The organism is Candidatus Thiodictyon syntrophicum, assembly GCF_002813775.1.
Lineage (GTDB): Bacteria > Pseudomonadota > Gammaproteobacteria > Chromatiales > Chromatiaceae > Thiodictyon > Thiodictyon syntrophicum.
Window position 1 is genome coordinate 4,582,411 of the sequence record NZ_CP020370.1, and the last position, 57,671, is coordinate 4,640,081.

General features: G+C 66.7%; 41 protein-coding genes and 1 CRISPR repeat array (2 of these 42 only partly in view). Of the genes, 27 read left to right on the forward strand and 14 right to left on the reverse strand.

Going from position 1 to position 57,671, the window contains the following annotated elements; genetic code table 11:
* The 4 genes from THSYN_RS19275 to THSYN_RS19290 all read right to left on the reverse strand — a co-directional run.
* Positions 1-272, reverse strand: partial view of an ATP-binding protein gene (locus tag THSYN_RS19275; RefSeq protein WP_100920550.1) — the 5' end (the start) only. 607 nt of this gene lie to the left of the window's left edge; the window shows 272 of its 879 coding nt (coding positions 1-272); its start codon is at positions 270-272; its stop codon lies off the left edge, out of view.
* 5 nt (positions 273-277) lie between these two features.
* Positions 278-649 carry a NifB/NifX family molybdenum-iron cluster-binding protein gene (locus THSYN_RS19280; protein ID WP_100920551.1) on the reverse strand — a complete coding sequence of 124 codons (372 nt, stop codon included), beginning with the start codon at positions 647-649 and terminating at the stop codon, positions 278-280.
* A 71-nt stretch (positions 650-720) separates the two neighbouring features.
* On the reverse strand, positions 721-1,011 hold the full coding sequence (locus THSYN_RS19285; protein ID WP_100920552.1) for a DUF5320 family protein: 291 nt from the start codon (positions 1,009-1,011) through the stop codon (positions 721-723).
* Positions 1,012-1,035: 24 nt separating this feature from the next.
* Positions 1,036-1,413, reverse strand: a complete 378-nt coding sequence (locus THSYN_RS19290; RefSeq protein WP_100920553.1) for a PadR family transcriptional regulator — start codon at positions 1,411-1,413, stop codon at positions 1,036-1,038.
* Positions 1,414-1,875: 462 nt separating this feature from the next.
* Between THSYN_RS19290 and THSYN_RS19295 the strand changes: the two genes are divergently transcribed.
* Entirely contained in the window at positions 1,876-2,529 is a 654-nt protein-coding gene (locus THSYN_RS19295; RefSeq protein WP_100920554.1) for a peroxiredoxin, read from the forward strand.
* Between the two features lie 92 nt (positions 2,530-2,621).
* Here the strand turns inward: THSYN_RS19295 and THSYN_RS19300 are convergent, their stop codons facing one another.
* Positions 2,622-3,512 carry an alpha/beta hydrolase gene (locus THSYN_RS19300; RefSeq protein WP_100920555.1) on the reverse strand — a complete coding sequence of 297 codons (891 nt, stop codon included), beginning with the start codon at positions 3,510-3,512 and terminating at the stop codon, positions 2,622-2,624.
* Positions 3,513-3,597: 85 nt separating this feature from the next.
* On the opposite strand from THSYN_RS19300, the gene THSYN_RS19305 reads away from it, so the two are divergent.
* Entirely contained in the window at positions 3,598-4,065 is a 468-nt protein-coding gene (locus tag THSYN_RS19305; RefSeq protein ID WP_100920556.1) for a c-type cytochrome, read from the forward strand.
* Positions 4,066-4,149: 84 nt separating this feature from the next.
* Here the strand turns inward: THSYN_RS19305 and THSYN_RS19310 are convergent, their stop codons facing one another.
* Positions 4,150-4,836, reverse strand: a complete 687-nt coding sequence (locus THSYN_RS19310) for a cytochrome b/b6 domain-containing protein (RefSeq protein WP_100920557.1) — start codon at positions 4,834-4,836, stop codon at positions 4,150-4,152.
* Between the two features lie 1,149 nt (positions 4,837-5,985).
* On the opposite strand from THSYN_RS19310, the gene THSYN_RS19320 reads away from it, so the two are divergent.
* The 10 genes from THSYN_RS19320 (at position 5,986) to THSYN_RS19365 (ending at position 27,452) form a co-directional block, all read left to right on the forward strand.
* On the forward strand, positions 5,986-6,714 hold the full coding sequence (locus THSYN_RS19320) for a Crp/Fnr family transcriptional regulator (RefSeq protein WP_100920559.1): 729 nt from the start codon (positions 5,986-5,988) through the stop codon (positions 6,712-6,714).
* A gap of 330 nt (positions 6,715-7,044) precedes the next feature.
* Positions 7,045-7,755: a Crp/Fnr family transcriptional regulator gene (locus THSYN_RS19325; protein WP_236848617.1), complete on the forward strand. Its 711-nt coding sequence runs from the start codon at positions 7,045-7,047 to the stop codon at positions 7,753-7,755.
* 542 nt (positions 7,756-8,297) lie between these two features.
* Positions 8,298-9,371 (forward strand): DUF2333 family protein, encoded by a 1,074-nt coding sequence (locus THSYN_RS19330; protein ID WP_100920561.1) that lies wholly within the window; start codon positions 8,298-8,300, stop codon positions 9,369-9,371.
* 111 nt (positions 9,372-9,482) lie between these two features.
* Complete coding sequence (locus tag THSYN_RS19335; protein WP_216644583.1) at positions 9,483-18,059, forward strand: glycoside hydrolase family 94 protein; 8,577 nt, start codon at positions 9,483-9,485, stop codon at positions 18,057-18,059.
* A gap of 382 nt (positions 18,060-18,441) precedes the next feature.
* Positions 18,442-18,630 (forward strand): YgiT-type zinc finger protein, encoded by a 189-nt coding sequence (locus THSYN_RS37385; protein ID WP_216644584.1) that lies wholly within the window; start codon positions 18,442-18,444, stop codon positions 18,628-18,630.
* A gap of 106 nt (positions 18,631-18,736) precedes the next feature.
* The gene (locus tag THSYN_RS19345) at positions 18,737-19,177 is read left to right on the forward strand and encodes a phosphate-starvation-inducible protein PsiE (RefSeq protein WP_100920563.1); all 441 of its coding nucleotides are present in this window, start codon (positions 18,737-18,739) and stop codon (positions 19,175-19,177) included.
* 99 nt (positions 19,178-19,276) lie between these two features.
* On the forward strand, positions 19,277-24,685 hold the full coding sequence (locus tag THSYN_RS19350) for a PAS domain S-box protein (protein WP_100920564.1): 5,409 nt from the start codon (positions 19,277-19,279) through the stop codon (positions 24,683-24,685).
* A 66-nt stretch (positions 24,686-24,751) separates the two neighbouring features.
* Positions 24,752-25,738, forward strand: a complete 987-nt coding sequence (locus THSYN_RS19355; RefSeq protein ID WP_100920565.1) for an HD-GYP domain-containing protein — start codon at positions 24,752-24,754, stop codon at positions 25,736-25,738.
* Positions 25,739-25,761: 23 nt separating this feature from the next.
* Positions 25,762-26,661, forward strand: a complete 900-nt coding sequence (locus THSYN_RS19360) for a response regulator (protein ID WP_100920566.1) — start codon at positions 25,762-25,764, stop codon at positions 26,659-26,661.
* A 188-nt stretch (positions 26,662-26,849) separates the two neighbouring features.
* On the forward strand, positions 26,850-27,452 hold the full coding sequence (locus THSYN_RS19365) for a Uma2 family endonuclease (protein ID WP_100920567.1): 603 nt from the start codon (positions 26,850-26,852) through the stop codon (positions 27,450-27,452).
* Positions 27,453-27,733: 281 nt separating this feature from the next.
* Here THSYN_RS19365 and THSYN_RS19370 read toward each other — a convergent pair whose 3' ends face one another.
* Positions 27,734-28,804, reverse strand: coding sequence for a DUF2333 family protein (locus tag THSYN_RS19370; RefSeq protein ID WP_100920568.1), 1,071 nt, complete (start codon positions 28,802-28,804; stop codon positions 27,734-27,736).
* A 138-nt stretch (positions 28,805-28,942) separates the two neighbouring features.
* Positions 28,943-29,440: an O-acetyl-ADP-ribose deacetylase gene (locus tag THSYN_RS19375; RefSeq protein WP_418219944.1), complete on the reverse strand. Its 498-nt coding sequence runs from the start codon at positions 29,438-29,440 to the stop codon at positions 28,943-28,945.
* A 170-nt stretch (positions 29,441-29,610) separates the two neighbouring features.
* Between THSYN_RS19375 and lpdA the strand changes: the two genes are divergently transcribed.
* From lpdA to THSYN_RS19395, 4 genes are all read left to right on the forward strand, one after another.
* Positions 29,611-31,083 carry a dihydrolipoyl dehydrogenase gene (gene lpdA, locus THSYN_RS19380; RefSeq protein ID WP_100920570.1) on the forward strand — a complete coding sequence of 491 codons (1,473 nt, stop codon included), beginning with the start codon at positions 29,611-29,613 and terminating at the stop codon, positions 31,081-31,083.
* Between the two features lie 527 nt (positions 31,084-31,610).
* Positions 31,611-33,914 carry a CRISPR-associated endonuclease Cas3'' gene (locus THSYN_RS19385; protein ID WP_100920571.1) on the forward strand — a complete coding sequence of 768 codons (2,304 nt, stop codon included), beginning with the start codon at positions 31,611-31,613 and terminating at the stop codon, positions 33,912-33,914.
* 60 nt (positions 33,915-33,974) lie between these two features.
* Positions 33,975-34,760, forward strand: a complete 786-nt coding sequence (gene cas5c / locus THSYN_RS19390) for a type I-C CRISPR-associated protein Cas5c (protein ID WP_216644585.1) — start codon at positions 33,975-33,977, stop codon at positions 34,758-34,760.
* 2 nt (positions 34,761-34,762) lie between these two features.
* Positions 34,763-35,755, forward strand: a complete 993-nt coding sequence (locus THSYN_RS19395; RefSeq protein WP_100920573.1) for a type I-C CRISPR-associated protein Cas8c/Csd1 — start codon at positions 34,763-34,765, stop codon at positions 35,753-35,755.
* Here THSYN_RS19395 and THSYN_RS19400 read toward each other — a convergent pair.
* A complete protein-coding gene (locus THSYN_RS19400) occupies positions 35,644-37,320 on the reverse strand; it encodes a DUF6399 domain-containing protein (protein WP_100917541.1) in 1,677 nt (558 codons plus the stop codon). The two genes, THSYN_RS19395 and THSYN_RS19400, sit on opposite strands and share 112 nt — an antisense overlap.
* A 199-nt stretch (positions 37,321-37,519) precedes the next feature.
* Here THSYN_RS19400 and THSYN_RS19405 point away from each other — a divergent pair, with 199 nt between their 5' ends.
* Both THSYN_RS19405 and cas7c read left to right on the forward strand, forming a co-directional pair.
* Positions 37,520-38,479: a type I-C CRISPR-associated protein Cas8c/Csd1 gene (locus THSYN_RS19405; protein ID WP_100920574.1), complete on the forward strand. Its 960-nt coding sequence runs from the start codon at positions 37,520-37,522 to the stop codon at positions 38,477-38,479.
* Positions 38,479-39,312: a type I-C CRISPR-associated protein Cas7/Csd2 gene (cas7c, locus tag THSYN_RS19410; RefSeq protein WP_216644586.1), complete on the forward strand. Its 834-nt coding sequence runs from the start codon at positions 38,479-38,481 to the stop codon at positions 39,310-39,312. The genes THSYN_RS19405 and cas7c overlap by 1 nt, the downstream gene beginning before the upstream one ends.
* Here cas7c and THSYN_RS19415 read toward each other — a convergent pair.
* On the reverse strand, positions 39,292-41,007 hold the full coding sequence (locus THSYN_RS19415) for a hypothetical protein (RefSeq protein WP_100919993.1): 1,716 nt from the start codon (positions 41,005-41,007) through the stop codon (positions 39,292-39,294). The two genes, cas7c and THSYN_RS19415, sit on opposite strands and share 21 nt — an antisense overlap.
* Positions 41,008-41,098: 91 nt before the next feature.
* On the opposite strand from THSYN_RS19415, the gene THSYN_RS34140 reads away from it, so the two are divergent.
* From THSYN_RS34140 to cas2, 5 genes are all read left to right on the forward strand, one after another.
* Positions 41,099-41,434, forward strand: a complete 336-nt coding sequence (locus THSYN_RS34140) for a hypothetical protein (protein WP_157817791.1) — start codon at positions 41,099-41,101, stop codon at positions 41,432-41,434.
* 90 nt (positions 41,435-41,524) lie between these two features.
* Positions 41,525-42,184 carry a CRISPR-associated protein Cas4 gene (gene cas4, locus THSYN_RS19420; RefSeq protein ID WP_100920576.1) on the forward strand — a complete coding sequence of 220 codons (660 nt, stop codon included), beginning with the start codon at positions 41,525-41,527 and terminating at the stop codon, positions 42,182-42,184.
* Between the two features lie 111 nt (positions 42,185-42,295).
* Positions 42,296-42,589 (forward strand): DUF433 domain-containing protein, encoded by a 294-nt coding sequence (locus THSYN_RS19425; RefSeq protein WP_100920577.1) that lies wholly within the window; start codon positions 42,296-42,298, stop codon positions 42,587-42,589.
* Positions 42,589-43,623 carry a type I-C CRISPR-associated endonuclease Cas1c gene (cas1c, locus tag THSYN_RS19430; protein ID WP_100922500.1) on the forward strand — a complete coding sequence of 345 codons (1,035 nt, stop codon included), beginning with the start codon at positions 42,589-42,591 and terminating at the stop codon, positions 43,621-43,623. Before THSYN_RS19425 ends, cas1c begins: the two co-directional genes overlap by 1 nt.
* A gap of 16 nt (positions 43,624-43,639) precedes the next feature.
* On the forward strand, positions 43,640-43,930 hold the full coding sequence (gene cas2, locus THSYN_RS19435) for a CRISPR-associated endonuclease Cas2 (protein ID WP_100920578.1): 291 nt from the start codon (positions 43,640-43,642) through the stop codon (positions 43,928-43,930).
* A 181-nt stretch (positions 43,931-44,111) separates the two neighbouring features.
* Positions 44,112-46,839: a CRISPR direct-repeat array (repeat unit 37 nt; unit sequence GCATCGCCCGGCCAATTGGCCGGGCGCGGATTGAAAC).
* Positions 46,840-46,910: 71 nt separating this feature from the next.
* On the opposite strand, the gene THSYN_RS19440 is transcribed toward cas2, so the two are convergent.
* The 4 genes from THSYN_RS19440 to lptF all read right to left on the reverse strand — a co-directional run bounded on the left by THSYN_RS19440 (position 46,911) and on the right by lptF (position 53,726).
* Positions 46,911-50,096, reverse strand: a complete 3,186-nt coding sequence (locus THSYN_RS19440) for a mechanosensitive ion channel domain-containing protein (RefSeq protein ID WP_100920579.1) — start codon at positions 50,094-50,096, stop codon at positions 46,911-46,913.
* A complete protein-coding gene (locus THSYN_RS19445) occupies positions 50,093-50,953 on the reverse strand; it encodes a transporter substrate-binding domain-containing protein (RefSeq protein WP_157817792.1) in 861 nt (286 codons plus the stop codon). Before THSYN_RS19445 ends, THSYN_RS19440 begins: the two co-directional genes overlap by 4 nt.
* A 49-nt stretch (positions 50,954-51,002) precedes the next feature.
* On the reverse strand, positions 51,003-52,340 hold the full coding sequence (locus THSYN_RS19450) for an ABC transporter substrate-binding protein (protein ID WP_157817793.1): 1,338 nt from the start codon (positions 52,338-52,340) through the stop codon (positions 51,003-51,005).
* Positions 52,341-52,601: 261 nt separating this feature from the next.
* The gene (gene lptF, locus THSYN_RS19455; RefSeq protein ID WP_100920582.1) at positions 52,602-53,726 is read right to left on the reverse strand and encodes an LPS export ABC transporter permease LptF; all 1,125 of its coding nucleotides are present in this window, start codon (positions 53,724-53,726) and stop codon (positions 52,602-52,604) included.
* 600 nt (positions 53,727-54,326) lie between these two features.
* Here lptF and THSYN_RS34145 point away from each other — a divergent pair.
* From THSYN_RS34145 to THSYN_RS19470, 4 genes are all read left to right on the forward strand, one after another.
* Positions 54,327-54,590 (forward strand): hypothetical protein, encoded by a 264-nt coding sequence (locus THSYN_RS34145; protein ID WP_157817794.1) that lies wholly within the window; start codon positions 54,327-54,329, stop codon positions 54,588-54,590.
* Positions 54,580-55,818, forward strand: coding sequence for an AAA family ATPase (locus THSYN_RS19460; protein ID WP_157817795.1), 1,239 nt, complete (start codon positions 54,580-54,582; stop codon positions 55,816-55,818). Before THSYN_RS34145 ends, THSYN_RS19460 begins: the two co-directional genes overlap by 11 nt.
* Positions 55,818-56,630, forward strand: a complete 813-nt coding sequence (locus THSYN_RS19465; RefSeq protein WP_100920584.1) for a hypothetical protein — start codon at positions 55,818-55,820, stop codon at positions 56,628-56,630. The genes THSYN_RS19460 and THSYN_RS19465 overlap by 1 nt, the downstream gene beginning before the upstream one ends.
* Positions 56,631-57,263: 633 nt before the next feature.
* A protein-coding gene (locus tag THSYN_RS19470; protein ID WP_100920585.1) for a vWA domain-containing protein crosses the window boundary here: on the forward strand, positions 57,264-57,671 show its 5' portion. It continues 258 nt past the right edge of the window; only the first 408 of its 666 coding nucleotides appear in the window; the start codon lies at positions 57,264-57,266; its stop codon lies off the right edge, out of view.

The window sequence follows — 57,671 nt, forward strand, 5'->3', positions numbered from 1 at the left end:
GTCTTGCCGCCAACAACGGCGATGGCGTGGAATTGGCAGACCTCGGCGCAGGTGCCGCAATAGGTGCAGGTCTGGGCGTCCACTTGCGGCACCAGAATGCCGACCTCACGATGGCTGTCCAGGACCGGGTGCAGAAATAGGGCGGCGTTGGGTGCTTCCACATCGCAATCGCGAAAGCACACGGCGTCCTGCTCCGCGGCCACCAGCGCCAGGCTGGTGGCCACGGTGGTCTTGCCGGTGCCGCCCTTGCCGCTGGCGACGACGATACGCATTGGCACTAGCCCCCGTGATGACCGTTGTGGCTGGGGGCACCGGCCTGAGTCAGGCCGCCGGCCTGGAACAGGGCCAGGATGTCGGCGGCACTGCGGGCCTCATTGCCCGCCGCGAGCAACATCGCGATCCCGGCGGCGGACAGGGTGTCGAAGGCATTGGGTCCATAGGCCCCGCTGACGACCGACTGGGCGCCGAGCCTGGCGACGAGTTGCGCCGCCTGTACCCCGGCCCCGCCGGTCGCGGACAGGGCCGGGTTGGCATGGGCCGTCCAGGCGCCGGTGTCCGTATCGACCACGCAAAAGGCAGCGGCACGGCCGAAGCGGGCGTCGAAGGGTGAATCAAGGGTCGTACCGGAACAGGAAATGGCGAGCTTCATAATGGATGATGTCCGTAAGTGATGAATCGAGCTGCGCGGGGCGGTCCGGTCAGGACCGCCCCGCGGCGTCTCTACTCCTTGTGGAGTGCGTTGAAGCGTGCCGTCAGCCCCTGGATGGCCGCCTGCAGGCTGGTGATCTGGTCACCGATCCAGGACTGATTCTGGCCGGCGTCGGCGCCTGGGACCAGCCCCGGCGCACCGCCGCCCAGTCCGCGCCGACGACCGCCGAAGCCGCGACCGCCGGGGCGGCCGGCGCCGCCCTGCCCCGCGCAACGTCCGGCACCGCGTCCGGCACCGCGTCCGGAACCGCTTCCGGCATTTGTACCTTGTCCAGTGGGTCCGGTACCGTCTTTATATGGCATGATCTTTACCTCTCGGAGGTTGTATCAATCGCTGTGGGTGACGGTGTCATAAGCCGTCTCCAGCGTTTCGATTTGCCTGCGCCGCTGCCGCAATGATTGCATCCAGTCGGCCAGGTGGGCCTCGCCCAGCGCCGTAATGGTGTACACCCGCCGCTTGGGGCCAAGACTGTTCTCGTCCCAGGCGCTGCTCACCAATTGCGCCGCTTCCAGGTCACGCAGCACCCGATAGAGGATGCTGATGTCCATCTGCCCGGCCTCGAAGCCGAACTCCTGCAGGCCGCTCATCAAGCTGTAGCCGTACCCCGGCTCGCGGTGCAACAGCACCAACAGGCAGGATTGCAGGAAGAACATCTTGCGGTGTCCGCCGCCGCGGCCCTGCCGCAGTCCAGGTCCACCAGGCATGGCGTTTACTCGTGATCTTTAGCGTGTCTCTAGTATATGCATCTATAGACATAAAGTCAACAGCCTCCAGCGTCGCGGCTTTTTGTGCGGTTCCACCACAGCCGCTGGGGGGAGGAGTCCGTCGCGGAGGCGGGCACCCCCGCAAGGGCTCGCCAGGCGCGCGCCCTCCCGACGCGTCGAATCCTGAGCGGTAGTCTAGGTCGTGCGCTGGCGCCGAGTCGTTGCGAATTGCGGGTCGGTACCCAGGGATCGGGCGAATCTTTCTGCATTCGGTAGCAGGGATGCTTGGTTGGCTTCGCGCGCCGTGAGAGAGTCGAGCCGTGATGTTTGTCAATGCCCCTCACCCATCGATTTCATATCCTTCAGGCCGACCCATTCAAGGGCCACCACCTCCGTCGCAATGCACGAAATGGGCGGACGGACGGATCAAGGTAGCCCATGCCAGCACCAGGAGACCCGAAGATGACCACCGAGACCAACCTAGCCCCTGTGATGCCGCGCCTCAACGAACCTGCTCCGGCCTTTGACGCCCCCACGACCCATGGCCGCAAGACCCTGGAAGACTATCTGGGAAAGTGGTTGGTGCTGTTCTCCCATCCGGCGGATTTCACCCCAGTCTGCACTACAGAGTTCATGGGCTTTGCCCGTCGGCACGCCGACTTTCAGGCGATCAACTGCGACCTGCTGGGTTTGTCGATCGACAGTCACTACAGTCACATCGCCTGGGTGCGCAACATTAAAGAAAAGTTCGACGTGGAGATCGGCTTCCCGATCATCGCCGATCTCTCCATGCAGGTCGCCAAGTCCTACGGGATGATCCAGCCCGGCGCCAGCGATACCTCCGCGGTACGCGCGACCTTCGTGATCGACCCTAATGGGATCTTGCGGGCGATGCTCTATTATCCGATGAGCAACGGCCGGTCGATCGATGAAATCCTGCGTCTGGTCAGGGCCATGCAGACCTCGGATACCAACAAGGTGGCCACCCCGGAGAATTGGCAGCCGGGCGACAAGGTGATAGTCCCGCCGCCCGGCAGCGTCGCGGACGCCAATGCGCGGGTCGCCGCCGGCGACTACGAGTGCGTGGACTGGTATTTCTGCAAGAAGTCGCTCTAACCCCTTGATCTCTGGCCCGCTTGAAGCCCCGGCCCGTTTGGTCGGGGCTTGCCCGTTGAACGCTCGTCGGCGTCAGTGTCAGCCGGCGGTTCTCAGGAAAGACTGGTGGAGACGGCGAATGGACGCTCCCTGGCCGGGCAGTGTTCACCGAGGAACCCCAGCAGGTCACCCACATGTCGCTCGATCTGCTCTACCGAGTGATGCCCGGCGTCGGTGATTTCCAGCAGCCGGGCGTCGGGGGCACCACAATTGGCCAGGATCAGGTACGCATCCGCGACAGTCACCGTCTGGTCGGCCGTGCCATGCACCAGCAGCAGCGGGCAGGTGACTGAGCGTACCGTGTTCATCGGTGCAATCGCCGCGAAGCGGTATCCGATGATCCACTCGACATAGCGGCTGACCAGGCGGATGAACAGGCGCGGGACGTGCAGCGGGCGCAGATAGCCCGCGGTCACCCGGGCCGGGTCCGCGAACGCGGCGATACTGATGACCGCCGCAATATCCGCATTGCGTGAGGCCTCCAACAGGGCGGCACCCGCACCGACCGAATGCCCAAGGACCGCGACGCGAGCGGCCAGGTGCGGGTGCTGCTGTTTAAGCCACGCGATGGCCATACCGAGGTCCTCGGCGAAGCGGGGCAGCGATGAAAAGCTGTCCCCATCGCTGCGGCCATGACTGCGGGCATCACAGAGCAACAGGTTGAAGCCGGCGCGTCGCAGCGGGGCGGCGAGCGGCAGCATCATCTCGGCGTTGCTGCCCCAACCGTGCAACACCACAATCGTGCAGGTGGCCTGCGGTGCCGACAGCAGCCAGCCGAACAGGTGACGGCCGCGTACCGTCGGGATGCGCAGTTCCTCGAAGGCAAGGCCATAGTCCGCCGGTGATCCGGTTTCCCGGATGCGGGGCGCACGAAACCCAAAGTGTACGCCCGCTGGAATCGCGGCAACGATCATGACGATAAGAATACTGAAGATTGTTAGCATATATTAAAACGGCTAGCTATAGAAACCAGAATCGGCTATCCTGTCAAGCCGAATCGCCCCACTTCACTGAGTATGGAGATTGTGTATGAAATCCATTAACGCTCGTTGCGCCCTTGGAATCTTCGCCCTTGCCCTGTCCGGCGCGGCGGTCGCCGCTGAGATCAAACCCGCGGACCAGATCCAGATCCGTCAGGCCGGTTACAGCTTCATGAGCTGGAATATGGGCAAGATCAAGGCCAACCTGGACGGGACCTTCGATGCCAAACAGGTCACCGCGGCCGCCAACACGATTGCCGCCATTGCGAACTCCGGCATGGGCGCGCTCTTTGGTCCGGGGACTGACAAGGATATCGGCGACGTGCATACCAATGTCAAGCCTGAGTTTTTCCAGAACATGCCGGAGGTCGGCAAGCTGGCCGGCAACTTCGTCGCCGCGGCCGACAATCTCGCCAAGGTCGCTGCGACCGGCGACGCGGCCGCGGTAGGAACCGCCTTTGGTGATGTAGGTAAGAGTTGCAAGGCGTGCCACGATAAGTTCCGCGCCAAGAATTGACGTTAATCCTTAGAGTGGCCCGGCGCGCCGCCCATCCGGGCGGCGCTTCCATACGACAACGATCGCGTTTGACTCGTTACTGTATCACCAGGTGGGCACCGGCACTGGCACCGGGGACGGCAAGAGTCCACCACCGGCAATCCACATCGCCAGAAGCGCCGCCGCCAGCGCCGTGACCAGTGCCACCCACCCGCCCCCCGTGGCACCGCGCGCGCCCGGCGCAGTGACCTGCTTCATCCCGTTCAGCATGGGTGTGATCAGATCATCTTTGTGGACATACGTATGAAACAGCACTGCCGCGACATGCAGTGTGATCAGGGTCCCGATGAGCCAGATCGCCTGGCGGTGCAGGCCGGTCAACCAGTCGCTCGTGCGCCTGGTGACCAGGTCCTGAAGCGGACCGTTGAACGCGATATCATCGTTGGCAAACAGACCGCTCAAGGTCTGGAGCAACAAGACGCCGAGCAGCACCAGGACCGACAGTGCGCCGAGCGGATTGTGACCAAGCCCCTGCCAACCCCCGCGCAGATAGGTCAGCAGCGTCGTGGGGCCGGGCACGAACTGAATGAAGCGCGCATAGGTCGAGCCGACCACTCCCCAGACCAGCCGGAACGTCAGCAGGCCGAGGATCAGGAGCCCCAGGCGACCGTGCCAAACCATCGCGTTCCCGCCCGTCAGTCCAGTCAGAAAGGCGCCGCCGACCAGGACCGCCAGCAGCCAGTGAAACAGGCGGGTCGGCAAGTCCCACAACCGAATAGAGTGTTGCTGCATCGTGTTGTCCCGGAAAGAGCGCTCATCCACAGATGAACACAGATGGACACAGATTATTCATTGGCTTACGCTTGGTCGGGGGCTCACTTTGCGGGTGATTGCGACAGTAGCGATAAGCGCATGACAATTTGAGGAAAATCTGTGTTCATCTGTGGATTTCTTGGTTATTCGTCAAAGCCTATGACTTGTCACGAAGGGACCCGGCGAGGGCGCAAAGCGACCTGCCGGCTCGTGGTGCCGCGGGCAGATCACCCGGCGCGCAAATGCCCCGCGCCAAACCGCGAGCGCGGTCCGCACGAGTCAGGAACGCGATGATCCCGGTCAGCATGGTCAGCAGGCCGAATCCCAGATAGCCGATGGTCAGGCCCGTCATCCCCGTCACCATGACGAAAAAGGAGATGGGGAAGTTCTTGAGCCGCGAACTGCTAACGATGGGTCGGTCGTAGGGGCCTCCCGGGTGCGCCGCTCACGGCATCGTGCCGTGTGCGGCGAGCAGTAAAATGCTCAACCCGACGGCGGCGGCGAGCACCGGCAACCAAGGCCAAAGGTGTCTGCGATGGCGGGGGGTGGGGTGGGGCTGGTGTAGGGCCACGGGGGGGCAGTGCATAAATGATCTCCGGTGGGGACAGACCGCCGCGGCCGTGCCGGACGCCGATCTGGGGCCGCGGGGGGGAGCGGCGTTGGATTGCCGAGAGTCTACGGTGTCGCCGCGAGCGGGGCATTGACAAAAGTCGCAGTCGAGTTCTCGGATATTTTCCAGGGCCGATGTGCGGCACGGACGCCGCCTCAAGCCACCCCGACGACGGGGCGCCTGCATTCTATAAGTCAATCACTTGCGCGTGGTATCAGGGATATAGCGCCGCACTGCCATTAAGTTGAGCCGCAACGGCGACTGGGAGCGCCGCACCCCAGTGCGGCGCGGCCTCTGCTCAACCCACGTCGGCGGGATTACCTGCGAGATCGCGCCGCACTGGGGTGCGGCGCTCCCAGGCCGGGCCGGACTGGAGTTGAGGCTTAACTTAACGGCAGCGATGCAGCGCCAGGGTACCCGCGACGCCCGGCCCGCTCTGTGCGTTAGCGTACCGACAAGGGGCCGAGCGGCGGCTAAACTAGGCGGTATCGGGCCTCGTGCCCCCACCGGTGGCTGCCATGACCGACACCCCCTGCCCGCAACAGAACCACCTGCTCGCGGCCCTGCCGGCCGAGGCGCGGGAGCGCATCGCCCCCTATCTGGAACTGGCGCAACTGCCGCTGGGCAAGGTGTTGTATGAATCGGGCGACACCTTGCGCCACGTCTATTTTCCCACCGACGCGATCGTCTCCCTGCTCTATGTGATGGCCAACGGGGCCTCGGCCGAGATCGCGGTCGTGGGTAACGAGGGGCTCGTCGGCGTGGCCATGTTCATGGGGGGTGAGAGCACCACCAGCCGCGCCATCGTGCAGAGCGCCGGCACCGCCTACCGCCTGCTGGGCAAGCGTTTCAAGGACGAGGTCAACCGCCACAGTGAACTGCTGCACCTGATGCTGCACTACACCCAGGCACTGATCACCCAGATGGCCCAGACCGCCGTCTGCAATCGCCACCACTCGATCGATCAGCAGTTGTGCCGCTGGCTCCTGCTGTCGCTGGACCGCCTGTCGGGGAATCACCTGGACATGACCCAGGAATTGATCGCCAATATGCTCGGGGTGCGCCGCGAGGGGGTCACCGACGCCGCCGGACGGTTGCAGCAGCTCGGCGTCATCGCCTACAGCCGTGGGCATATCAGGGTCTTGGACCGACCCCAGTTGGAGCAACTCAGTTGCGAGTGCTACGCCGTCGTCAAGAAGGAGACGGATCGCCTGCTGCCCTATTTGCCGCCGCGGCGACCCTGCTGAGGGCCGCGGGGTCGCCTCAGGAACGGTTCGCTGACAGGTTAAACGAGTCCATTCGGGAATTCTTGTCGCGTCGTTGTCGTTGTCGTAATCGCAGTTATCGTAGCACCCCGGATGCTCTCGCACGCCAAATTGCATCGCCTCTCCGGTTACGACAACGACAACGACAACGACAACGACAACGATTGTACTGTATGTAACCTGGTCTCGACTCGCTACTAAGTGTCCCACCGAACAGACCACCGCACCGCGGCCTGTTATGCTCGTCGTCACAGGAACCGTCGGCACCGCACTTGTGCCACCCCCGGTTTCGCCGTGCCGCAGGACGATCCAGTGTCAGTCACAACGCCGGCCCATGTGGTCAACCACCTCATCGAGGCCCTCCCGCACGCGGCCCGCAGGCGAATACTGGAGCGTTGCGAGCCGGTGGAGTTGACGGCCGGCGTCATCCTGTGCGAGGTCGACGAGCCCTACGAACACGCCTATTTCCCGCTCATCGGCTTCATCTCACTGGGGGGGGCGACACTGCACAGCCGCCAACCTATCGAGATGGGATTGATCGGTAACGAGGGGATGCTCGGTGTGACCCTGGCCTTGGGCGTGGCCGCCGCCCCCATGCGCGCCGTGGTGCAAGGCGCCGGCACCGCGTTGCGCCTCACTGCCGCGCAAATCCGATGTGAACTGAACGACAGCCCCTCCCTGCTGCACATGCTCCACCGCTACCTGTATGTACTGATCACCCAGTGGCCTCATACCGCGGCCTGCGCCCAGTCCCACGAGATCGAATTGCGGCTGGCGCGCTGGCTGCTGATGACGCATGACCGCGCCCACGCCAACCGTTTCCATCTCACCCACGAGTTTCTCGCCAACATGCTCGGAGTACGCCGCAGCGGCATCACCATCGCCGCCGGCGCACTGCAACAACGTGGGCTCATCCGCTATGTCCGCGGGGACATCAGCATCCTCGACCGTCCGGGGCTCGAGGCCGCGTCCTGTCCCTGTTACGAGGTACTGCTCGGCGACTACCGCCGACTGCTCCCCTAAGGGACGGTTCATCAATGAGTTAAACACGTCCATCAGGCGAGTCCACTTGGGAGTGCTTTCAGCGTCGTTGTCGTTGTCGTTGTCGAGATTATCGTAGCGCCCTGGACTCTCTTTGCACCCCAAGTCGCATCGCGTCTCCGATTACGACAACGACAACGACCGGGCAGGTTTTCCCGCAGGACGGGCAGACGAGCGCAATGCCCATCGCTATCATACGCCTAAGCCGTTGATTGCTGGGTTTCGCTGCGCTCTACCCAGCCTACGGATCACGCGACCTGCGGTCACGCCCCGAGGACGCCCAAGCGCTGCCGGGGCCGCACTATGTACGCCGACGCACCGACCAAGCCCGGGATTCGGCCTAGACTCCGAGCTAAGGCCCCTTCCAGCAGCCGTTGCGCCCTTCAGAGGGCAATAGCCCGGACTGGATCCACGGCAGGGAGCTGCCGCCCCCTGGACGACCCGCCCCCGCCAACCCCGCGGTCCTTCGCGCCCGCACCCTTGCGCTCAACCAACCCCGCTCAACCAACGCAATGGAGATTCACATGTTCGACGGATTAACATCACACACCCCCCGGCTGAGCCATACGGTCACCAAGGTCGCCCGGCTCTATAACCCCCGCACCTGGAAGGAGAAGGGGCTGTGGTGGACCAGCGGCCTGTTCCTGATGACCTACCTGGTGATCGTCACGGTCCTGGGCATCCTGTGGTCGGGCTCGCCGGGACCCTTCGATGTCAGGCAACACGCCCTCGGCCTCGTCGGCAACGACCCGGCGAAGTTGGTCCCCGGGGCCGTAACCGCGGCCACCGCCATCGGCATCGCCGAGACGCTGCTGAACAAACCCGGCGGCTATCTGACCAATGACATAACCCCGCCCGGGGTCTATCTGGACAATATCCCCAACTGGGAATTCGGCGCCTTGACCGAGCTGCGCGACCTCAGCAGTGCGCTGCGCAACGACTTCAGTCGCGCCCAGACCCAATCGGTGGAAGACGTCGACCTGCTCATCGCCGAACCGCAATTCAATTATGATGCGGACTCCTGGATCTTCCCGTCCACCGAGTCCGAGTATCGCGGGGGTGTCGCCGGGCTGAGACGCTATCTGCTGCGTCTGGGCGATGCCCAACAGGACAATGGTCAATTCTTCGCCCGCGCCGACAACCTGACGGCCTACCTGCAAGTGGTCGGCAAACGCCTGGGCAGTCTGGGACAACGGCTGTCCTATGCCGTGGGCCAGGCCCATCTGGATACCGCGCTGGCCGGCGACCCCAATGCCCGCCAGTCCACACCGGTCCCCTCCCAAGCGGTGACCAAAACGCCCTGGCTCAAGATCGATGACTATTTCTTCGAGGCGCGCGGCTATACCTGGGCGCTGCTGCAGAGCCTCAAGGCGATGGAGATCGACTTCGCGCCGGTGCTCCAGGACAAGAACGCCGTGGTCTCGCTCAAGCAGATCATCCGCGAGTTGGAGAACACCCAGAACGTGATCTGGAGCCCGGCGATTCTCAATGGGACCGGCTTCGGTCCGATGGCCAATCACTCATTGGTGATGGCGTCTTATATCTCGCGCGCCAACGCGGCGATCATCGACCTGCGCAACCTGCTGGTTCAGGGTTAGAATATGGCACGGTCTCGAGTTTTCGGTTTTTCGGTTTTCGTGGCCCCGAGCAAAGTCGGCATGACGAAAAACGAGAAACAGGAAACGAGAAACCATTGACGATGGGTATACATGATGGGCACTAGTCAAGAGCAAAGAACCGGCGTCCGGCTCGATGCACCCGGCGGCACTGAGGGCCCCATCCGCTTCGAGCTGTTCAGCCCGGAACGGTTTGTCGAACATGCGCAGAGTCTGGCGCAGGCACAGGAGCTGGCCCCGCCCAGCCGCGGTCACAAGCTCATGCCGCGCGTACGTGAGAACGCACTGGTGCTGAGCGCGGCCTATGCCGCCATCACGGCGGCGGCGGCCGAGCAGCGGGCCATCACCCCCGCGGCGGAATGGCTGCTCGATAACTTCCACGTCATCGAGGAGCAGGTCCATGATATCGGTGTCCATCTGCCGGAGGGCTATTACCGCGAACTACCCAAACTGGCCGCCGGTGTGCTGGCCGGTTACCCGCGGATCTATGGAATCGCCTGGGCCCTGGTGGCGCATACCGATAGCCGCTTCGACCCCGACCTGCTGACCCTGTTCGTCGATGCCTATCAACGCATCGAGCCGCTCACCCTGGGCGAACTCTGGGCGCTGCCGGCCACGCTGCGCATCCTGTTGCTGGAGAACCTGCGGCGCCTGGCGGTGATCATCAGGGACTCGCAGGCCGGACGGACCCTCGCCGACGCCTTTGTCGATGAGGTCGAGCGCGGCGCCGAGCAGAACGACCGGCTGGTACCGCCGGCCTTGGGCCTGCTCCCCTGCCCTGCCTTGCGTCAATCCTACGCGGTGCAGATCTCACAGCGGCTGCACGACCCGCACCCCGGCGCCGCGCCCGCCATCGATTTTCTGAATGAGTGGCTGGCGTCCCAAGGCGAGACGCTCGACGGGATCGTCTACCGCGAACACGCCGACCAGATCGCCGCCAATACCACGGTACGCAACGTCATTACCAGTATGAGGGCCATCTCCGCCTTCGACTGGCCTGAATTTGTGGAACAGGTGAGCCTGGTGGATGCATGCCTGCGCGCCCACGACGGCTATGCGGAGATGGACTTTCTCACCCGCGACCGCTATCGCCACGCGATCGAGGACCTGGCCCGCCGCTCGTCCCATACGGAACTGGAGGTGGCGCAGCGCGTCATGGGGCTGGTCACCGCGGCCGACGCCGCGGCCGACCCCGACGCCTTGCACCATGACCCGGGCTGGTATCTGATCGACGCGGGCAGCGCCGCCTTTGAACGGGCGCTCGCGGCCCGCCCCACCCTGCGGCAACGGCTGTTGCGCCTGGTGGTCGCCCACGCGGGGCCGGCCTACCCGAGCATCATCGAGGTGCTGACGACCCTGCTGCTGCTCATGCTGCCCCTGAGTGCCGGTCTGGCGGCCGGGCTCGGTTGGCTGCCGCTCGCCCTGATTACGGTATGCGCCTTCTTCCCCGCCTCGGATATCGCCACCAGCCTGGTCAATCGCGCCGTGGTCGCCTATCTGCCGCCGCGGCACCTGCCGCGGCTCGAATTCACCGCGGGCGTACCGCAGGAACTGCAGACCTTCGTGGTCGTGCCGACCCTGTTCACAACCTTGGAAGGGGTTAAGGAACAGGTCGGACAGATGGAGGTGCGATACCTTGCCAATCCGGACGGGGCACTGCTCTTTGCCCTGTTGTCGGATTGGGGCGACGCGGATCAGGAGACCCTGCCCGCGGACGCGCCGCTGCTGGACTGCGCGCGCAGCGGGGTCGCCGCGCTCAACGCCAAGTACGGGGCCGGGCGCTTCTTCGTCTTCCACCGCCGCCGCCTGTGGAACCCCGGCGAAGGCAAATGGATGGGCTGGGAGCGCAAACGCGGCAAGCTGCATGAGTTCAACCGGCTGCTGCGCGGCGCCGCCGACACCTCCTTTCTGCCGCTCGACGGGACGCCGGTTACCGCGCCGACCGGGGTCCGCTATGTCGTCACCCTGGATGCCGACACCCGGCTGCCGATCGGCGTCGTCACCCAATTGGTGGGCACTGCCGCCCATCCGCTCAATCGCCCCGTCTTCGATGCCGCTGTCGGCCGGGTGGTCGCCGGTTACGGCATTCTCCAGCCGCGCGTCACGCCCACGCTGCCGCTGCGCGGGGAGTGTTCACTCTTTCACCGGATCTTCTCCGGCGCCACCGGCATGGACGCCTATGCGAGCCTGGTCTCCGAGGTCTACCAGGACCTGTTCGGACTGGGGACCTATTCCGGCAAGGGACTCTATGACGTCGACACCTTCGAGGCGGCACTGGCCGGGCGCGTACCCGAGAACACCCAGCTCAGCCACGACCTGTTCGAGAGCGTCTTCGCCCGCTGCGGCCTGGTCAGCGATCTGGAGTTCTTCGAGGAGTTTCCCTCCCACACCGCGGTCGCCGACTCCCGCTCCCACCGCTGGACCCGGGGCGATTGGCAGTTGCTGCCCTGGATCCTGGGGCTGCGCGGCAACCATCTGCCCTTCCTCGGGCGCTGGAAGATGCTCGACAACCTGCGCCGCTCGCTCTCCGCCCCCGGGGCCTTCCTGACCCTGATCGCGGCCTGGGCCATCCCCGACGCGCCGACGGCCATGCTGGTCGGGTTGGTGCTGACGGGCCTGGCAATGCCCGCGCTCTTCGCCCTGGTCCATGGGCTGATTCCGCCCGGACCCGACACCCGGCTGCGCACCCACCTGCTCGCCACGGGGGCAAATGTGCTCGCCGGACTGGTCCACGCGCTGGTGGGGTTGGGCTTGCTCGCGCAACAGGCCTGGCTCATGGTCGATGCCATCGGTGTCACCCTGTTCCGACTGCTCGTGACCCGCCGCCACCTGCTGAAATGGGTCACCGCCCTCCAGGCCAAGACGACCTCCGGACATGCCCTGAAGTCCCTCATCAGGCCGCTGAGCAGTGCCACCGTCGTCGTGGTCGCGGCCGCGGCGGTGATCGCGTTCTGCCACCCGGCGGGACTGGCCGGCGCCGCGCCCTTCCTGCTGCTGTGGTGGCTGGCCCCGCTCTACTCCCACGCCCTGAGCCTGCCGGCCCGGCCCCACGCCTGCGAGACCTTGAGTCCCGAAGACGCCGTGCAATTACGTCTGATCGCGCGGCGCACCTGGCGCTTCTTCACGACCTTCGTGACCGTGCAGGATCATTACCTGCCGCCGGACAATTTCCAGGAAGACCCGCACCCGGTCATCGCGCGGCGCAGTTCACCCACTAACTTCGGTCTTTATCTGCTGTCCGTGCTCGCCGCCCGGGACTTCGGCTGGCTCGGCCTGCGCGATGCCGTCGACCGGCTCGAGGCCACCCTGGGCACCCTGGCGGCGCTGCCCCGTCTGCACGGCCACTTCTACAACTGGTACGACACCGGCGACCTGCATGTGCTCGAACCCGCGTACCTGTCCACCGTGGACAGCGGCAACCTGGCCGGGCACCTGTTGACCCTGGCGGAAGGCTGCCGGGAGGCGGCACGCCAACCCCTTGACGACGCGACCGCCTGGCGCGGCCTGGCCGATACCTATGCGCTGCTGACCGGCGCACTGGCCGCCATCACCCCGGGGCGGCTCACTCTGACCGTCAGCCTGGAGGAGGTGCGACAGGCGGCCGACGCGCTGGGCGCGGACCTAGCCGGGGCGCCGGATGCCGCGGGCGGGTGGGAACGCCTGAGCGCGGGTGCCGAGACCCTGCTCGATCTCGCCCGCGCTTACGCCGCCGAACGCGGCGACGCGGGCGGCCAGACGCCTTCGGACCTGGGCTGGCCGCAACCGGCCACGCCGGAACTGGACGCGGCGCAATGGGCCGGGCTGCTGCGTGATGACATCGGCTCACTCGCCCGTGATCGCAAGGCCCTGCTGGAGACCGCGCGGCGCGACGGCGGGGCCGGCGCGACGGCACTCGCGCGGCGCCTGGAGGTCCTGGCGGAGACGGCCGAGCGACTGTGCATGGAGATGGACTTCGGGTTTCTGTACGACCACAAGCGGCACCTGTTCACCCTGGGCTACCGGCCGGCGGACGGCACGCTGGATGACAGCTTCTACGACCTGCTCGCCTCCGAGGCGCGCCTCACCAGCCTGGTCGCCATCGCCAAGCGCGACGTAAAGGACGAGCACTGGTTCCACCTCGGCCGCCGGATGACGCGCACCAAGCGCGGCGCCGCGCTGCTGTCCTGGTCGGGTTCGATGTTCGAATACCTGATGCCCTCCCTGGTCAACTACACCCCGCGCTACAGCCTGCTGGACCAGACCTGCCGCCTTGTCATCAAGCGGCAGATCGAATACGGGCAGGCCCGGGGGGTGCCCTGGGGTATCTCGGAGTCCGCCTTCAATCAGCGCGACCTGGCACTCACCTACCAGTATTCGGCCTTCGGCGTGCCGGGGCTCGGGCTGAAGCGCGGACTGGCCGAAAACCTGGTGATCGCGCCCTATGCCACCGCCCTGGCGGCCATGTATGAGCCACACGGCGCGACGCAGAACTTTGCGCACCTGGAGCGCCTGGGCGCCCTGGGCACCTATGGCTTTTTCGAGGCGCTGGACTTCACCCCGTCGCGCTGCGCCCTGGACCAACAGGTCGCCGTCGTGCACTGCTACATGGCCCATCATCAGGGCATGTCACTGATCGCCCTGGATAATGTGGTCCACGACGGGGTGATGCGCCACCGCTTCCATCGCATCCCCCTGATCCGGGCGACCGACCTGCTGTTGCAGGAGCGCAGCCCGCGCGACGCCGATACCCGCGACCCGCGCCTGGCCCTGGTGCGGACCACCGCCGCTGAAACCCTGCAACTGGAGGTGCGGCGCACCCCCTCACCGACCTCCGCCGTCCCCTCCTCGCACCTGCTGTCCAACGGCCGCTACACGGTCATGGTCACGGCCGCCGGCGCGGGTTACAGCGCCTGGGAGGATCTCGCCATCACCCGCTGGCGCGAGGACAGCACCCGCGACGACCGCGGCAGTTTCCTCTATCTGCGCGAACTGGAGAGCGGCCGGGTCTGGTCCGCCGGCTACCAGCCCACGGCGGCGGTTCCCGACCGCTATGAGGCCGTCTTCGCCGAAGACCGGGTGCACATCACCCGCGGGGACGGCGCCATCGGGGCCGATCTGGAGATCCTCGTCTCACCCGAGGACGACGCGGAGATCCGGCGCCTGCGCCTGACCAATAACGGCACCCGCACGGTCGAGATCGAAGTGACCTCCTATGCCGAGCTCGTGCTCGCCCCGCTGCGGTCCGACATCGCCCACCCGGCCTTCTCCAACCTGTTCGTGCAGACCGAGTTTCTGCCGCGAGTGCATGGACTGCTGGCGCGGCGGCGCCCGCGCTCCCCGGACGACGCCCAGGTCTGGGCGGCGCACCTGCTGTCGCGCACCGATACCGTCAACGGACTCCAATACGAGACCGACCGCGCCCGCTTCATCGGGCGCGGCCAGACGCTGCGCGCCCCGCTGGCGATGCTCGACGGCCGCCCGCTCAGCAACACGGTCGGCCCGGTGCTGGACCCCATCTTCAGCCTGCGCACGCGCCTGCGCATCGCCCCGGGCGCGACCGCCCAGGTCACCTTCACCACCCTGGCCGCCGCCTCGCGCGCGGCGCTTGAGGCACTGGCCGACAAGTATCACCAGGGCGCCACCTTCGAGCGGGTGTCGGCGCTTGCCTGGACCCAGGCCCAGGTGCAACTGCACCACCTGCGCATCCGCAGCGACGAGGCGCAATTGTTCCAGGCCCTGGCCAATCACCTGCTCTTTCTCGATCCGTCGCTGCGCCCGCCCGCCCGGTTGATGCAACAGAATCAACTGGGCGCCGCCGGCCTCTGGCAGTTCGGGATCTCCGGTGACCGCCCCATCCTGTTGCTGCGGATCACCGAGCCGGAGCACCGCTCCATCGTCGATCAATTGCTGCGCGCCCACGAATACTGGCGGCTCAAACGCTTCGTGGTGGATCTGGTCATCTTGAACGAGCGAGAGGTCTCCTACGCCCAGGCCTTGCAGGACCTGCTGGAGGGCCTGGTACGGGATTGGCAGGACGTCAACCCCCATCAGGGCCCCGGGCAAGAGGGGGCGATCTTCATCCTGCGGGCCGATCTGCTGACGGACGCCGACCAATTGCTCCTGAAGACCGCCGCCCGCGCCGTGCTGCAGAGCGGCCGCGGTACCCTGGCCGAGCAACTGCGCCGACACGAGCGCCCGGCCCTGGAGTTCGTGGCGCCGGCGGCGGGGGGCTCGCTCGCCCTGCGCAACGCCGCGGCCAACGGTGCGCCGCAGCCGCCCACGCTGGAGTTCTTCAATGGCCTCGGCGGCTTTGCGGACGACGGCCGTGAATATGTGATCGTACTCCACAAGGGGCAATGGACCCCCGCTCCCTGGATCAATGTCATCGCCAATCCCGACTTCGGCTTCATGGTGTCGGAGACCGGCGGCGGCTGCACCTGGAGTCTCAACAGCCATGAGAACCAATTGACCCCCTGGTCGAATGATCCGGTCAGCGACCCGGCGGGTGAGGTCTTTTATCTGCGCGACGAGGACTCGGGCGAGCTCTGGACCCCAACCGCCTTACCGATCAGGGTCGAGCACGCGACCTACATCGCCCGGCACGGCCAGGGCTACAGCCGCTTCGAGCATTCCTCACTGGGCATCTATAGCGAGTTGCTGCAATTCGTCGCCGTCGCCCACCCGGTCAAGGTCTCCCGGCTGACCCTGCGCAACGACTCACCGCGGCCCCGCCGGATCAGGGTGGCGGCCTATGTGGAGTGGGTGCTCGGGGCCACGCGCAGCGTCACCGCGCCCTATATCGTCACCGAGATCGATGCGGCGACCGGCGCACTGTTCGCCCTCAACCCCTGGAGCCAGGACTTCAGCTCACGCGTCGCCTTCGCCGACTTGGGCGGCCGCCAGACCAGTTGGACCGGGAGCCGGGGCGAATTCATCGGGCGCAACGGCGACCTCGCGGCACCGGCGGCCCTGCGCCGCTCCCAGGACTTGAGAAACCGTACCGGCGCTGGCCTGGACCCCTGCGCCGCGCTGGAGACGACGGTCGTCATCGGCCCCGGCGAACAGGTCGAACTCGTCTTCCTGCTCGGACAGGGGACCGATCGCGCCGACGCGGCCGACCTGGTGCGGCGCTTCCGGGCGACCTCGGTGCCGACCCTCATGGCGGAGGTGACACGCCAGTGGGACGCGGTGCTGAGCAAGGTCCAGGTGCAGACGCCCGACCGCGCACTGGATCTGATGCTCAACCGCTGGCTCCTCTATCAGACCTTAAGCTGCCGGGTCTGGGCGCGGGCCGCCTTCTACCAGGCCGGCGGGGCCTTCGGCTTCCGCGATCAATTGCAGGACACCATGGCACTGGTCGTCACCAGGCCCGATCTCGCCCGGGAACAGATCCTCCGGGCGGCGGCGCGCCAATTCGTCGAGGGCGATGTGCAGCACTGGTGGCACCCGCCGACCGGGCGCGGTGTGCGTACCCACTTCTCCGATGACCGCGTCTGGCTGCCCTATGCCCTGGCCCATTACATCGAGGTCACCGGCGATACCGGTGTGCTCGATGAGTCGCTGCCCTTCCTGGAGGGTCCGGCGGTGCCCGCAGGCAAGGACGACGCCTATTTCGACCCGCGCGTCTCCGAACGGCAGGCGTGCCTGTTCGAGCACTGTGCACGGGCGCTCGACCTGAGCCTGGCGGTGGGGGTCCATGGCCTGCCGCTGATCGGCAGCGGCGACTGGAACGACGGCATGAACCGGGTCGGCAACCAGGGCAAGGGCGAGAGCGTCTGGCTCGCCTGGTTCCTGATCGATACCCTGACCCGGTTCGCGCCGCTCGCGCAGGGACGCGATGCCATCGGGCAGGCAGCGCACTGGCTGGCGCACGCCGCCGCCTTGACGGCCGCGGTGGAGGCCGAGGGCTGGGACGGGGCCTGGTATCGGCGCGCCTATTACGACGACGGCACCCCGTTGGGCTCTGCCGCCAATGCCGAGTGCCGCATCGACTCCATCGCCCAGAGTTGGGGCGTCATTTCCGGCGCCGCGAACCCGCAGCGCGCACAACGGGCCATGCACTCGGTGCACGACTATCTCATTCGCCACGGCGACGATCTGGTGCTGCTCTTCACCCCGCCCTTCGACCTCACCGAGCATGACCCCGGCTACATCAAGGGCTATCTGCCCGGGGTGCGCGAGAATGGCGGTCAATACACCCATGCGGCGGTCTGGACCGTCATCGCCTACGCCCAACTCGGCCAAGGCGACCAGGCCGCGGAGTTACTGCGTATCTTAAATCCCATCACCCGCACCGCCAGCCGCACCGGCGCCTATGCCTACAAGGTCGAACCCTATGTCCTGTCGGCCGACATCTATGCCGAACCGCCCCACGCGCGCCGCGGCGGCTGGACCTGGTACACCGGCGCCGCCGGCTGGTTCTATCGCGCCGGCCTGGAATCGGTCCTGGGCCTGCAGGTACGCGCCGGCCACCTGCATTTCGACCCCTGCATCCCCCGCACCTGGCCCGGCTACCGCATGACCTACCGCCACGGCGGCACCCGCTATGACATCAGCGTCGAGAACCCCGCCGCCATCGAGCACGGGGTCATCGGGATCGACCTGGACGGCGCGCGCCAGGCGCCCGGCCACGGCATACCGCTGGTGGACGACGGGCGGGTCCATCGGGTGCGGGTGGAATTGGGGGCCTGAGGCAGACGGCGGCGCGAAGGCCCCAGGGGGAGAGGACTTGTCCGCTCCCCGAGCACGTGGAGGTTGCGGCGGTAAGGCCAAAGTCCGGTCAAGAGGATGATCGAGGGCCGACCGCGTCATCAATCCAGCCAGCCGAGCGCCACTTCCAGCATCGACTAGCGGAGCAACCTTGTGGCCATCGTACGAAAAATCCCGCTGGCAGCCTATTGACAAATCGCACAGACTTTGCTTGACTGGCGACACAAATTCTGAGGTCGTTTGGTCGCCGGAATAGATAGGTCAAAGAGGTATACCACGATGGATATCCAAGAACGTACCCATGACTTCGTTAACGAACTGCTAGTGAGGAGGTAATGTGGAGTGCTATCATTGCAAAGGCAACATGATCAGAGCTGAGGCCCCATTCAGCGCCGATCGAAATGGGTACCATATCACATGGGAGTCGATTCCCGCATGGGTATGCACGCAATGCGGGGAGGCATTTTTTGAAGATAATGAGGTAAACCATATCCAAACTGCTTTGCAGCAGGTCGATCGTGAAACCCAGGCCTTCTCGCTGAAGGCGGCATAGCCAAGACGGCGCCGGGGGCTTTGATCATCGTTCCGGTCGGCGGCCACCTCTTGGGGTCCGAGTTGTCAGCGAACTGTCGGGACCGCCCTTTGAATCGGATTTGACCATGAGTATGACCGAGCCCAATCCACGTATCCTGAGCATTGCAAGCCGCGCGCTCGGCCACCTCGAGGTGGTCTTTCTGGTGGTGATTGCGCTGGCGACCCTGATCGCCAGTGGTCAGGAAATCCTCGCCATGGTCGGGCGGGGGCATGTCGCGCTGGCCGACCTGCTCCTGCTCTTCATCTATCTCGAAGTACTCGCCATGGTGGCGATCTACCTGGACTCCGGCGCCCTGCCGGTGCGCATGCCGCTCTATATCGCCATGGTCGCGCTGGCGCGGCACATCATCCTCGATATGAAGGAGATGACCGAATTGGGGATCGCGTCCGCCGCACTCTCCATCCTGATCCTGGCGGCGGCGGTGTTGGCGATCCGCTTCGGCCAGGTGCGTTTCCCCTACCAGTCCCTCACCCGCAGCGGGCGCCTTGGACAAGGCAACGATTAGCGATGCGTCGCCGCCAGTACCAAACACATTGCTGTTCTCAAGCCTTGGGCAGTATCACGGATTCGGTCATAGTGTGCAGGCAATCATAGGGAGAGACACATGATCGAAACGCTGACGCTCGCGACGCTGTGTCAAGCACAGAACCCCCTCGTCCTTGCCCCGGAGGACCCGGTCTCCCTAGCCGTCGCGGGCATGGGGGAACGCCGCCTGAGTTCGGTGGTGATCCTCGACGGCGGCGCCCCGGTCGGCCTCTTTACCGAGCGCGATGCCTTGGGGCTGATCGCGGCCGGCACCTACAGCCCCGCCACACCGCTGCGCGCGCTCATGTCCGCCGACTTGCTCACCGCCCCCCCGGAGATGACCTTCATCGACGGCTATGCCCGCATGGCGGGCCATGGGGTGCGGCACCTGGTGCTGACGGATGCGGCGGGCCGGCTCTATGGGGTCCTGTCCGAGACCGACTTCGCCCGCGCGTTGGGGATCGCGGAGCTTCAGGGACCGCGCACCGTCGCCGACCTGATGACCCGCGCGCCGGCGACAGTGCCGCCGGGGACCACGATTGCCGAGTGCCTGGCCCTGATGGCCGAGCGGCACATCAGTTCGGTGATCGTTGTCGAGGGGGAGCGGGCACTCGGCATCCTGACCGAACGCGATGCCATCCGGCTGGCGGCGCTCGACCTGGACCTGCACACCACCCCGGTGGCCGCGGTCATGTCCCAGCCGGTGCAGACCATTTGCCCCGAAGCGTTCGCCTACGAGGCGGCCCCGCGGATGCGCGCCGCGGGGGTCCGGCACCTGGCAGTGACGGACGACGCCGGGTGCCTGGTCGGGATTCTCAGCCGGAAAAACCTCCTGCGGGACATCCTCGATGTCCATTTGCGCCTGTTGCGTCGGACCATCGCCGAGCAGGGTCAGGCGCTGCGCGATACCCGGCAGCAGGTACGCGAACAGGGCCTCATGCGTGCAATGTTCGAGGCGTCCCCGGCCGGTATCAGCCTGCGGGACCGCGACGGCCGGTTGGTGCTGGTCAACCCGGCCCTGCTGGCGATGCTCGGTTACCAGGGGGAGCTGTCGAGCGTGATCGGGCGCCACTTCAGCGAATTCGTCGTGACGGCCGAACAAGAACAGGAAACTGCGATGTTCGCCCGACTGCTGGCCGGCGAGCTGCCGAGCTACCGGCGGGAGACGCACTACCGTCACCGCGACGGCCATACCCTGGTCGCGGAGGTTACGGTCACCGCCATCCGCGATGCCGGCGGGACCCTCACGCACGCCCTGGCCATGGTCAATGACATCACTGAACTGCGCCTCTGGGCGGGTGCCTTTGAACACTGTGCCCATGGCCTCGGCATCGACGATCCGCAGACCAATACCATCCGCGCCTGCAACCCGGCCTTCGCGAACCTGCTCGGCGCGGCCCCCGAGGCGATCGCCGGGCAGCCGATCGCGTCCGTTTATGCCCCCGAGGACCTGGGGTTGCTGCGGGAACACATCGCCCTGGCGGACCGGTCGGGCCGCACCCGCTACGAAGCCAGGATGCGGCGTCGGGACGGCTCGACCTTCGAGGTGCAGATGGACCTGGTCAGCGTCTTTGCCCCCGACGGCCAGGTCCAGTACCGCGTGGCCACCATGCAGGACATCAGCGCGCGCAAGCAGGCCCAGGCGGCCCTGCAGGCGAGCGAGAAACGCTATCGCGGGATCGTCAACAACGTCATGGACGCGATCTTTATTCTGGATCTGCAAGGGCGCTTCCTCGCGGTCAATGACCAGGCGTGCCGCCGGTACGGATACGATCGGGAGACCTTCCTGACCCTGCACATTCGCGACATCGATAGGCCCGACGAGGTCGTCAATGTCCCACAGCGCCTCGCCGTGTTGCAGCAGGAGGGTGCCGCCAGCTTCGAGGCCGCGCATCAGGATGCGCAGGGACGCCCCATCCCGGTCGAGGTCAGCGCGACCAAGACCCTGTACTGCGGCAAACCCTGCCTGCTGAGCGTCGTGCGTGACATCTCCGAGCGCAAACGCGCCCTTGCGGCGCCCACCGAAAGCAAGAAGCAAAGCAAGAAGCAAAGCAAGAAGCGGCTGCGGATCTTCATCGAGCACGCCCCCGTCGCCCTGGCCATGCTGGACCGCGACCTACGTTTCATGGTGGTCAGCCGACGCTGGCTGGATGACTTTCGACTGGGGGGCCGCGACATCATCGGGCGCCCCCATTACGAGGTCTTCCCCGAGATTCCGGAGTCGTGGCGGGAGGTGCACCGCCGCTGCTTGGCCGGGGAGGTGATCCGTGCCGAGGAAGAGCCCTTCGAGCGGCAGGACGGCAGCGTGCAATGGGTGCGATGGGAGGTGAGACCCTGGCACCGCATTGGCGGCGCCGTGGGCGGGATCGTCATCTTCTCCGAGGACATCACCGAACGCAAACAGGCGGAGCTGGAGCTGCGTCGCTACCGGCAGATCGTCGAGACCTCCAGTGAGATGCTGGTCTTCCTCGATCGGGACCTGCGCTACCGGGTGGTCAATCCAGCCTATGCCGCGCTGCGCCACACGACCCCGGCGGACCTTCAGGGCCGCCTGGCACGAGAGGTGGTGGGGGCTGAGTACTATGCGAAGATCGGCCCCTGCCTGGAGTCGGCGCTGGCTGGCCAGGCCCAGCGGTTCAGTGGCCTTATCACTGCCATCGACGGCAGGCAGCGCTACCTGGAGTCGGACGTGCGCCCCTTCCGGGGGCACGATGGGGCGGTGCTGGGCGTGGTCGTGACTATTCACGACCTAACCGAGGCCCGGGAGGCGCAACTCGCCCTCCAGGACCAGCAGGCGCACTTGGAAGACTTGGTCGCGGCCCGGACTGCGGAGCTTCAGGCCTCCGAGACCAAGCTGCGGACCATTTACGACCTCCTGCCGATCGGGATCTCGGTCACGGACCGGGCCGGCCAGATCATCGACTGCAATCGGGCCTCGGAGGTCCTGCTGGGGATCGCGCGGGATGAACAGTTCCGCCGCACCTATGACGGCGAGGAGTGGGCGATCATCCGGCCGGATGGGACCCCCATGCCGCCACCGGAGTTCGCCAGCGTGCGCGCCGCGGTCGAGGGTCGGACGGTGCGCGACGTGGAGATGGGCATCCTCCGCCCGGATGGCGTGGTGTGGCTCTCGGTCAACGCCACGCCCTATCCGCATCCGGACTATGGGGTGCTCATCGCCTATGTCGATGTCACCGCGCGCAAAGCGGCCGAGGCCGAGTTGTTGCAGGCACGGGCTGTCGCAGAACAGGCGACGCGCATGAAGTCCGCGTTCCTGGCCAATATGAGCCACGAGATCCGCACGCCAATGAACGCGGTGCTCGGCTTCTGCTATCTCCTCGAGCGGCAGCCGCTCGACGCGGCGGCGCTGGACCTGGTGCTGAAGGTACGCAACGCCGGCCGGTCGCTGCTGACACTCATCAACGACATCCTGGACTTCTCCAAGATCGAGGCGGGGCGTCTGGAGACGGTATCCGCACCCTTCAGTTTGTCCGGATTGCTGGACGATCTCGCCGCCATCGTGGCCGCGGCGGCGCGCGACAAACAGTTGGAACTGGTCATTTCCCCTCATCCCTCGTGGCGTTACGACACCCTGACCGGCGATGCGGGACGCCTCGAGCAGGTGCTGATCAATCTGCTCGGCAACGCCGTCAAGTTCACCGAACGCGGTGAGGTCGAACTGCGCATCGACCTGGACTCGGTGCAGGGGTCGGACGTGCGCCTGCGGTTCGCGGTACGCGATACCGGCATCGGTATCGCCCCTGACCAGCAGGAGCAGATCTTCGCCCCCTTCAGCCAGGCCGACAGCAGCATCGCCCGCCGCTTCGGCGGCACCGGGCTGGGGCTGGCCATCAGCCGGCAATTGGTCGCCCTGATGGGGGGCGAGTTGCGGGTCGAGAGTATGCCCGGTCAGGGCAGCGAGTTCTGGTTCGTGCTGCCGTTGCGGTGCGATCAGGCCGCGACCCCCACTCCGCCGGAGTTGGCGGGGCTCCACCTGCTGGTTGCCGACGACAGCGCGCCGGCCGGGGCCGCGCTGGTGAACACCGCCGCCGCCCTGGGCTGGACCGCCGACCTGGTGACCTCAGGCCCGGACGCCCTGGAGCGGACCCTGGCGCGGCTGGATGGGCAGGGGCGCTACGACGCCATGCTGCTCGACTGGCAGATGCCGGGACAAGACGGACTGACCACCGCCCGGTCGATCCGCGACGCACTGCGGCAGCGGATCGATGAATCGCAGCGACCGCCCATCGTCATCATGGTCACCGCCTACTCGCAGGATGCACTCTTGGGCGAGCCCGGCCTCGCCGTGGTGGACGCCCTGCTCAGCAAGCCGGTCACGCCCTCCGCCCTGTACAACGCGGTCGGCGAGGCACTGAGTCGGCGTCGGCAGGGACTGGGCCTGGCGCCACCCGTGCCGATGGCGACCCACCGGCCGCGCCTTCCCGGGTTGCGGGTGCTGGTGGTCGATGACAGTGACATCAACCGGGAGCTGGCGCAGCGGATTCTGGAAGTCGAGGGTGCCCTCGTCCACCTGGCCGGCGACGGTCAGGCGGCCCTGGACTGGTTGGAGGACCATCCGGCCGGGGTCGACCTCGTGCTGATGGACGTGCAGATGCCGCGCCTGGACGGCTACGCGGCGACCCGCCGGTTGCGTGCGGACGCGCGCTGGCGAGACCTGCCGGTCCTCGCCCTCACCGCGGGGGCCTTCCAGGAGTTGCGGGATGCCGCACTGGCGTCCGGTATGAACGATTTCATCGCCAAGCCGTTCCAGGTCGATCAGATGATCGCCTTGATCCAACACTGGACCGGCCGCCGGCCCCAACCGCCGGCGGACACCCCGGCACCGACCACGGAGCCGGCGGAACCGCCCCTCGCGCCCGGCCTGGCGGCACCGCCGCTGGTGACACCGGCCGGGCCCGGCATCGACCTCGCGGTGGGGCTCAAACAATGGGGTAAGATCGAGACCTACCGGACCTATCTCGACCGGTTCGTCTCCCGCTACGCCGGCGCCGGACGGGAGATCGCGACCCTCTGCCGGGAGGGGGACCGGGCCGCGGCCGGGGCACTTGCCCACAAGCTCGTCGGGGTGGCGGGTAGTCTGGCCTTGCCGCGGGTGCTGGAATTGACCCGGCAACTGGACCGGTGCATCAGGGGTGAGGAGCCGATCGGAGAGCTGGCCGCGGCCCTGCAAACCGCCATCGACGCGGTCTGCGCCGGGATCGTCGCCGGGATCATGGCCGAGCGACCCGAGGCCGTGGCGAGGCCTGCCGCTGCCGGGCCCGACGGCCTGCGTGCATTGCTGGATCAATTCTTGCTGGCCCTCGACCACAACGACCCGGACCGTTGTGACTCGCTGCTCGCGCAGTTGGCGGGCCTGGTTGCTGCCGCGCCCCTGACCACAGTACAGTCGCGGTTGACCGAGTTCGATTTTCGCGGGGCCGAGGGCTTGATCCGGGCACTGCTGCGTGACCTGGACGGGTCGCACTAGAAAGGGCCTCTTGCTTCGCGTTTTCGGACTATTTTCCTGATTTGGGAGCAATTTTCGGAAAGACCCATGACGCATGGCCCCCTGCTGCTGGTCGATGACGAGGTCACCAATCTCGCCAACCTGCGCGCGATCCTGGCGGGCGAGTATCCTCTGATGCTGGCCCGCAGTGGCGCCGAGGCCATCGGTTTGGCCGTCAAGCACCAGCCCGCCCTCATTCTGCTCGACATTCAGATGCCCGAGCTGGACGGGTACGCGGTCTGTCGGGCGCTCAAGGCCGATCCGCGCACCGAAGCCATCCCGGTGATCTTCGTCACCGCCTTGTCGGAGGTGGGAAACGAGGAGGCCGGATTCGCCGCGGGTGGGGTCGATTACCTGATCAAGCCAGTGAGTGCGGGGATCGTGCGGGCCCGGGTGCGCACCCACCTGTCGCTGGTCAATACCAAGGAATTGGAGAAGCGCAGCCGTGACGCGATCTTCATGCTCGGGAAGGCCGGGCATTACAACGATGCCGATACCGGCGCGCATATCTGGCGCATGGCGGCCTATGCGCGTGAGCTCGCCGCGACCATCGGTTGGTCCCCGGCGGAGTGCGACCTGTTGGAACTGGCGGCAGCCATGCACGACACCGGCAAGATCGGCATCCCCGATGCGATATTACGCAAGCCCGGCAAATTGGACCCCGACGAATGGACCGCGATGAAGACCCATTGTGTAATCGGTTTTTCGATCCTGTCCAGCAGCGAGGCACCGGTCTTCCGGTTGGCCGCCGAGATCGCGCGCTATCACCACGAGCGATGGGACGGCAGCGGCTACCTGGAAGGACTGGCGGGGGAGGCCATTCCCGAATCGGCGCGGATCGTTGCCGTGGCCGATGTCTTCGACGCGCTCAGCATGAAGCGGCCCTACAAGGAGGCCTGGCCATTGGAACAGGTCATGGCGACCCTGCGCGCAGGCGCCGGCAGTCATTTCGATCCGTCCCTGATCGCGGCGTTCGAGGGGTGTCTGCCACGCATCCTGGAGCTCAAAGCCGATTGGGATCAACGCCAAGAATAAAAACAACAGCGAGACATGTTGCCATGAAGAACGCCCAAATCCTGGTGGTCGAAGACGACGAGTTCATCGCTGACCTGATCGCCATCAATCTCGCCGGGAAAGGCTGCCAGGTGACTCAGGCGCAGGACGGCCAGGCGGCCTGGGACCTGATCGAAGCGTCGGCCACCGAATTCGATGCCATCCTGCTCGACCGGAAGATGCCCCGCATGGATGGCCTGACCCTGCTGGGGAAGCTGCGCGCACGCCCTCAGACGGCGCAGGTCCCGGTGATCATGGTCACCGCGATGGATGCCAAGGCGAGCATCCTGGAGGGGCTCCAGGCGGGTGCCTCATATTATCTGACCAAGCCGTTGCAGATCGATGTGCTCCTGGTGGTCGTCCAGGCCGCGGTCGACCAGTGCCGCCAATACCGGCAACTGCAGCAGAACGTCAGGCAGACCGAGCAGGCGTTACGCTTTCTCACCAGTGCCGGCTTCCAATATCGCCGGCTGGACGAGGTCAATGTGCTGGCCGGATTGCTGGCGCGACTCTGCCCGCAACCCGACCGGGTCGCGCTCGGTTTGCGCGAGCTGATGATCAATGCCGTCGAGCACGGCAATCTCGGGATCGACTATGCCGGGAAGTCACAACTCCTGCTGGATGGCGATCTCGCGGCCGAGTTGGAGCGTCGCCAACAGTTGGCGGAAAACGCCGATAAGCGCGTGGAGATCCGCTTCGAGCGCACCCCGGAGTCGATCCTGTTCACCGTTCGGGACCAAGGCGAGGGGTTTGCCTGGAATGCCTATCTCGACTTCGATCCGGAGCGCGCCTTCGACCCGCACGGGCGGGGCATCGCGATCGCCCGCGCGATGAGCTTCGATACCTTGGAATACCTGGGCAACGGCAATACGGTCCGGGTCTCGGTGGCGCTTCGTGACGCCTGATCTCAATCACGGCTGTGCAAAGGAGATGACCGAGGCCGTAGGGTCCGCTGTGCGGACCGCATGCCGCGCGAGACCAACCGACGCTGGAACTCGCCCTGGGGCAGGAATTGGCTAAACTGGAGGAGCAATCCAAGATGTCCTATGTCATCTGAACCCTATTCCGACCCCCCGCACCCGGAGATGGCCTCATGATCCCGCAACCCAAACCCTTCCTGCGCTTCGATGACTGGCTCGCGGCCGAGCGGGCGTCCCTTGACGGACGCACCGAGTACAGCGACGGCGAAGTATTCGCGATGGCCGGCGCGAGCGAGGCGCACAACCTGATCGTCGCCAACGTCATCCGCGAACTGGGCAATCAGTTCAAGGGACGCCCCTGCGTCGTCTATCCGAGCGACATGAAAGTCCGCGTCGAGACCACCCGCACCGGGGCCTACCCCGACGTGATGGTGGTGTGCGGGCCGCGGACCTTCCTGGACGAGAGCCGCGACGTGCTGACCAACCCGACCCTCATCATTGAGGTCCTGTCCGACTCCACCGAGGCCTGGGACCGCGGGGGCAAGTTCGCCGCCTACCGGAGCCTGCCGAGCCTGCGGGCCTTCCTGCTCTTGTCCCAGCGGGCGATGCAGGCGGAGAGCTTCGTGCGGGCCGATGACGACACCTGGACCCTGCGCGCCTTCAGCGGCCCGGACGCCGTGGTGCCGCTGGCAGCCGCCGAGGCCTCGCTTCAGCTCCGGGAGGTCTACGACAAGGTGGACTTGCCGCTGGGCGTAACCCCGGTTGGACCCGGCTGACCAGCACCCCAATCGTGCTACACAAATGGAGCGCAATGGCTTTCCACTGAAGGTGCGCACGGCGCACCCTACGCCAATGGTCCGGGCAATTGCGTCAGGTGGTACCAGTGCCCACGTAGGGTGGAATGTGCCAGCGGTTCCGCCCTATCCTAAGTCCCGCGGTCGACCGGCTGAAGCCTCGACCTCCGGTCTCCTCGCGGCCGGAACGACGAGCGACACCCCCTGGACTGGAGGCTCACACCGCCGCGGGACCCGGCCGCAAGGAGCTGGGGACCGCCCCCCTACCCCTGCACCAACAGATTACGCAGTTCGATGATCGCCGCATTGGCGCGGGAGATGTAGGACGCCATCACCAGTGAGTGGTTGGCGATAGGCCCGAACCCGGTGCCGTTGAGGATCGCCGGGCTCCAGATGGGCTTCTGGGTGTTTTCCAGCTCGCGGATGATCTGTTTGAGCGACACCAGCGCGTTCTTGTCCTGAAGCACCGGGGCGAAGTCTATCTCCATCGCCTTCAGACTCTGAAGCAGGGCCCAGGTGTAGCCGCGGGCCTCGAAGAAATAGTCGTCGATCTTGAGCCAGGGGGTCTTGGTCCGCGTCTGCTCCGGGACCGGCTTCGACTGGCGGGCATTGGGGTCACCCGCCAGGGCGGTGTCGAGCTGGGCCTGACCCACGGCATAGGACAGGCGCTGCCCCAGGCTGCCGAGGCGCTTGCTGACCACCTGCAGGTAATCGGTCAGATTGTCCGCCCGCGCGAAGAACTGGCCGTCATATTGCTGGTTGTCGGAGAGCCGCACCAGATAGCGCTTCAGCGACGCGACGCCGTCGCGGTATTCCGATTCCGACGACGGGAAGATCCAGGACTCGGAGTCGTAATTGAACTTGGGCTCAGCCACCTGGAGGTCCTTATCCTCCACCGATTGGGTCTGGGCGCGGGCGAAGTCGTTGCGCAGCGCGCTGGTGAGGTCACGCAGCTCGGTCAGGACGCCGAATTCCCAGTTAGGGATATTGTCCAGATAGAGTCCGGGGGGGCTGATGTCGTTGGTCAGGTAGCCCCCGGGCTTGTTCAGCAGCACCTCGGTGATGCCGATGGCGGTCGCGGTGGTCAGACTGCCGGGGACCAGCTTGGCCGGGTCGTTGCCGACCAGCTTGAGGGCATTTTCCCTGACATCGAACCCGGCGGGCGAGCGGGACCAGTAGACGCCGAGGACGACGATGACCACCAGATAGGTGACCACAAAGAGCCCCAGGGTCCACCACAGGCCCTTCTCTTTCCAGGTCCGGGGGTCGTAAAACGCCACCACCTTGGTGACGGTCTCAGTCAGGCGCGGGGCTCGGGGAAATCGTTGATCCATTTGGAACTCCTGTGTTTCAGGTCAGGACGGTTGAGGACGGGGGCGGTACCGGGGGACTGGCGGCAGCGGGCACGAGGCCGCGGCCGCGGCCGCCGCGATATCCGCAATCGCCTTATGTGATAGCGGTCGCCGCGAGTCTCAAGCGAGGAGCGCCGCGTAGACGGCCAGATCGGCGGGAGAGTAGCAGCAGAAGACGACCTCCCGGATCCCCGGATGCCGCGGCAGGGCGACGCGCACGGTGTCGACGGCGATAGCGGCGGCGGCGGCAATGGGGTAGCCGTAGATGCCGGTGCTGATGCTGGGGAAGGCCAGCGAACGCACCCCGGCCGCCGCGGCGACCGCGAGCGAGCGGCGGTAGCAGGCGGCGAGCAGGTCCGGCTCACCCGCGGTGCCGCCGTGCCAGACGGGGCCGACGGTGTGGATCACGTAGCGGGCCGGGAGCCGGTAGCCGCGGGTGAGCCGCGCGTCACCGGTGGCGCAACCCCCGAGCGTCAGGCACTCGGCCAACAAGTCAGGCCCGGCGGCGCGGTGGATGGCCCCGTCCACGCCCCCGCCGCCCTGGAGCGAACCATTGGCCGCATTGACGATCGCGTCGATGGCGAGCGTTGTGATGTCGGCCGCGATGGCCTTAAGTATGGTCGGCATGGTCACTGAACTCCGCCGCGCGCAAAGGGAGCGAAACTATACCAGAGGCCCGCCGGAGCACATCGCCTGCCCCAGGCGGCGCCCCATCGGTTAGCATTGGGGGAGTTCGCGCCGCGGCGGCGCACGGACCCCAGATCAACCCTTGGCCAGGCAGAGCAACCATGAGCGAATCCACCCCAGCAGAGAACCCCGGTCAGACCCAGGCCCCTGCCCCAAGTCAAACCCAGGACATCGGCACCGAGATTGCGATCATCGGCGGCGGACCCGGCGGCTACACCGCGGCCTTCCGCGCCGCGGACCTCGGCAAGCGCGTGGTCCTGATCGAGCGCTACGGCGCCCTGGGCGGGGTCTGTCTCAACGTCGGCTGCATCCCCTCCAAGGCCCTGCTGCACACCGCGGCCATCATCGAGGAGGCCAAGGCCCTGGGCGTGATGGGCGTGACCTTCGCGCCCCCCGCGATCGACCTCGATAAGATGCGCGCCGGCAAGGAGCAGGTGGTCGCCCGCCTCACCGGCGGGCTCGCCGCGCTCGCCAAGCAGCGCAAGGTCCAGATCCTGACCGGCAGCGCGCGCTTCGAGGGCCCGCGGCGCCTCAGCGTCGAGACCCGGGAGGGCCGGGTCACGGTCAACTTCAACCAGTGCATCATCGCCTGCGGCTCAAGCCCGGTGCGCATCCCCGGCTTCCCCCACGAGGACCCGCGGGTGATGGACTCCACCGGGGCCCTGGAGATTCGGGACATCCCGGGGCGCCTGCTGATCGTCGGCGGCGGCATCATCGGTCTGGAGATGGCGAGTGTCTACGCCGCGCTCGGCTCGCGCATCGATGTCGTGGAGCTGCAGGACCAGCTCATCCCCGGCTGCGACCTGGATCTCGTGCGGGTACTGGAGAAGGTGGTCAAGCCGCGCTACGAGCGCATCCTGCTGGAAACCAAGGTCGCGCGCATGGACGCCGCCGCCGCGGGCATCAAGGTCGTCTTCGAGGGCAAGCACCCGGGCGAGGAGACCTACGACCGGGTCCTGGTCGCGGTCGGACGTCGCCCCAACGGCAAGTCGGTCAACGCCGAGGCGGCCGGCGTCACGGTAAACGCCCAGGGCTTCATCCCGGTCGACGGCCATATGCGCACCAATGTGCCCAACATCTACGCCATCGGCGACGTGGTGGGCAACCCCATGCTGGCCCACAAGGCGACCCACGAGGCCAAGGTCGCGGCCGAGGTCATCTGCGGCCTGCCCGCCCTGTTCGACCCGCTCACCATCCCCTCCGTCGCCTACACCGACCCCGAGATCGCCTGGATGGGACTGACCGAGACCGAGGCCAAGAAGCAGGGCATCGCCTATGAGAAGGGCGTCTTCCCCTGGGCCGCCAGCGGCCGGGCGCTCGGCATCCACCGCGAGGAAGGCCTGACCAAGCTCCTGTTCGACCCCCAGACCCACCGCATCCTCGGCGCCGGCATCGTCGGCGTGAACGCCGGTGAACTGATCGGCGAGACCGTACTGGCCCTAGAGATGGGCGCCGACATGGAGGACATCGGGCTCACCATCCACCCGCACCCGACGCTGAACGAGACCATCGGCCTCGCCGCCGAGATGGCGCACGGGTCCATCACCGACCTGATGCCGCCGAAGAAGCGCTGAACCACTGCGCGAGCAGTCCCGTAGGATGGGTAGAGCGCAGCGAAACCCATCGTTTGCGCGCCTCGAAGGCGTTGCTTGCCGGGTTTCGCTGCGCTCGACCCATCCTACCGATCGGGCGTGTAGCGGGTCCCGACCGAATACTCTCGCAGGCTCGCCGCGTGGGAATCCCGCCTGGGCGCACGAAGGCCTTGATCATCGTTCCGGCCGACGCGCACGCGGTCCGCACAGCGGACCCTACGGGAAGGCGCCGCGCCCGCAGGGTCCGCTGTGCGGACCAGCGACCTCGTCGTCACCGAAGTGGCAGGAACGATGATCGAGGCCCGCACGAAATTGATGCGGTGCCCCGCCCCGCTGACAACGGGCCTGTCATGGTTTATCCTCGCCCCAGTGAGGTTGCCGTGCAAGTCCGCACCCTCGCCGGCAGGCCGGGGCCGTCGCCGCACCGAAGGACCTAAGCCGAGACGTACACAGCCCCCGGGCGCACGCGGCCCGGGGCCCAGGACCCGGAAGCGACTGGAGGGAACGCGATGAAAGACGACTGTTTCTACGCCCATAGCGCCAACGCCGCCGGGGCTTGGCACCGCCTGAGCGAGCACCTGGAGTCCGTCGGCCGTCAGGCCCGGACCTTCGCCGGTGCCGCCCCCTGGCGTGAGGAAGCCGGTCTCGCCGGAGGTCAGCACGACCTCGGCAAGTACGGCGACCGCTTCCGGCGCCGACTTCTGGGGCAAGACTCCGGACTCGATCACTGGTCGATGGGCGCCTGGCTGGCCCTGAAGCAACACCAGGCAATCGCCGCCGCGCTCGCCATTCAAGGCCATCACATCGGTCTGCAACAGGGTGGCCCGGACGGGCTGATGGGTCTGGACCCTGCGAGGCTCGCCCGCCAACACCCCCTCGGCCTGGCCCTCTCCGACCCCGACTTGGAGCGACTGGTGGCACGCGCCGGCGCCGACGGACTGGAATTCAAGCCGCCCGGGACCAAGGCCGTCACCTCCTGGGAAAAGGCCGTCGCCGCCATGCTCGACGTGCGGATGCTCTTTTCCTGCCTGGTCGACGCCGATTTTCTGGACACCGAGGCCCACTTCGACGGCACCGCGGCCGGCAAATGTCCCCGCGCCCCAGGCCCGACGCTCGATCCCCAAGCCGCCCTCAATGCACTCGATCGCTACATGCGCGACGGCATCCGCCCAGGGACCCAGGCGCAACCCGCCGTGCGCGCCGCCCGCGAGGCCCTCTGGCTGGCCTGCACCCACGCCGCCGAGGCCGCCACCGGGTGCTTCACCCTCACCGCCCCCACCGGTTCGGGCAAGACGCTCGCCATGCTCAAGTTCGCGCTGGAACAGGCGCACCGCCACGGGCTCAGGCGCGTCGTACTGGCGGTGCCCTTCCTCACCATCATCGAACAGACCGCCCGGGTCTATCGTGCCGTCTTCGCCGACTTCCCCGAGCACTTCGTCCTGGAGCATCACAGCCTGGCCGGACTGGGTGCCGAAACCGCCCAAGCCGACGCCCAGCCGCCCCAAGAGCGCGAACGGCGCCTGCTGGCCGAGAACTGGGACGCCCCCATCGTCATCACCACCAACGTCCAACTGCTGGAATCGCTCTTCTCCAATCGCCCGTCGGCCTGCCGCAAGCTCCACAACCTGATGGAGTCCGTGATCCTCTTCGACGAGGCCCAAAGCCTGCCGGTGCAACTGGCCGTGCCCACCCTGGCCGCCCTGTCCCACCTGTCCGCGGCCTACCGCACCAGCGTCGTCTTCGCCACCGCCACCCAACCCGCCTTCGACTCGCTGCACGAGGCCGTCAGCAAGCACGCCGCCCCGGGCTGGCAACCGGTCGAGGCCGCCCCCGATCACCCGGCCCTGTTCGCCGCCTTGAAGCGCGTCGCCGTCACCTGGCCTGCCCCCGGTGAGAAGCGCACCTGGGACGAGTTGGCCGACGAGCTTCAGGACATTCCTCAAGCCCTGGTCGTCGTCAATCTGAAACGCCATGCACTGGCCCTGCTGGAGGCCCTGGGCGAGGCCCCTGATATCGTCCACCTGTCCACCAACCTGTGCCCGGTTCACCGCCGGGCCGTGCTGCAACGGGTGCGGACACGACTGGCCGAGGGTGCGCCCTGCCGCCTGGTCTCCACTCAATGCGTCGAGGCCGGCGTGGATCTCGACTTCCCCCGCGTCTTGCGCGCCTTCGCACCCCTGGAGGCCATCGCTCAGGCGGCCGGGCGCTGCAATCGCGAGGGTCGACTGAGCCACCCGGGCGAGGTGTTGGTCTTCGATCCCGATGAACCGGGCGACTGGCGGCGCCGCTATCCGACCCACGCCTATTTCCAGGCGGCCGAGGTGACTCGGCGGATGCTTCTGGATAAGGGTACACTCGACATCAACAATCCAGCGGCCTTTCGGGACTACTATCGGCAGCTTTACGACCTGAGCCAACCGGCCAGCCAGAACCCGACCTTCGACAGTGCCATCAATGCCCGCGACTTTCCGCAGATCGCCCGTCTTTATCGCCTCATCGAGCAGGACGCCATCCAGGTATTAGTCCCCTGGGCCGAACGGCTCGACGAGTACGAGGCGTTGCGCGCCGAAGCCGAAGCGGACGGTATCGGCGGCGCTTGGATGCGCGGTGCCCAAGGACTCGCCGTCAGCGTCTACCGACCTCGGCCCGACCACCCCGCCTGGAGCATCCTGATCCCCGCCAAACTACGGCGGACCTCACGGGCGGACCGCCAACAGGACGAGTGGTTCATCCTCGAAGACCCACACGGCGCGCATTACGACGAGAGGCTGGGGCTCATCCTGCCCCAAGCGGAACCGGTACTCATTGGCTGAACCCAGTGCCCGGCACCGCTGGCAAACGGCGGCGACTTGCCGACACAGCCCAGTCGGCGCATGAGCAATCAATCCACAGGAGGCACCATGGCCAACGGCACGCATACGTTAGAAGTCTGGGGCGACCTTGCCTGCTTCACCCGCCCGGAGATGAAGGTGGAGCGCTTTTCTTATCCCGTCATCACCCCATCGGCAGCCCGGGGGATCTTCGACGCGATCTACTGGGACGCGCGCCGCGACGGCGACCGGGTGCGACCCTATTTCCACTGGCAGGTCACGCGCATCGAGGTGCTGGCATTGCCCCGCTATATCGCGCTACGTCGCAATGAGGTCAAGGACCGGGTGCCTGGGACCGCCGTGCTCAACAAGTGGATGAAGGGCACCACCAACCCCGAGCCCCTCTGGGCCGACGGCGGCAAGGACGAACTCGGCACCGACCAGAAGGGGCGTACCCAGCGCCAGACCATGGCGCTGAAACAGGTCCGCTACCGGCTCAGCGCCCGAATCGCCCCCAAGCCCGCCTTCAGTGCCGACCAGGGCGCCATGAACAGCCAGTTCCAGCGGCGCGCCCGTGCCGGCAAGTGCTTCCAGCAGCCTTACTTTGGCTGCCGCGAATTTCCGGCCTTCTTTGAGTACATTGAAGACCCCGCGGCCAGCACGCAACCGCCGATCCTGCTCGACCAGCACCTGGGACTCATGCTCTACGACGTTTTCGACCTGTCCCGGGACATCGTGAAGGATGGCGACCCGCCATTTATCAGCCTGTTCGATGCCACCCTGTGCGGCGGGGTCATGGAGGTTCCAGCGTTCGACAGTTCAGCCGTAAAGAAGCCGGGGAGGGTCTGATCATGCTCCAGCAACTCGCCGCCTACGCCGAAGCCCACCTGACCGAGTCCGAACCGGGCTTCAAGTCCCGCGAGGTCCGCTGGTCAGTCGAACTGGCCGCCGATGGTCGTTTTCTGAACGTCCTCCCCTTGGGCGACGGTAAGCGCGGTCAGGAACTCAGACGCTGCCCCGACATGCACAGCATGAACGCCGGGGGGCGTGCCCACTTCCTGGTGGAATCCTGCCAATTTGTCTCTCTCCTGATTAAGGGTGACGAGCCTCCCGACGACAAGACCCGCAAGCGCCACGCCTATTATGTGGATCTGCTGCGTCAGGCGGCCGACACCGTCCCGGCGCTGCTTCCACTTGCCGAGTTGGTGGCGGCTCCAGAGCACATTGCCGCGGTCCGTGCGGCCTTGGTCGCGCAGAAGGCGAAACCGACCGACTGGATGACGTGGCGCATTGCCGCTGCGGACCCGCACGATTCCCACGAGGTGCAGCGCTGGTGGCGCGATTGGCGCCGGTCGGATCTGAGCGTCGCGGCACCGCAGTCGACCCCTGGGCCGGCTGGTGACGGGGCGCCTGCGGGCACCATGCTGTGCCTCCTCACCGGCACGAATGTTCGCCCACTAGCCACTCAGCCAAAGATCACGGGGCTGTCGGGCGTCGGCGGACTTGCAATGGGCGATGTGATGGTCGGTTTCGACAAGTCATCCTTCGGTTCCTACGGCCTGGACCAGTCAGCTAATGCAGCGATGGGCGAGGAGGCCGTCCAGCGGTATGTCGATGGACTCAATGACCTGATCCGCAACCATAGCCGCAAACTTGCCAATGCCTTGGTCGCCCATTGGTATAAGGACAACATTGCCCCGGCCGGCCTTGATCATAACTCCGCCCACCCCCGTCACGCCGCCACCAGCGTCAGCGCCGGGCGCGTGACCGGTCGCGGTCGCCGCCGCCGCGCTGGCGGCGGCAGACCGACGTGCGCCAGCACGTGGTCAAACAGCGCCGGGTGAGCCCGCCCGAAGAAGCGTTCGGCGGCGGTGGTGCCATCGGGGCGGCGGACATAATAGTTGTGCATGGCCGTCAGGGCCGCCAGCTTGCGGTCACTGAGGCGGTGACTGCCGTGATGATAAAGCGACAGGTGGCCGTTGCGCCCTTCCACACAAGAGCTACTGCGCTGGAACAGATCGGCGCAACCGCCGGCGACCGCCTCGATCTGTGCGCGGCGCGTGGGCGCCAGGGCCTGCAGCGGATGCGTCGGCTGGCGCAAGGGTTCGAGCAACTGTGCGCTCAGCGCCGTGAGTCGATGGCGGGTGTCGGCGTGGCTGCTGCGCCCCGCCACCCGCGCCAGGTAGAGGGCCGGAATCAACTGGGTCAGAACCGCCTGCTCCACGTCGGGCGCCAGGTCCAGGGCGTCGACCCGGGTCTGGACGCGCGCCCAGAAGAACGCCAGGGTGGCCAACCACGGCACGGTCAGGCGCTGCGCCTTGGCGAGGTGTGCGCGGGCGCGTGCGGGCAAGTCGGCCGCGTCGGCGAGGTGTGCAAGGCGTGCCCAGACGTCGGCGAAGCGGGCGGCGACCTGCGCCACGGATTGCACCTGTCCGCTCACGAGGTCGTACGGGTGATACAGCAGGCCCAGTTCACGGATCTGCTCACGGGCTTGCGTTTGGCGTGTCAGGGCCTGGGTCTGCTCGGCTTCGGCCGCGACCAGTTCAGTTAAGGCCGCGTCGCTGCGGGCCGCGAAGGCCGGTGGTCGGCCGCGCGGATGAGGGACTTGCGCGTCATACGCCCGTTGCGCGGCCTGCGCCGCGTCCAGCGGCGCCTGGGCCGCCGCGACGGCGGCGCTGGCCTGTCTGACCTGGCGGTCCAGGTGCAGACTGGTCCCCTTGGACACCTCATACTGAGCATGGAACAGGTCCGGGGAATGCTGGGCGCCGAGGTCTTGCTCGTGGTGGTGCCGTAACGCCTTGGCTTCATCACTGGTGCCTTGGATGACGGTCACCGGCATCCCCGCCAGCGCCGTCTCCAGGGCCTGCGTCCAGGTCGCCGCCGTGCGATCGGGCGCGTACTGTTCCAGCAGAATGAAATTCGACACCGGCTCAATGGCGACCAGGCAGACGTCGGGGTGAAAGGTTTCATCCTCAGCGACCGTCAACTCCTGCGGCGGCATGCCGACAGCGAGGGCGACCCGCTGTTCCTGCGCCTGTTTGGCCACGGCCTCCTGCACCTGCACCGTCAGCGCATACTGGCTGCCATAGGAGGCCCCGACGAGCGCCGACAAGCCGCTCAGCTCCAGGAACTCACACACCATCCGCACCCCGGCGCCGGCCCGCAGGGTGATGATCAGATGCATCACCACGACCAGTTGGTGCAGCCACTGCGCCCCCGCCGGGGTCGCCAGGCACGCCGCCACCTCCACCGGCAACCCCGCCAACGGCGCCGCCGCGCGCCAGCCGCGCAACGTGCTGCGCGCCACCCCCAACTCCGCCGCCACCTGCCGCAGCGGGTGTCCCTGCGCCAACTGGCCAGCGGCGCGCCCGCATTGCTCCGCCCGCTCCAAGCGGGTGCAGTGCTTCACCGTGCACCGCCGCGCGCCGGCCAGGCACGGCCGGGTGGCGAATGCCTGGCATCTGGGCTAAAGTCAGTGGCGGCAGGACCTTCGGACATTGTTGACTACCCCGGGTTAGTTTGCACTTCCAAGGGTATGAAAATTCGGAGGTCCTGCCAACCTCCCCGACACCGATGACCGAGTTCAGTGCTTGGTCTTGGGCGGATTTATGATCAAGGCCGCCCCGGCCGATGATCTATTTGCACTCCTGATGAGTATGGAGACCGAAGAGCAGACCGAGGCCACGGCGCAAGCCGCGGTCCGCCGCTTACTGGACGCGATCCGCTCCGGTGAACGTGCCGACTTGGGCGACAACCGCTATTTTGCTTTGACCCTCTCCGGCGCCGCCGGACGCGTCATGGTACGGGACTGGATGGAAGGCCGGTTTGAACACCTGGCCGGCCACATTGCCGCCTGGTTCGCCGATCTTGCCATCGTCGCCCGCGATGGTCACGCGTTTGCCCACGACCCCAAGTTCATGGCGGTCTGTGGCGCGCTGGTCCGTGAACTCAAAGACCTGCCCGCCCCGATCGCCGCTACCCTGTGGCGCGTCGCAGTCCAGGGTTTGCCGATCCCCCGGTCCCTGCTGGCACTCGCACTGGCCCGCTTGCGCGCGGAGCGTGTGGACAAAGACCAACCCCCGATCAATCACGCCAGGATGGGCCTTATTCGGGCCTACTACGTTCGACTCACTCCAGGAGGTGACGCCACCATGACTGCCTATCTCAACCCGGACCACCCGGCCGCCGCCTATCACTGCGGGCGCCTGCTGGCCGTCTTCGCCAACCTGCAACGCGCCGCCTTGGGGGAGGTCGGGGCCGGGGTGGTCCAGCGCTATTACGCGGCTGCCAGTCAGACCCCCGGCCTCATTCTCGGCCGACTGGTCGCGAATTCTCGCAATCACCTGGGCAAGCTCGACGCCAAGCTCGCCTGGTGGTTTGAGAACCAGTTGGCCGAGGTCATGGGCCGCTTGGGTGACGGCGCCCCACGCATTCTCGATCTCGAAGGCCAGGGTCTCTTCGCGCTCGGCTATTACCAGCAGCTTGCTGCCCTGCGCGCCGGGCACAAAACCGAAGCTGGCGATCCGGAATCCCCCGCGACCATCGCTCCAGCAGACGGAGATCAATAATGAATACGCTCCAGAACCGCTATGAATTCCTGTACCTTTTCGATTGTGAGAACGGCAATCCCAACGGCGATCCGGATGCGGGTAACAGCCCTCGCATCGACCCCGAGGACATGCACGGTTTGGTGTCCGACGTTGCCATCAAACGGCGGATTCGCAACTACGTGCAGACGGCCTTCAACAACACCGCGCCCAACGCCATCTTCGTGGAGCACGCAACCAACCTGAACAAGCCCATCACCGCCGCCCACATCGCCACCGGTGGTGCCCCCGGTGGCGGGGGCAATCGCACCCAGGTCAACGCGGCGCGCAAATGGATGTGCGACCAGTTCTACGACGTGCGTACCTTTGGTGCCGTCATGTCGACCGGGGCAAACGCCGGACAGGTACGGGGACCGGTGCAGGTCGCCTTCTCGCGGTCCCTGGACCCCATCCTCCCCATGGATGCATCCATCACGCGTATGGCGGTCGCAGAGAAGGTACCCGGCGCCACCACGATGGCCGATTACGAGCGGTGGGAGACCAATCAAGAGGAAGACAAACTCCGCACCATGGGACGCAAATCTCTCATTCCCTACGGCCTCTACGCCTGCAAGGGCTTCGTCTCCGCCCACCTGGCCCAGGGCACCGGCTTTTCCGACGAGGACCTGGCCCACCTCTGGGAGGCGCTGCTCGGCATGTGGGACCATGACCGCTCTGCTTCCAAGGGCGTCATGTCCTGCCGCGGACTCTATGTCTTCAAGCACGTCGGGACCGACAGCGACGAGACCCAGCGGGTAGGGTGTTCAATATTTCACCTATATCGCAAATTAAATTCATGCAGTTTTCGTGTTTGACACAAAATCAATGAGAGCACGCCGACGCCGGGCCAGCATCGACGCACCGAGGTGCGTTGTCGCCCACTGCTCGACATCAATAGTACGCACCGATTCCATCGCCTCCTGAATCAACGGAGTCGCCAGGTCGGCGATGAAGGCAGGAATCGCAAGCACCAGCTTACCGATCTCCTTGAGCGGCCCCCTGGTGGTGAAGCATTTGTATTTCCCGAAGACCGATTCGATGATATCGGAGGAGGCCAGCCAGACACTATCAGTCGGGATCTTGGCGGATTCCAATGCGACCTTCGCGAGAATCTGTTGGGTAAAGGCCGCCGCCCGTGGGGTGAGCGTTGACGGCGGTGGCAGCGTGGCCTGGAGTGATTCTTGGGAGCCCTGCTGAAGACCCGTGGATTTGAGATGCGACTGAATCAGCTTGGATTGCGCCATCATTTGCGCGTAATCCACCAGGTCATCCCGGTAGGACAGTAGCCAGGCAAAGCCGTCAAGGAAGCGACTGTACCCGGCGTCCGCTTGCTGCCAGAACACATCGTCGAGCGTATCACTCTCGAGGTCTGAGTGTGTCTGCAGTGCCTGGCAAAAAGCCGCCCGGTCGGGATAGCGAATGCCGACGATGGCCCGCAATGGGTGCGCCCGGGCGGCGCCGAACCGCGCGCACAGGTGCTCCCATGCCGGCCACTTCAGGACGTATTGCGCGCGGATCGCGCTGAAGTCGCCGCGATCATGGTAGGCGAGGACGCGTTGTGCCCACCGCACATGGACATCCAGATTCATAAAACGCGCCTTGATGCGCTGCCGAGGCGGCAGCAAGAAGGCGAGATCGGTCTGCTGCAAGGACGACCACGCGCGGCGACAGTGCGCCAGCAAGGACTCCCAGCGCGCATCTCGGCCCATCTCGGCCTTGAGCCGCGTCGCAATAAGATGCGATATATCATAAGTATAGACGCAGGCAGTGGCGTGCTCCTGAAACAAGGCGATGCCCTTGTGCAGGTCGCTGCCGTGGTCGGCAACGATCTGGACTGGTGGACCGGTGCGTTGCGCAACGCGCCTGAGCACTTGTGCGACCCACGCTCCCGTGCTGTGTGTTGTGATCTCCACGGCCAGCACCTGCATGGCGCCGTGACACGGGCTGTAACCGCTCTGGGCCAGTGCACTCACCGGAATACCCAGGATGACGAGGCACTTGGACGCCCCCAAGGCGATCGTATGGTCGGCGACGTAGATCCAATCCGTGCGCCATTGCGGTTGGCGATTGAGAATCGCGAGACCGCAGCGATAGACCCAGTTGAGCACGGTGGTGTGGGCTGGCGCCGCCACCGGGAGTGACGCGCCGAACAGATTCAATACCCGCGCCACCCCGCGGCTGCCGAGCCCCGCGTGCAGATACAGCCGCATGGTTAACTGCATGACCATGACCGAATAGTGATGGCCGACCGGCGGGGACAGCGCAAGGTGTGGTGGCTCATCCGCTGGTTCGTCATCCGCCGGCGCCGCGGCCTCTTCGGCTCCCGTTCGCGCACGCTCCGCCTTTAGCGCACGCGCCTTCCACTGCGCGCGGCTGTGCTCCAGATCCCGAATCTTGACCTCCGCGGCCCGCAGGCGCTGCTGCCGCTCCAACGCTTTCGCCTTCCAGGCATCACGTGATCGCTGGAACAGGTTGGCCAGACGGCTCGCTGGGCTCTTGAATGCATTCATCACGTCGTGCGTGCTCCGGCAAGGCGGTCAGATCACCGCGCCAGTAGACTGATCAAGCGTTCGTCGTTTGTCAACGGCTTGGCATGAGAAAGTGGCGCACGCGTCATCGTACTCCCCCAAGCACAGAACCGACCGCCGGGCCTTCCAGGCAACACGCTTCTTGCATCGACTTTTCGGCGCCTTTTTAGGTCAGATTGAACACCCTACCCAGCGGGTGCGCCAGGCCATGCTCGGATGCGCCCCGGCGCAGCGGATGTTGGACTTCTCGCAACCCGGCCGGGAACAAGCCAATGCCATCATTGAGATCGGCCATCAGCCAGGCTTACAGGGCTCCCCGCGCACCTTCGCCGATTATGTGGTGACGCCCAACCCAGAGCGCTTGCCCGCCGGGGTCAAATTGCTGATCGACGGCAAGCCTGCGGGGTAACTCCGCAGCGAACGGCAGCGATTGACAGAGACCCTCCCGATCGCATCGCCCGGCCGAGTGGCCGGGCGTAAATTGAAACAGGAGACAGATATGAACCTGGACGTGCTCCCTGTTCCCGCGGTCGAAACACCCGACCCCGTCAACCTCTCGGCCCTCAATCAATATGCCTATTGCCCCCGGCGCTGCGGACTCATCTACCTCGACGGCGAGTTCGAGCAGAACATTCACACCGCCCGCGGCAATGCCGAGCACGAGCGGGTGGACCGTGCCGCCCATGTCGCCGGGCATGACGGCGCGCGGGTGGAATACGCCCTGCCGGTGTGGAGTGAACGCTGGGGCCTGATCGGCAAGTGCGACGTGGTGGAGTTCTGGCCGGACGGCACCATCTACCCGGTGGAGTACAAACATGGGCCGAAAAAGAAGCATCTCAACGACGACCTGCAACTCGTCGCCCAGGCCCTATGCCTTGAAGAGATGTTCGGCCGTGCGATCACCCAGGGCGCCATCTACCACGCCACCAGTCGTCGGCGCCGCGAGATTGCCATCACCGCGGAGTTACGCCGCTCGGTGGCGCAAACCGCGGACGCCATCCGCACCATGCTCGCATCAAAGCGCCTGCCGGCGCCCATCAACGATCGGCGCTGTGATCAATGCTCGCTCAACGCAATCTGCGAGCCGAAAATGACGACAGCGTTGCGTCTGCAGCAGGCGGCGAGGGACTCACTCTTCGACCCGGATGCGCCGGTCTGATACGCGGCAGTGCCGAACACCGACATCATTAACACGCGATAAAGCCTTGGTCCGGGCGCACGAGGGCCGGACTGGCTATCTACCACTGAATTTGCTGAAGGAGCGCATATCGTGACCGACTGGCAGGACCGCATCGTCTGCGATCCCGATACCCTATTCGGCAAACCCCGGATCAAGGGAACGCGAATCGGCGTCGAGTTTCTCCTGGATCGCCTGGCTTCGGGCTGGAGCCACGCGGACATCCTGGAAAGCTATCCGCACGTCAAACAGGAGGACTTGGAGGCGGTCTTCGCCTTCGTTCGCGATTGTCTGAAGGATGAAAGCTTCATGATCAAGACCGCGGCGGAATCCGGCAAACGACCTGGCGGGGACGACCCTGACAACTTGGACGACGGATGGACCTGATGCGTACCATACAAAACACCCTCTACGTGATGACCCCGCAAGCCTATGTGCACCTGGACAACTCCACGGTCCGCATCGAAGTGGAACGCGAAACCCGCCTGCGCGTCCCGCTGCATCACATCGGCGCCCTGGTCTGCTTCGGCAATGTCATGCTCTCCCCGGCCCTGATGCACCGCCTGGCCGAGGAAGGCAAGTCGCTGGTCCTGCTCGACCACTCCGGCCGCTTCAAGGCGCGGCTGGAGGGGCCGGTGTCCGGCAACATCCTGCTGCGCCAGGCCCAGCATCGGGCGGCGCTTGATCCCGACTTTACCCTCACGACCGCCCGCGCCGTCGTCGCCGGCAAGCTCCGCAACAGCCGCTCCGTCCTCCTGCGCGGCGCGCGCGAGGCGGCCGACCCCGGGGAGGCGCAGACCCTCACCCACTGCGCCGAGTCCCTGGCGGCTTCGCTGCGCGCCGTCCCTTCCGCGGGGGACCTGGACACCCTGCGAGGCTTCGAGGGCGAGGCCGCCCGCGGCTATTTCGCCGCCCTGAACCTCATCGTCAAACCCCAGGCACGCGCCGCCTTCTCGCTCGACGGACGCACCAAGCGCCCGCCGCGCGACCGCTTCAACGCCCTCATCTCATTCCTCTATTCCATGCTGATGAACGACTGCCGCTCCGCCGCGGAGGCCGTCGGGCTCGACCCCCAACTGGGCTTCCTGCACGCCGTCCGCCCCGGACGCGCCGCCCTTGCGCTCGACCTGCAAGAGGAATTCCGCTCCGTTCTCGTCGACCGCTTCGCCCTAACGCTCATCAACCGCGGCCAACTGAGCGCCGGGGACTTCGACGAGCGCGAAGGCGGTGCGGTCATGCTCAACGACCAGGGCCGCCGACTCGTCGTCACCGCCTGGCAGGAGCGCAAACAGGAGGAGGTCACCCACCCCTTGTTGGACAGCAAGGTCCCGCTCGCCCTGCTGCCCTTCGTCCAGGCCCGTCTGCTCGCCCGCACCCTGCGCGGCGACATGGACGGCTATCTCCCCTATCTCGCAAAATAGACCAGGGAATCGCGCCATGCTCGTCATCGCCACCTACGACGTCTCCACCGAAAGCCGCGAGGGCCGCCGCCGACTGCGCCGCGCGGCCAAGGTCTGTCTGCGATTTGGCCAGCGGGTCCAGAAATCGGTCTTCGAGTGCCAGGTCGACCAAATGCAGTTTGAAGAGTTGGAGCGCGACCTCCTCGCCGAGATCGACCTGGCGGAGGACAACCTGCGATTCTACCGGCTGACCGAACCCCACGAACTGAGGGTCAAGCAATACGGCGTCTTCCGCTCCCTCGACTTCGAGGGCCCGCTGGTCGTGTAGCGCGCGAACCCCAAGCGACTGCCCAAACCCGGGGGGGTTCGCGCGACTTGTAACCCTATGTTCTTTAACAACTCGGAACACCGATCCCACCCTGAAGCACCGATGCGACTTGCGCCAGCGTCCCAGTTCGCGCAAGCTTGCTCGGTTCCGCTGCGCAATCAACCGGTTGCCGCCGCGGGGGGCATCGCCCGGCCAATTGGCCGGGCGCGGATTGAAACAAAAAAACGCTGAGCTTGCCGAACATCTCAGGTCGGGCATCGCCCGGCCAATTGGCCGGGCGCGGATTGAAACACCGTGGCCATTGTGCCAGTCGCCTTGCCTTACCGGGCATCGCCCGGCCAATTGGCCGGGCGCGGATTGAAACAGAGGACTACGGTGAGGAGTCTGACTTCTTCAAGGGGGGCATCGCCCGGCCAATTGGCCGGGCGCGGATTGAAACCCCACCTCGCTGAAGAACCGGAACATGGAGATGTTGGGCATCGCCCGGCCAATTGGCCGGGCGCGGATTGAAACAAAGGACCTAGCATGACCACCACCGACACCACCCGCGGGCATCGCCCGGCCAATTGGCCGGGCGCGGATTGAAACACGGCAACCCAGGTGCAGGCAGGCACCACTTTGCGGGCATCGCCCGGCCAATTGGCCGGGCGCGGATTGAAACACCCGGTGCAGCTCCTGACCGGCAATCCTTAGACGGGGCATCGCCCGGCCAATTGGCCGGGCGCGGATTGAAACTTTAGGATCAAAGATGAAATTTCGCTTGCCGGTTGGGCATCGCCCGGCCAATTGGCCGGGCGCGGATTGAAACGCTTTGGATACCCTCAGCAAGCCAGCGTTCGATCTGGGGCATCGCCCGGCCAATTGGCCGGGCGCGGATTGAAACACTTGTCCATTGTGATATCTGTTCTTGCCTTTCGGGGCATCGCCCGGCCAATTGGCCGGGCGCGGATTGAAACTTAATATGCCGCTCATCAATCAGACCACGCGCGCGCAGGCATCGCCCGGCCAATTGGCCGGGCGCGGATTGAAACAGTGTCGGAAGAACCATCAGCCCACGCGCCCGGAGCGGGCATCGCCCGGCCAATTGGCCGGGCGCGGATTGAAACACCAGATAATCACCGCTTAAGCGGACCTCATCGCGCGGGCATCGCCCGGCCAATTGGCCGGGCGCGGATTGAAACCTGCGACCGTTCCACAGCACCACCCAACGACCACGGGCATCGCCCGGCCAATTGGCCGGGCGCGGATTGAAACGACATAATAGGGCTATCCGGCCGCCCCTCTTGGCGGGGCATCGCCCGGCCAATTGGCCGGGCGCGGATTGAAACCGCACTGGGCTGTTGATCGATCCGCAGGAGGCGCTGCATCGCCCGGCCAATTGGCCGGGCGCGGATTGAAACATTCTGGCGGCTCTATCGATACCCCGGACGCAGCAGGCATCGCCCGGCCAATTGGCCGGGCGCGGATTGAAACATGCTCCGATCGGCTGCAGGCGCACTTCGAGGCGGCATCGCCCGGCCAATTGGCCGGGCGCGGATTGAAACGGATCAGTCCACGCGGGGGCCGACGAGGTAGGGTCGCATCGCCCGGCCAATTGGCCGGGCGCGGATTGAAACGCCTCACCGTGCCGACCGGCGGGCCTGACCATCTGCATCGCCCGGCCAATTGGCCGGGCGCGGATTGAAACGCCTCACCGTGCCGACCGGCGGGCCTGACCATCTGGCATCGCCCGGCCAATTGGCCGGGCGCGGATTGAAACGCGACTGCCTTCAGGGCATCGGCCGCCCGCTGCCCGCATCGCCCGGCCAATTGGCCGGGCGCGGATTGAAACTTATGACTCAAATTGTTTATGAGATTATTCCGATAGCATCGCCCGGCCAATTGGCCGGGCGCGGATTGAAACACCGCGGACGGCGGCACGATGGAGTTGGTCGGGGCGCATCGCCCGGCCAATTGGCCGGGCGCGGATTGAAACCCGCTGAGCGTCAACGGCACCCTCGTTGCGCCGAGCATCGCCCGGCCAATTGGCCGGGCGCGGATTGAAACCGGTCGGCCCCGGGATGAGCGACCGGCTACGGCGCGCATCGCCCGGCCAATTGGCCGGGCGCGGATTGAAACATGGTATGGCTCTCTCTCTCTCTATGCTATGGATGGGCATCGCCCGGCCAATTGGCCGGGCGCGGATTGAAACGACCGCCCCGGCCCGCGCCAGGGCGATCAGGGCCGGCATCGCCCGGCCAATTGGCCGGGCGCGGATTGAAACTCCATCATGAATAGGCTGCTCATTGGGTTGCCTCGGCATCGCCCGGCCAATTGGCCGGGCGCGGATTGAAACCGGTAGCCTGTCCGTTTCAATCGCAGTTTGAATATGGCATCGCCCGGCCAATTGGCCGGGCGCGGATTGAAACAGTTCGCAGGTACGCGCGATGTATGACCGCGGTAAGCATCGCCCGGCCAATTGGCCGGGCGCGGATTGAAACATTTACTGTCCGATATCCAGGACGTGCGCGAACGGCATCGCCCGGCCAATTGGCCGGGCGCGGATTGAAACCGGCTGGGACCCGACGCCTACCCCCGGAACCGACCGCATCGCCCGGCCAATTGGCCGGGCGCGGATTGAAACTCCGGCCACGGCCTCTTGCTTGGTCGCGCCCTCGAGCATCGCCCGGCCAATTGGCCGGGCGCGGATTGAAACCTCCTGTCCCGCGACCCAATCCCAGGGCAGCAGGCGCATCGCCCGGCCAATTGGCCGGGCGCGGATTGAAACATGACCTGCCTCCGCTGTGGGCCGCCGGACAAACGCATCGCCCGGCCAATTGGCCGGGCGCGGATTGAAACGGTCGGCGCAGTATGACACCGAGCTGGCAATCGAGCATCGCCCGGCCAATTGGCCGGGCGCGGATTGAAACGACTACGAAGACGGCATGATCGCCGAGCGCGACACCGAACCGGCGTCGCGCTGTAAGCAAGCCGGGGCGCGCTAGCCGGGCGGGATCGACGCCGCCGCTTTGCCGCCCCCCGCCAGCGCCTCCCGGCTCTGCTGGTCCAGCGTCACCATGAGGTCCGCGCGGCGGAACGGCATGGTGATGCCCTGCGCGGCAAAGCGCCGACCGATCTCCAGCAGGATGCTGGAGCGAGGCCCCCGGCCCAACTCATCACCCCCGCTGATGTCGATGTAATAGGTGATATCGATTTGGATGGCCCACTCGCCGTAGTCCGCCAGATAGACCGCGGGGGCCGGCTGTTTGAGCACCAGGGGCTCGTCGGCCAGGACCTGCGCGATGATCCGCATGGCCAGTTCCACGTCGTCCCCGAAGCCGATGCCGATGCGGTGCAACTGGCGCAGCACGGCGTCGCTGCGCGTCCAGTTGGTGAACTTGCCGCTGATCACGGCCGAGTTCGGGATGATCACCTCGCAGCGACTGCTGGTGCGCACCGTCAGCGAGCGGATGCCGATCTGGGTGACCCGGCCCTCGTCGGTGCCGATGCTGACGTAGTCCCCGACCCGCAGCGGCCGTTCGCCCAGCAGCAGGAGCCCGGAGACGAAGTTGTTGACGATGTTCTGCAGACCGAAGCCGATGCCGACGCCGAGCGCACCGGCAAAGATCGTCAGGGTGGTGAGGTCGAAGCCGATGGCCTCCAGCGCCAGCAGCAGGCCGACGACGACCACCACATACTGCGTCAGGGTCGCCAGCGCCCGGCGCAGCCCGAGGTCGCGCACCCGGCCGTAGGCCAGGTGATAGCTGACCTGCTGCGACCAGCCGGCGATCCACAGGGCCGCGGCGACCATCAGGAGCACCGTGACCAGATCGGCCGGGCTCAGCGACACCGCGCCGATGCGCACCAACTCGGTCCGCAGCAGGCCGCCGATCCAGCGGATCGCCGGGCTCTCGGCGTTCCAGCCCCAGAGCTTGAGCAGCATCCAGACGGCCGCGACCCCGGCGATGAGTTGGGCCGCCCGGTAGCCCGGCGCCAGGAAGTGGGTCCGCCACAGCGACTCGCGCGGACCGTTACGGGTCGCGATGCCCGCGTCCAGGCGGCCCTTGAGGTCGCTCAAGATGCCCAGCACCACCAGCAGGCCGAGCCCGACCGCCGCCGCCCAGCCGAAATAGTCGAGCATGGCCCAGGCCAGGCTGGTGTAGCCGGCGAGCCCGACCAGGGCGGTGACCACCAGATAGACCGGCAGTGCCTGCGCGACCCGGGCGACGACGGCGGCCCGCCGCCGCGCCTTGGGGGTCACGGCCCCGAGCACCCCGACCAGCAAGGGTCGCGCGGCGAACGCGGGCAGCGCCAGCGACAGCAGCCCGAGCATCGCCAGCCGGTCCAGCAGGTCCGCCAGGATCGGCGCCACCGGCAGCGCGCGCGACAGGAGATAGAGCGCCGTCACAAGGACGGCCGGGATCACGCCGAGCCTGAGCCGATGCAGGAAGCGCCGCAGCGCCTCGGCGTTGCCGGGGTCGGCCTCGATCCTGGCCGCCACCGCCCGGCGACTGAGATCCAGCACGAACATCTGCAGCGGCCACAGCAGCAGCACCAGCACGACCGGCAGCCGCATCGCCGGCGGCATGGCGAGCGCGAGCCCGGCGACCAACCAGACCGCGGCCGGCAGCAGCGCGGGCAGGACCCGGGCCAGGGCGGCACGCGTCAGGGCCAGACTGTCCCCAGGGTCGGCGCGCAACGCCCGGCGCGCCGGGCGCAGGGCCAGGACCAGCAACAGCGACCCGAGCGCCGCCGCCACCCATTGCCCCGCCGACGCGGCGCGGGCGCGCCCGGCCGTGACCTCGCTCAGGTCACGCACCGCCGCCGCGGTGAGGTGCGGCAGTTGCCAGGCAGTGGCCGCGACCCGCCGCCAGTCGGCCCCGCTCAGGGGCAGCGATTGGCGCTCCAGCAGCGAGCGGGCGCTGCGCTCACCGATCAGGCGCGCATAGGCCTGACGCTCGGTCTGGAGCCGGGCGTGCAGCGCCGTAAGATCGCGTTGTTGGAAGCGGCCGAGCACCTCCAGGCTGTCGATCAACTCCAGGCGCGGGTCGTCGCGCGCCCCCGTGGTGCGGAAGAGCGCGCGCTGCGCCTCCAGCGCCTTGACGGTCGCGGTCAGCTCGGCGGCGACCTTATCGGCGATATCGTTGACCTCATCGAGCTTGATCAGCGCCTCTTGCAGCAGCCGCACCGGGATCAGCGGGTCCTCACGCAGCGCCGCCAGACCGTCGAGCCGGTTCTGGGCCAACACCAGTTCCAGATCGTTCTGGCGCAGGAAGGCCCGGGCGACGGCCTCGTCCGCCTGCAACGCGAGCACCTCGCGCTGCTGCCGGTCCGCCGCCGTCGCCCCGCCGGTCGCGGCCAGTTGGGCCCGCAGGCGCGTGACGCGACGCAGCAGGTCGGCGATGACCGACTCCAACATCGGCACCCGCTCGTCAGCGACGAAGGCGGCGGCGTCGTCGATGGCGCCGATCTGGACGCGATGCTGCAACAGCCGCAGCCGCTGCTCCAGCAGGCGCTCGCGCTCGGCGAGATTCACCTGCAAGTCGGCGAAGGCGGCGGCCAGGCGCCGGGTGAGTTCTACCTGACGGCCCAGCAGTTGATGCGCCATCTCCAGGCGCAGTTCCTCCGCGGTATCGGACACCAGACGCCGTTGGTCCTCGATGCGCGCGATCCGATCGCGCAGGTGCCGCTCGGCCAACCGGTATTGCTCGATCCGCCCGCCGACGACACTGACCCGGGAGCGACTCGAATCCAATTCCGCGCGCGCACGCCGCAGCGCCGCGGCATCGATCTGCTCGCCGGCGAGGCTGAGCTCTTCGGCGGCCAGGCGCTCGCGCAGCCGCGCCACGTCCTGCTCCAGCGGGGCGAGATCGGCCTGCATCTCCGCCAGCATCTCGCCCTGGTCGGCGAGTTCGCTGCGGATCGCGCGCAGGTCGATGATCTCGCCCGCGGACTCACGCGCGGGGGCCGGCGCGCCGAGGTCTTCGGACTCGCCGCCGACCGCGAGCGGACTCGCGGACTCGGCCGGGCCCGCCCCGGCCCTGGCCATACCCGTCAGGATCAGGCCACCGACCAGCACCCAGAAGACCAGGACGAACCATGCCGCCTGCCTGAACCCAAGCGGGCGGCGGATCGGTGCGGCTGGCCCGCCGCGGACGCCCTCACTGACCGGGGGCCGGGAGGTCATGGCGCGCCGCCTGCGGGGGCGGCCACTGGGGCCGCCCGCACCAGGTCGCCGGACAGGTCGCGGACCGGGTAGCCGAACCACTGCATCTCGATACGCTCGAAGACGCCGTTCTCATGCAGATCCGCCACCGCCCGGTCGAGCAGTTCGCGCAGGTCGTCGTCGCCCTTGGCGACGGCCACCGCGTTGCCGTCGCCGAACCAGCGGATGTCCGTGAGGGGCCCGCCGACGAACTCGAAGCCCGCCCCGGAGCGCCGCCGCAGGAAGCTGTGCTCCAGCACCAGGTGGTCGCCCAGCACCAGGTCGATCCGGCCCATCAGCAGGTCGAGCAGCGCGTCGGGCTGGGTGCTGTAGCGGATGATCGTCGCGCCGCTGCTGAGGTTGGCAGCGGCATAGTCGTCGAAGGTGGTTTCGCTCGTCACGCCGATGCGCAGGCCCTTGATGGTCTCGGGCGTCACCTCGCGCAGACGCCCGCGGCGGGCGACGAAGCGGCCGGGGCTGCGGTAGTAGGCACGGGTGAAGTCGACCAGGGCGCGCCGCTGTTCGGTGGCCGACAGCGAGGCGACGACGAAATCCAACTGATGCCCCGCGAGGCCCGGTGCCAAGGCGTCCCACTCGCTTGGGATCAACTCGCACCGGGCCTTCAGCACCGCGCAGAGCGCATTGGCCACGTCGATGTCGAAGCCGACCAGACGCCCGTCGTCGGCGACGAAGCTCATCGGCGGGTCCTGACCATCCACGCCGACCCGCAGCCGGGTGGCCCCGGTCGCGGCACCGGTGTCGGTGTCGGCCGCGCGGCACGCCCCGGCGGCGGCCACGGCCAGCACCAGGGCGAGCAGCGCACCGGGCAGGCGGCTCATCGCGGCCGCGACCGGGCGACGCTCAGTTCGGCACGGGGACCTGCAATCATCACCAGTCCTCCCCCTGGCGGCTGATGACATTGAGACTGTGCTCCAGGGTCTTCAGCGCTTGCGCGGCAGTGACCTGGCCGCCCAGGACGCTGGCCACGGCGCTCTGCACCAGCCCGCTGACCTGAAGGTAGCGCCGTCCGGTCACCACCGCCGGCCGGGCCACCAGGGTCAGTTCGCCCGCCGACAGGGCTCGGAGGTAGGGCTGGGCGGCCTCGATCTGCGGATCGGTGAGCAGCGCCGTGCGCGTCGGCGTCAGACCCAGCTCGAGGGCGCGGCGACGTTGCGCGTCCTCGCCGGTCAGGTACAGGACCAGCTCGGCGGCCAGGTCCGGATGCGCGGACGAGCGCGAGACGGCGAGCTGCCAGCCCGCCAGGGTCGCCGCGTGGATGCCGTCGGTACCCCCTTTGGGCAGCGGCGCGACCCCGACCTTACCGCGGACCGGTGAATCCGCGGCATTCAAGCGCCGCCAGGCCCCCGGCCAGGCGCGCACGAAGGCGGCATTGCCGGCCGCGAACTGGGCTACCGAGTCCCGCTCGGTGTCCTCGCGCGGGGACGCCGGCGAGATGATCCCGCCCCAGTTGGACGCCCGCTGCAAAGCGAACAAAGCCGCGGGGTTATCGATGGTGACGCCGCCCGCGGCCGCCACAATGGTCCCGCCCCCCCAACTCGCAATCCATTCCAGTGCGTTGCAGGTCAGGATCTCCGCGCGCGCACCCTGCCACAGAAAGCCCCAGAAACGGGCGTTGCCCGCGTTGCGCTCCTGGTCCTGCACCACCGCCGCGGCCCGCTCCAGCGCGTCCCAGGTGTCCGGCACCGGCATGGCGCTGCGCGCGAGCAGGTCGCGGCGATAGAACAGCAGCCCGAAGTTCAGCGAATAGGGCAAGGCCACCAGCCGGCCCGCGACCGTATCGGCGGCGATCAGCGCGGGGAGGTAGTCCGCCGCGGCCGCACCGATACGCGGCCCCAGGTCGAGCAGGTGGTGCGCCAGCAGGCTCGGCGACACCACGTCAATCTCCAGGACGTCGGGCTTGGGCGCGCCGACCTCGAGCAGTTCCTGGTACAGACGCAGCCGCGTCGGCAGGTCATCAGGCGCCGGCAGCACCCGCACCTGATGGCCGCGGGCCTGGGCCCAGGTCTCGGCCGCCTGCCGACAATGGGGGTGATCGATCCCTTGGAGACCGCAGACGATGGTCAGCTCGGCCGTCGGCGCCGCCGTGGGGCACACCGAGAGCAAGGCCAACACGCTGATCGCCGCCGGCCAGGCCGCCCGGCGAACCTCGGGTCCGCGTGCCGCCGCGGCCGCCGCGCCACGGGTGGAAGGGAAGAAGAAAGACAAGATTCAACCGCCACAGTCCGATTCGCCACCGCCGATTGGGGCTGGGTGTGAGCTTAGTCCCGTCGCCGGTCAAGGGCAAGGTGCCACGACCGCCGGCGCCTGGTGCGCGATGCGTACCCTACAGCTCACGAACCGGGCGTCGTTGTCGTTGTCGTTGTCGTAATCGTGGTCGGATTATTCGATTACGATTACGATTACGATTACGACAACGACAACGACAACGACAACGACAACAGCGTACCCGGGATCTCGGTCACCACGTCAGTCTTGATCGCCCCCGGGGCCGGGGTGTCCCCGCCCAAGGCGTTCGCGCAGGACCTTGTACCAGCGCGTCTCCGGCAGCGTCACCAGATAGACCAGTACCAGGACCAGTGCCTGGTACCAGAAACTGGTCAACCACAGCGGGGTCGTCCCATTTCCCAACCAGGTCTCCGCCAACTGCTGCAGGTTGAAGAAGGTGAAGTAGGCCAGAAAGGCGAGCAAGAGTCGCCCGGAGGTCTTTTGCCTGGGTGAGATGGCGACCAAGGGGACCGCGATCAGCAGCAGGGTGAAGATCGCCAGGGGGGCGGCGATCCGGTGCTCCAGCTCGGCCCGCGCCAGGGGGTCCGCGGACCCCAGCAGGTCCAGGGAGGGCGTGGTGGACTTCTTGGTCACCTGCGGCTCGGGGCCCTGGCCCGCGACCCGCAACTGATACTCGCGAAAGCGCGCAATCAGATAGTTGCCCTCCCCCGCGTTACCGTCGAAACGGTGTCCGTCGATGAGTGTCACCAGGTGATCCCCGGTGCGATCGTCCACCCGGTGGCGGCCGCTGTCGCTGACCACGATGCGCGTCTTATCCCCTTGCCGATCGAGGACGAAGACCCGCTCCAGGCCCTTGCCCTTGGCGATGGCCCCGACATAGACGACGACCTTCCCCCCTTCTTCCGTGTAGAAACGCCCGGCCTGAACCCCGGCGATCTGGGTCGCCTGATCCTTCTGCTGGAGGCGGATCTCGGCGATCCCCGCCGCCGCCCAGGGCTGGAGGACCAGGGCGAACCAGCCCGTGACCAGCGCCACCGGCAGCGCGAGCAGCACGAGCGCCCGGTACAGGCGCCGCGGCCCGATGCCGCAGGCATTGAGCGCCACCAACTCACTGTCCCGGGCCAGGCGGCTCAGTGCCGCCAGGGCGGCGATGAAGAAGGACGGCGGCAGCAGGGTCGCGGTATCGCGCACCAGTTGCAGCCCCAGGAAGCGCAGCACCAGGTCGGCGTTCAGGGCCCCCAGGTTCACCTCCTCCAGGGTCCGCAGAAAGAGCATGCTGGCGACGATCAGCATCAGCGTGATCAGGATCGCCAGCAGGGTCTTGGCGACCTCGCCCAGGATGTAGCGGTCGACGATCGGGAGCATAGCGCCTCGGTACCGGATGGGGTGCGCCATTCTGGCACGGACGCGGCCGGCCGGCGCGGGCGTGATGGGCCGGCCACGACGGTGCGGTTGCCGCACCGTTGCTCCTATCGCCTCACTGCCATTACGTTAAAGCCTCACTGGCTGTCCGGCCTGGCCTGGGAGCGCCGCACCCCAGTGCGGCGCGATCTCGCGGATCACCCCGCCGGTGTGGGATGAGCAGAGGCCGCGCCGCACTGGGGTGCGGCGCTCCCAGTAGCCGTTGCGGCTTGTGGCGATTTCCGAAAGCCTCTCTATGATCAAGGCCCCGCGAAGGCTCGACCGAGAGTATTCGGCCGCGAATGAACGCAAATAAGCGCAAATAAATCTGCTGGTTAGCATCGTTGCAGGCGTCACCCGGACGATGACCATGCAGTAAAGACCAAACCTCTGATTATTGACGTTAATTTTGGTTCGTTTGCGGCTGAACTGCCTTTTCTGGGATCAAAGCTCGCGCGGCTCCTCCTGCCACCCCACCAACTTAAGAAACTATGTACTTTAAATTTGACGCGCGTCATTTTTGAAGTATTTTGATCCCCAACGAATCACGCTGGAGCGACGGCCATGCCGATCAGATTGGGCAACAAGGCGGACGGTGACGACTTTTTCGACCGGGTGAACGAGCGCGCGGACCTCTGGCGCCATCTGGAGGGGAACCATGTCGTGCTCAGCGGTCCCCGGCGCCTGGGCAAGACCTCGCTCTTGCAGCGCCTGGCCGAGGAGGCGCCGGGGCACGGGCTGGTCGCCCGCCTGGAGGACGTGGGCGGGCTCGACACGGCCGCGGCCTTCATCCTGCGCGACTACTGGCGGCGCAACCATGCCCGCTGAAACCCCCGCCCTGAGCGCCACCGTCAAGTACAACCCGCACCTCTGGGGGCCGGCGGAGCTGCGCGCCATCTTCGTGGTCCGCACCCGGGAGCTTGCGGACCTGCTGCGCCTGCTGCGCGGCACCGCGCCGGGGGCAATGCCGCAACACCTGCTGATCACGGGCGCGCGCGGCATGGGCAAGACCACGCTGCTGCGCCGGCTGGCGCTGGCGGTGGAGGACGACCCGGCGCTGGCCGCTGGCTGGATCCCAGTGACCTTCCCCGAGGAGCAATACACCGTCAGTACCCTGGCCGAACTATGGCGCAATGTGCTCGACGCCTTGGCCGACACCCGCGCACGCCAGGGCGCCCCGGCCGCGGAACTGGATCAACTGGACCGGGAGATCGCCCGCATCGGCGACCTGTCGGCCGCGCAGCGTGAGGGCGCGGCCCTGGCGAGCCTCGACGCCTGGGTCCGGACCAACGAACGGCGCCTGCTGCTCCTGATCGACAGCACCGACCTGCTGCTGGCCAACCTGGCCGGGACCACCGAGGCCGGCGCTCTCAGGGGCGCCAAGGCACGCCAGGGCACCCCGATCGACGGCGGCGCCACCCCCCTGTGGCGGCTGCGCAAAACCCTCTCCCACGACCCCGCGATCTTCTGGCTCGGGGCCAGCTATCAGTCCCTGGAGTCCAACCACGCCTACCAGGACGCCTTCTGGGACTTCTTCCAACTGATCGAACTGCGCGCCCTGACGGTGGCCGAGATGCGCGAGGCCATGCTCGCCTTGGCCCGCACCTTCGGCGTCGGCCGCGGCCTGACCGGCGAGGCGGCCGTCCAGGAGATGGCCCGCAACCTCGACACCCGCCCGGAGCGCCTGAAGGCCCTGCGCGCCATCACCGGCGGCAATCCGCGCACCACCGTCATGCTCTACGAACTGTTCGCGGCCGGCGGGGCCGACGACGTCCACAGCGACCTGCGGCGCCTGCTCGACACCATGACCCCGCTCTATAAGGCGCGCATGGAGACCCTGTCCGACCAGGCGCGCAAGCTGCTGGCGCATCTGATGGAGCACTGGGCCCCTATCTCCGCCCGCAGGCTCGGGGAGGTTTCAGGCATCGCCACCAATACCGTCAGCGGTCAGTTGGCCCGGCTGGAGGCCAAGGGCCTGGTGGAAAAGGCGCGGCTGTCCGGGACCAAGCGCACCGGCTACCAGGCGGCGAGCGGCTGTTCAATGTCTGGTATTTGATGCGGTATGCCTCGCGGCGGCTGCGGCAGCGGTTGACTTGGCTGGTGGAGTTTATGCGGTTGTGGTTCAGCGGGGAGGAATTGACACAGCTTGCGCACAGCCGAGCCGTGGAACACGCCAATGGTCGACTGTGTAGCGGCGACCAGCTCGAATACTCCCGCGCCTTGGGACGCGCACTGCCGGACGGTCATGCCGAGCGCTATCGGCTGGATTGGGAGGTCTTCGGCAGCCTTCCAGCAAACCAGATCGGCCGCTCGGAAGAGGCAGAGTCCGCTTACCTTGAAGCGAGAAAGCGCGACCCGTCGGACCCCTATCCGGCGATCAATCTTGCCCGACTCCTGGCCGCTACGGGCTCCCAGGCCGAGGCCCGTGCGGCCTATTGCGAGGCTGCGACCCTGGCCGACGCGGCAGACTCCAGAGTCCTCGCATCTGTTGATCCGAACAGCCAGGTTCTTGGGAGCGCTCATCTGCTCCTGCAATCCCACCTCTGGCTCGGCAACCGCGACCTGGCCCGCCAGGCGCTCGAGCGGCTGGCCGAGGCCGCCGCCGCGGGGGATCGGGACGCCTTCGCCCGTCTCAAGGAGCAGACCCAGGAATGCCAAGGGATCGGCCTGGGTCCGGCCCTGAGGGACCTGATGACCGAGGGCGCCTGGGTCGACTTCCTCCAACCCTTCGCCCTCGCCCTGGGGGCTGCCGTCGCGGCCGATCCCGCAGACGCCCTGGCCGGTGCCCCGCCCGAGTTGCGCACGCTGGCAGAGGAGGTCCTGGCGGACTTGCGCCCACCGAGCACAGCCCCGGCGGGGCGCCGGTAGCCATTGCGGGGCTTGATCATCCTTTGCAGGCCAGCGGCGTTTGGTCCGCACAGCAGACCAACGACCTTGCGGCAGTCGTAGCCTGGATGGAGCGCAGCGCAATCCAGGTCTTCGCTACAAGTCGCTGATATCCAGCATGTCCGCGAGACTGCCCCGGATTCCGCTGCGCTCCATCCGGGCTACGGCCAGGCCGCATTGAATACTTGCCCATTCTCACCGGGGTGCGGCGCTCGGGTGCGATCAGAACTGATTTATAACGCACATCTCGTAGGGTACGCATCGCGTACCCGCCAAGCTGCGGCGACCGCCGGAGCCGGGTACGCGATGCGCCTACAGCTCCCGGACGTTCCCACGGACCGGGCGTCGTTGTCGTGATCGTGATCGTGGTCTGGTCGTGGTCGTGGTCGTGGTCGTGGTCGGATTGTTCGATTACGACAACGACAACGACAACGACAACGACAACGATAGCGTATCCGGGATCTCGGTTACCACATCAGTTCTGATCGCACCCGCGGCGCTCCCAGGCTTTGCATTCCGACCCTTCCGGACGGAAAATCCCGGCGCATACTCCCAGATCCCGAGTCCGCGCGACCGCCACCCAGGAAGGCCGCCCCAGCCCCCACGGAGCCCCCGATGTCCACCGATTTCGATGCCGCCGAATTCGACACCAGCAACCCCGAGCCCCGCTGCCCCTGCGTGCTGTTGCTCGACACCTCCGGCTCCATGAACGGGGCGCGGATCACGGCCCTGAACCAGGGCCTGGCGAGCTTCCGCATGGACCTGGAGCAGGATGAGTTGGCCCTGCTGCGGGTGGAGATCGCCATCGTCAGCTTCGGGGGCCGTGCGGAACTGGTCCAGGACTTCGTGACCGCCAACCAGTTCGAGCCGCCGCTGCTCAGCGTCGGCGGCCAGACCCCCATGGGGGGTGGGATCAACCTGGCGCTGGACCTCATCGAACAGCGCAAGTTGAGCTACAAGACCAACGGCATCCCCTTCTTCCGCCCCTGGGTCTTTCTGATCACCGACGGTGAACCCACCGAT

Coding starts and splice junctions, on each gene's coding strand:
- THSYN_RS19285 (WP_100920552.1), bottom strand. CDS start 1,011: ATGCCATATAAAGACGGTACCGGACCCACTGGACAAGGTACAAATGCC.
- THSYN_RS19360 (WP_100920566.1), top strand. CDS start 25,762: ATGAAGAACGCCCAAATCCTGGTGGTCGAAGACGACGAGTTCATCGCT.
- cas2 (WP_100920578.1), top strand. CDS start 43,640: ATGCTCGTCATCGCCACCTACGACGTCTCCACCGAAAGCCGCGAGGGC.
- THSYN_RS19355 (WP_100920565.1), top strand. CDS start 24,752: ATGACGCATGGCCCCCTGCTGCTGGTCGATGACGAGGTCACCAATCTC.
- cas1c (WP_100922500.1), top strand. CDS start 42,589: ATGCGTACCATACAAAACACCCTCTACGTGATGACCCCGCAAGCCTAT.
- lptF (WP_100920582.1), bottom strand. CDS start 53,726: ATGCTCCCGATCGTCGACCGCTACATCCTGGGCGAGGTCGCCAAGACC.
- THSYN_RS19280 (WP_100920551.1), bottom strand. CDS start 649: ATGAAGCTCGCCATTTCCTGTTCCGGTACGACCCTTGATTCACCCTTC.
- THSYN_RS19310 (WP_100920557.1), bottom strand. CDS start 4,836: ATGCAGCAACACTCTATTCGGTTGTGGGACTTGCCGACCCGCCTGTTT.
- THSYN_RS37385 (WP_216644584.1), top strand. CDS start 18,442: ATGATCAGAGCTGAGGCCCCATTCAGCGCCGATCGAAATGGGTACCAT.
- THSYN_RS19395 (WP_100920573.1), top strand. CDS start 34,763: ATGCTCCAGCAACTCGCCGCCTACGCCGAAGCCCACCTGACCGAGTCC.
- THSYN_RS19350 (WP_100920564.1), top strand. CDS start 19,277: ATGATCGAAACGCTGACGCTCGCGACGCTGTGTCAAGCACAGAACCCC.
- THSYN_RS19320 (WP_100920559.1), top strand. CDS start 5,986: ATGACCGACACCCCCTGCCCGCAACAGAACCACCTGCTCGCGGCCCTG.
- THSYN_RS19405 (WP_100920574.1), top strand. CDS start 37,520: ATGATCAAGGCCGCCCCGGCCGATGATCTATTTGCACTCCTGATGAGT.
- cas7c (WP_216644586.1), top strand. CDS start 38,479: ATGAATACGCTCCAGAACCGCTATGAATTCCTGTACCTTTTCGATTGT.
- THSYN_RS19300 (WP_100920555.1), bottom strand. CDS start 3,512: ATGCTAACAATCTTCAGTATTCTTATCGTCATGATCGTTGCCGCGATT.
- THSYN_RS19345 (WP_100920563.1), top strand. CDS start 18,737: ATGAGTATGACCGAGCCCAATCCACGTATCCTGAGCATTGCAAGCCGC.
- THSYN_RS19365 (WP_100920567.1), top strand. CDS start 26,850: ATGATCCCGCAACCCAAACCCTTCCTGCGCTTCGATGACTGGCTCGCG.
- THSYN_RS19305 (WP_100920556.1), top strand. CDS start 3,598: ATGAAATCCATTAACGCTCGTTGCGCCCTTGGAATCTTCGCCCTTGCC.
- THSYN_RS19335 (WP_216644583.1), top strand. CDS start 9,483: ATGATGGGCACTAGTCAAGAGCAAAGAACCGGCGTCCGGCTCGATGCA.
- THSYN_RS19385 (WP_100920571.1), top strand. CDS start 31,611: ATGAAAGACGACTGTTTCTACGCCCATAGCGCCAACGCCGCCGGGGCT.
- THSYN_RS19295 (WP_100920554.1), top strand. CDS start 1,876: ATGACCACCGAGACCAACCTAGCCCCTGTGATGCCGCGCCTCAACGAA.
- THSYN_RS19415 (WP_100919993.1), bottom strand. CDS start 41,007: ATGAATGCATTCAAGAGCCCAGCGAGCCGTCTGGCCAACCTGTTCCAG.
- THSYN_RS19290 (WP_100920553.1), bottom strand. CDS start 1,413: ATGCCTGGTGGACCTGGACTGCGGCAGGGCCGCGGCGGCGGACACCGC.
- THSYN_RS19370 (WP_100920568.1), bottom strand. CDS start 28,804: ATGGATCAACGATTTCCCCGAGCCCCGCGCCTGACTGAGACCGTCACC.
- THSYN_RS19465 (WP_100920584.1), top strand. CDS start 55,818: ATGCGGTATGCCTCGCGGCGGCTGCGGCAGCGGTTGACTTGGCTGGTG.
- THSYN_RS19440 (WP_100920579.1), bottom strand. CDS start 50,096: ATGACCTCCCGGCCCCCGGTCAGTGAGGGCGTCCGCGGCGGGCCAGCC.
- THSYN_RS19460 (WP_157817795.1), top strand. CDS start 54,580: ATGCCCGCTGAAACCCCCGCCCTGAGCGCCACCGTCAAGTACAACCCG.
- THSYN_RS19330 (WP_100920561.1), top strand. CDS start 8,298: ATGTTCGACGGATTAACATCACACACCCCCCGGCTGAGCCATACGGTC.
- THSYN_RS19445 (WP_157817792.1), bottom strand. CDS start 50,953: ATGAGCCGCCTGCCCGGTGCGCTGCTCGCCCTGGTGCTGGCCGTGGCC.
- lpdA (WP_100920570.1), top strand. CDS start 29,611: ATGAGCGAATCCACCCCAGCAGAGAACCCCGGTCAGACCCAGGCCCCT.
- cas4 (WP_100920576.1), top strand. CDS start 41,525: ATGAACCTGGACGTGCTCCCTGTTCCCGCGGTCGAAACACCCGACCCC.
- cas5c (WP_216644585.1), top strand. CDS start 33,975: ATGAGCAATCAATCCACAGGAGGCACCATGGCCAACGGCACGCATACG.
- THSYN_RS34145 (WP_157817794.1), top strand. CDS start 54,327: ATGCCGATCAGATTGGGCAACAAGGCGGACGGTGACGACTTTTTCGAC.